At 58.3% G+C, this 56,733-nt stretch carries 55 protein-coding genes (2 of these 55 cut by a window edge); 35 read left to right on the top strand and 20 right to left on the bottom strand.

Features of this window, described 5'->3' with window-relative positions; genetic code table 11:
* The 3 genes from topA to tldD all read right to left on the bottom strand — a co-directional run.
* On the bottom strand, positions 1-1,733 hold the 5' portion of the coding sequence (topA, locus tag D9K61_RS11745) for a type I DNA topoisomerase (RefSeq protein WP_120633433.1). Its footprint begins 907 nt before the window's first position; 1,733 of the gene's 2,640 nt are visible here — the first part of the coding sequence; the start codon lies at positions 1,731-1,733; its stop codon lies off the left edge, out of view.
* Positions 1,734-1,918: 185 nt separating this feature from the next.
* A complete protein-coding gene (gene dprA, locus D9K61_RS11740; RefSeq protein WP_120633432.1) occupies positions 1,919-3,052 on the bottom strand; it encodes a DNA-processing protein DprA in 1,134 nt (377 codons plus the stop codon).
* Positions 3,053-3,292: 240 nt separating this feature from the next.
* Complete coding sequence (tldD, locus tag D9K61_RS11735) at positions 3,293-4,714, bottom strand: metalloprotease TldD (RefSeq protein ID WP_120633431.1); 1,422 nt, start codon at positions 4,712-4,714, stop codon at positions 3,293-3,295.
* 176 nt (positions 4,715-4,890) lie between these two features.
* On the opposite strand from tldD, the gene coxB reads away from it, so the two are divergent.
* From coxB to D9K61_RS11685, 11 genes are all read left to right on the top strand, one after another.
* The gene (gene coxB / locus D9K61_RS11730; protein WP_120633462.1) at positions 4,891-5,802 is read left to right on the top strand and encodes a cytochrome c oxidase subunit II; all 912 of its coding nucleotides are present in this window, start codon (positions 4,891-4,893) and stop codon (positions 5,800-5,802) included.
* A gap of 86 nt (positions 5,803-5,888) precedes the next feature.
* The gene (cyoE, locus tag D9K61_RS11725) at positions 5,889-6,845 is read left to right on the top strand and encodes a heme o synthase (protein WP_120633430.1); all 957 of its coding nucleotides are present in this window, start codon (positions 5,889-5,891) and stop codon (positions 6,843-6,845) included.
* Complete coding sequence (locus D9K61_RS26940; RefSeq protein ID WP_162946845.1) at positions 6,842-7,003, top strand: hypothetical protein; 162 nt, start codon at positions 6,842-6,844, stop codon at positions 7,001-7,003. The genes cyoE and D9K61_RS26940 overlap by 4 nt, the downstream gene beginning before the upstream one ends.
* Complete coding sequence (locus D9K61_RS11720) at positions 7,003-7,578, top strand: cytochrome c oxidase assembly protein (protein WP_120633429.1); 576 nt, start codon at positions 7,003-7,005, stop codon at positions 7,576-7,578. The genes D9K61_RS26940 and D9K61_RS11720 overlap by 1 nt, the downstream gene beginning before the upstream one ends.
* Positions 7,579-7,600: 22 nt before the next feature.
* Positions 7,601-8,416: a cytochrome c oxidase subunit 3 gene (locus tag D9K61_RS11715; protein WP_120633428.1), complete on the top strand. Its 816-nt coding sequence runs from the start codon at positions 7,601-7,603 to the stop codon at positions 8,414-8,416.
* Positions 8,417-8,581: 165 nt separating this feature from the next.
* Positions 8,582-9,259 carry an SURF1 family protein gene (locus tag D9K61_RS11710; RefSeq protein WP_120633461.1) on the top strand — a complete coding sequence of 226 codons (678 nt, stop codon included), beginning with the start codon at positions 8,582-8,584 and terminating at the stop codon, positions 9,257-9,259.
* The gene (thrC, locus tag D9K61_RS11705) at positions 9,256-10,644 is read left to right on the top strand and encodes a threonine synthase (protein ID WP_120633427.1); all 1,389 of its coding nucleotides are present in this window, start codon (positions 9,256-9,258) and stop codon (positions 10,642-10,644) included. Before D9K61_RS11710 ends, thrC begins: the two co-directional genes overlap by 4 nt.
* The gene (locus D9K61_RS11700) at positions 10,641-11,903 is read left to right on the top strand and encodes a pitrilysin family protein (protein ID WP_120633426.1); all 1,263 of its coding nucleotides are present in this window, start codon (positions 10,641-10,643) and stop codon (positions 11,901-11,903) included. Before thrC ends, D9K61_RS11700 begins: the two co-directional genes overlap by 4 nt.
* Positions 11,903-12,487 (top strand): GNAT family N-acetyltransferase, encoded by a 585-nt coding sequence (locus D9K61_RS11695; protein WP_120633425.1) that lies wholly within the window; start codon positions 11,903-11,905, stop codon positions 12,485-12,487. Before D9K61_RS11700 ends, D9K61_RS11695 begins: the two co-directional genes overlap by 1 nt.
* Positions 12,488-12,609: 122 nt before the next feature.
* A complete protein-coding gene (locus tag D9K61_RS11690) occupies positions 12,610-13,428 on the top strand; it encodes an MBL fold metallo-hydrolase (protein WP_120633424.1) in 819 nt (272 codons plus the stop codon).
* A 38-nt stretch (positions 13,429-13,466) separates the two neighbouring features.
* A complete protein-coding gene (locus D9K61_RS11685; RefSeq protein ID WP_120633423.1) occupies positions 13,467-14,882 on the top strand; it encodes an FAD-binding oxidoreductase in 1,416 nt (471 codons plus the stop codon).
* Here the strand turns inward: D9K61_RS11685 and D9K61_RS11680 are convergent.
* On the bottom strand, positions 14,851-15,099 hold the full coding sequence (locus tag D9K61_RS11680) for a hypothetical protein (protein ID WP_254055749.1): 249 nt from the start codon (positions 15,097-15,099) through the stop codon (positions 14,851-14,853). The genes D9K61_RS11685 and D9K61_RS11680 overlap by 32 nt on opposite strands.
* Before the next feature lie 159 nt (positions 15,100-15,258).
* A complete protein-coding gene (locus D9K61_RS11675; protein ID WP_120633422.1) occupies positions 15,259-15,798 on the bottom strand; it encodes an adenine phosphoribosyltransferase in 540 nt (179 codons plus the stop codon).
* 248 nt (positions 15,799-16,046) lie between these two features.
* Here D9K61_RS11675 and D9K61_RS26935 point away from each other — a divergent pair, with 248 nt between their 5' ends.
* The gene (locus D9K61_RS26935; protein ID WP_162946844.1) at positions 16,047-16,220 is read left to right on the top strand and encodes a hypothetical protein; all 174 of its coding nucleotides are present in this window, start codon (positions 16,047-16,049) and stop codon (positions 16,218-16,220) included.
* 9 nt (positions 16,221-16,229) lie between these two features.
* Here the strand turns inward: D9K61_RS26935 and D9K61_RS11670 are convergent, their stop codons facing one another.
* Positions 16,230-16,859 (bottom strand): LysE family translocator, encoded by a 630-nt coding sequence (locus D9K61_RS11670; protein ID WP_120633421.1) that lies wholly within the window; start codon positions 16,857-16,859, stop codon positions 16,230-16,232.
* Positions 16,860-17,105: 246 nt separating this feature from the next.
* On the opposite strand from D9K61_RS11670, the gene D9K61_RS11665 reads away from it, so the two are divergent.
* Complete coding sequence (locus D9K61_RS11665) at positions 17,106-17,849, top strand: hypothetical protein (RefSeq protein ID WP_120633420.1); 744 nt, start codon at positions 17,106-17,108, stop codon at positions 17,847-17,849.
* Between the two features lie 33 nt (positions 17,850-17,882).
* Here the strand turns inward: D9K61_RS11665 and D9K61_RS11660 are convergent, their stop codons facing one another.
* Positions 17,883-18,755, bottom strand: coding sequence for an S-methyl-5'-thioadenosine phosphorylase (locus tag D9K61_RS11660; protein ID WP_120633419.1), 873 nt, complete (start codon positions 18,753-18,755; stop codon positions 17,883-17,885).
* Positions 18,756-18,904: 149 nt separating this feature from the next.
* Positions 18,905-19,792, bottom strand: coding sequence for a sulfotransferase domain-containing protein (locus D9K61_RS11655; protein WP_162946843.1), 888 nt, complete (start codon positions 19,790-19,792; stop codon positions 18,905-18,907).
* 271 nt (positions 19,793-20,063) lie between these two features.
* Here D9K61_RS11655 and D9K61_RS11650 point away from each other — a divergent pair, with 271 nt between their 5' ends.
* Complete coding sequence (locus D9K61_RS11650; RefSeq protein WP_120633417.1) at positions 20,064-21,698, top strand: SulP family inorganic anion transporter; 1,635 nt, start codon at positions 20,064-20,066, stop codon at positions 21,696-21,698.
* Positions 21,699-21,802: 104 nt separating this feature from the next.
* Here D9K61_RS11650 and D9K61_RS11645 read toward each other — a convergent pair whose 3' ends face one another.
* Complete coding sequence (locus tag D9K61_RS11645; protein ID WP_120633416.1) at positions 21,803-22,408, bottom strand: flavin reductase family protein; 606 nt, start codon at positions 22,406-22,408, stop codon at positions 21,803-21,805.
* A gap of 71 nt (positions 22,409-22,479) precedes the next feature.
* On the opposite strand from D9K61_RS11645, the gene D9K61_RS11640 reads away from it, so the two are divergent.
* The 5 genes from D9K61_RS11640 to D9K61_RS11620 all read left to right on the top strand — a co-directional run bounded on the left by D9K61_RS11640 (position 22,480) and on the right by D9K61_RS11620 (position 25,542).
* Entirely contained in the window at positions 22,480-22,974 is a 495-nt protein-coding gene (locus D9K61_RS11640) for a GNAT family N-acetyltransferase (protein WP_120633415.1), read from the top strand.
* A 53-nt stretch (positions 22,975-23,027) separates the two neighbouring features.
* The gene (locus D9K61_RS11635; protein WP_120633414.1) at positions 23,028-23,771 is read left to right on the top strand and encodes an EcsC family protein; all 744 of its coding nucleotides are present in this window, start codon (positions 23,028-23,030) and stop codon (positions 23,769-23,771) included.
* 139 nt (positions 23,772-23,910) lie between these two features.
* A complete protein-coding gene (locus D9K61_RS11630; RefSeq protein WP_120633413.1) occupies positions 23,911-24,372 on the top strand; it encodes an NUDIX hydrolase in 462 nt (153 codons plus the stop codon).
* 72 nt (positions 24,373-24,444) lie between these two features.
* Positions 24,445-24,900 carry a DUF1178 family protein gene (locus D9K61_RS11625; RefSeq protein WP_120633412.1) on the top strand — a complete coding sequence of 152 codons (456 nt, stop codon included), beginning with the start codon at positions 24,445-24,447 and terminating at the stop codon, positions 24,898-24,900.
* Positions 24,901-24,903: 3 nt separating this feature from the next.
* Complete coding sequence (locus D9K61_RS11620) at positions 24,904-25,542, top strand: SDR family NAD(P)-dependent oxidoreductase (RefSeq protein WP_120633411.1); 639 nt, start codon at positions 24,904-24,906, stop codon at positions 25,540-25,542.
* Here D9K61_RS11620 and D9K61_RS11615 read toward each other — a convergent pair.
* Complete coding sequence (locus D9K61_RS11615) at positions 25,536-25,892, bottom strand: hypothetical protein (RefSeq protein WP_120633410.1); 357 nt, start codon at positions 25,890-25,892, stop codon at positions 25,536-25,538. The two genes, D9K61_RS11620 and D9K61_RS11615, sit on opposite strands and share 7 nt — an antisense overlap.
* A gap of 165 nt (positions 25,893-26,057) precedes the next feature.
* On the opposite strand from D9K61_RS11615, the gene D9K61_RS11610 reads away from it, so the two are divergent.
* From D9K61_RS11610 to D9K61_RS11585, 6 genes are all read left to right on the top strand, one after another.
* Complete coding sequence (locus D9K61_RS11610; RefSeq protein ID WP_120633409.1) at positions 26,058-27,296, top strand: aspartate kinase; 1,239 nt, start codon at positions 26,058-26,060, stop codon at positions 27,294-27,296.
* A gap of 46 nt (positions 27,297-27,342) precedes the next feature.
* The gene (ptsP, locus tag D9K61_RS11605) at positions 27,343-29,586 is read left to right on the top strand and encodes a phosphoenolpyruvate--protein phosphotransferase (RefSeq protein ID WP_120633460.1); all 2,244 of its coding nucleotides are present in this window, start codon (positions 27,343-27,345) and stop codon (positions 29,584-29,586) included.
* Positions 29,587-29,747: 161 nt separating this feature from the next.
* On the top strand, positions 29,748-31,193 hold the full coding sequence (gene zwf / locus D9K61_RS11600) for a glucose-6-phosphate dehydrogenase (RefSeq protein ID WP_120633408.1): 1,446 nt from the start codon (positions 29,748-29,750) through the stop codon (positions 31,191-31,193).
* A 2-nt stretch (positions 31,194-31,195) separates the two neighbouring features.
* Positions 31,196-33,001 (top strand): phosphogluconate dehydratase, encoded by a 1,806-nt coding sequence (gene edd, locus D9K61_RS11595; RefSeq protein ID WP_120633407.1) that lies wholly within the window; start codon positions 31,196-31,198, stop codon positions 32,999-33,001.
* Between the two features lie 5 nt (positions 33,002-33,006).
* The gene (locus D9K61_RS11590) at positions 33,007-33,642 is read left to right on the top strand and encodes a bifunctional 4-hydroxy-2-oxoglutarate aldolase/2-dehydro-3-deoxy-phosphogluconate aldolase (protein WP_120633406.1); all 636 of its coding nucleotides are present in this window, start codon (positions 33,007-33,009) and stop codon (positions 33,640-33,642) included.
* 51 nt (positions 33,643-33,693) lie between these two features.
* On the top strand, positions 33,694-34,890 hold the full coding sequence (locus tag D9K61_RS11585) for an alanine--glyoxylate aminotransferase family protein (protein ID WP_120633405.1): 1,197 nt from the start codon (positions 33,694-33,696) through the stop codon (positions 34,888-34,890).
* A gap of 110 nt (positions 34,891-35,000) precedes the next feature.
* Here D9K61_RS11585 and D9K61_RS11580 read toward each other — a convergent pair whose 3' ends face one another.
* Positions 35,001-36,113: a pyridoxal phosphate-dependent aminotransferase gene (locus tag D9K61_RS11580; protein WP_120633459.1), complete on the bottom strand. Its 1,113-nt coding sequence runs from the start codon at positions 36,111-36,113 to the stop codon at positions 35,001-35,003.
* Positions 36,114-36,206: 93 nt separating this feature from the next.
* Here D9K61_RS11580 and D9K61_RS11575 point away from each other — a divergent pair, with 93 nt between their 5' ends.
* The 3 genes from D9K61_RS11575 to D9K61_RS11565 all read left to right on the top strand — a co-directional run bounded on the left by D9K61_RS11575 (position 36,207) and on the right by D9K61_RS11565 (position 38,493).
* Positions 36,207-37,277 (top strand): SMP-30/gluconolactonase/LRE family protein, encoded by a 1,071-nt coding sequence (locus D9K61_RS11575; protein WP_120633404.1) that lies wholly within the window; start codon positions 36,207-36,209, stop codon positions 37,275-37,277.
* Positions 37,278-37,342: 65 nt separating this feature from the next.
* The gene (locus D9K61_RS11570; protein ID WP_120633403.1) at positions 37,343-38,125 is read left to right on the top strand and encodes a crotonase/enoyl-CoA hydratase family protein; all 783 of its coding nucleotides are present in this window, start codon (positions 37,343-37,345) and stop codon (positions 38,123-38,125) included.
* A gap of 50 nt (positions 38,126-38,175) precedes the next feature.
* The gene (locus tag D9K61_RS11565) at positions 38,176-38,493 is read left to right on the top strand and encodes a VOC family protein (RefSeq protein WP_120633458.1); all 318 of its coding nucleotides are present in this window, start codon (positions 38,176-38,178) and stop codon (positions 38,491-38,493) included.
* Between the two features lie 106 nt (positions 38,494-38,599).
* Here D9K61_RS11565 and D9K61_RS11560 read toward each other — a convergent pair whose 3' ends face one another.
* From D9K61_RS11560 to D9K61_RS11550, 3 genes are all read right to left on the bottom strand, one after another.
* Complete coding sequence (locus tag D9K61_RS11560) at positions 38,600-39,805, bottom strand: benzoate/H(+) symporter BenE family transporter (RefSeq protein WP_254055748.1); 1,206 nt, start codon at positions 39,803-39,805, stop codon at positions 38,600-38,602.
* Between the two features lie 97 nt (positions 39,806-39,902).
* Positions 39,903-43,061: a valine--tRNA ligase gene (locus D9K61_RS11555; protein ID WP_120633402.1), complete on the bottom strand. Its 3,159-nt coding sequence runs from the start codon at positions 43,059-43,061 to the stop codon at positions 39,903-39,905.
* Between the two features lie 81 nt (positions 43,062-43,142).
* A complete protein-coding gene (locus D9K61_RS11550) occupies positions 43,143-43,871 on the bottom strand; it encodes a dienelactone hydrolase family protein (protein ID WP_120633401.1) in 729 nt (242 codons plus the stop codon).
* 114 nt (positions 43,872-43,985) lie between these two features.
* Here D9K61_RS11550 and D9K61_RS11545 point away from each other — a divergent pair, with 114 nt between their 5' ends.
* Entirely contained in the window at positions 43,986-46,277 is a 2,292-nt protein-coding gene (locus D9K61_RS11545; protein ID WP_120633400.1) for a xanthine dehydrogenase family protein molybdopterin-binding subunit, read from the top strand.
* Complete coding sequence (locus D9K61_RS11540) at positions 46,255-47,331, top strand: DUF2235 domain-containing protein (RefSeq protein ID WP_120633399.1); 1,077 nt, start codon at positions 46,255-46,257, stop codon at positions 47,329-47,331. The genes D9K61_RS11545 and D9K61_RS11540 overlap by 23 nt, the downstream gene beginning before the upstream one ends.
* Positions 47,332-47,336: 5 nt before the next feature.
* Here the strand turns inward: D9K61_RS11540 and D9K61_RS11535 are convergent, their stop codons facing one another.
* From D9K61_RS11535 to D9K61_RS11525, 3 genes are read right to left on the bottom strand one after another with little or no spacing between them, the layout of a single operon-like run.
* Entirely contained in the window at positions 47,337-48,077 is a 741-nt protein-coding gene (locus tag D9K61_RS11535; protein ID WP_120633398.1) for a hypothetical protein, read from the bottom strand.
* 7 nt (positions 48,078-48,084) lie between these two features.
* Positions 48,085-48,708, bottom strand: a complete 624-nt coding sequence (locus tag D9K61_RS11530) for an NUDIX hydrolase (protein WP_120633456.1) — start codon at positions 48,706-48,708, stop codon at positions 48,085-48,087.
* A 26-nt stretch (positions 48,709-48,734) separates the two neighbouring features.
* Positions 48,735-49,310: a GcrA family cell cycle regulator gene (locus tag D9K61_RS11525; RefSeq protein WP_120633397.1), complete on the bottom strand. Its 576-nt coding sequence runs from the start codon at positions 49,308-49,310 to the stop codon at positions 48,735-48,737.
* 128 nt (positions 49,311-49,438) lie between these two features.
* On the opposite strand from D9K61_RS11525, the gene D9K61_RS11520 reads away from it, so the two are divergent.
* A complete protein-coding gene (locus D9K61_RS11520) occupies positions 49,439-50,242 on the top strand; it encodes an ABC transporter permease (RefSeq protein ID WP_120633396.1) in 804 nt (267 codons plus the stop codon).
* A 27-nt stretch (positions 50,243-50,269) separates the two neighbouring features.
* On the opposite strand, the gene D9K61_RS11515 is transcribed toward D9K61_RS11520, so the two are convergent.
* A complete protein-coding gene (locus tag D9K61_RS11515) occupies positions 50,270-51,148 on the bottom strand; it encodes a DMT family transporter (RefSeq protein WP_120633395.1) in 879 nt (292 codons plus the stop codon).
* A gap of 300 nt (positions 51,149-51,448) precedes the next feature.
* Between D9K61_RS11515 and D9K61_RS11510 the strand changes: the two genes are divergently transcribed.
* Together D9K61_RS11510 and argF are read left to right on the top strand one after the other, a co-directional pair.
* Complete coding sequence (locus D9K61_RS11510; protein ID WP_120633394.1) at positions 51,449-52,636, top strand: aspartate aminotransferase family protein; 1,188 nt, start codon at positions 51,449-51,451, stop codon at positions 52,634-52,636.
* Positions 52,637-52,711: 75 nt separating this feature from the next.
* Positions 52,712-53,638, top strand: a complete 927-nt coding sequence (gene argF, locus D9K61_RS11505) for an ornithine carbamoyltransferase (protein ID WP_120633393.1) — start codon at positions 52,712-52,714, stop codon at positions 53,636-53,638.
* Here argF and D9K61_RS11500 read toward each other — a convergent pair.
* The gene (locus tag D9K61_RS11500; RefSeq protein ID WP_120633392.1) at positions 53,635-54,246 is read right to left on the bottom strand and encodes a ferric reductase-like transmembrane domain-containing protein; all 612 of its coding nucleotides are present in this window, start codon (positions 54,244-54,246) and stop codon (positions 53,635-53,637) included. The genes argF and D9K61_RS11500 overlap by 4 nt on opposite strands.
* A 19-nt stretch (positions 54,247-54,265) precedes the next feature.
* Positions 54,266-54,745, bottom strand: coding sequence for a twin-arginine translocation pathway signal (locus tag D9K61_RS11495; RefSeq protein ID WP_120633391.1), 480 nt, complete (start codon positions 54,743-54,745; stop codon positions 54,266-54,268).
* 232 nt (positions 54,746-54,977) lie between these two features.
* Here D9K61_RS11495 and D9K61_RS11490 point away from each other — a divergent pair, with 232 nt between their 5' ends.
* Positions 54,978-55,811, top strand: a complete 834-nt coding sequence (locus tag D9K61_RS11490) for a phytanoyl-CoA dioxygenase family protein (protein WP_120633390.1) — start codon at positions 54,978-54,980, stop codon at positions 55,809-55,811.
* A gap of 122 nt (positions 55,812-55,933) precedes the next feature.
* Positions 55,934-56,733: the 5' portion of a pirin family protein gene (locus D9K61_RS11485; protein WP_120633389.1), read on the top strand. The gene runs 163 nt beyond the window's last position; only the first 800 of its 963 coding nucleotides appear in the window; its start codon is at positions 55,934-55,936; its stop codon lies beyond the right edge, outside the window.

The raw sequence follows: 56,733 nt of genomic DNA, 5'->3' as shown, positions 1-56,733 counted from the left end.
TTGCTCAACAACTCTTTGTAGTCGCGGCCACCAGCGCTCACGTCGTCCAGCTGCTCTTCCAACGTGGCTGTGAACTCATAGCCCACATATTGACGGAAGAAATTCAGTAGAAAGATCGTAACGATGCGCCCCTTTTCTTCAGGGATCAGCCGGTTCTTGTCCTTGCGCACGTATTCGCGGTCCTGAATCGTCGTCACGATCGAGGCATAGGTCGAGGGTCGCCCGATCCCCAGTTCCTCCATCCGTTTGACCAGGGTGGCCTCTGTATAGCGCGGTGGTGGCTGGGTGTGGTGTTGCAGGCCCAGAACGGATTCGTTGTCGGACAAGACCGCCTCTTTTGCGACCTTGTCACCGCTCTCGCTTGTCGCCTTGGCAAACTGATCGCGCAGCGAGGTTTTGGCAAACGGGGCAGGGTCGCCCTGCATGATCTGGGGCAGGCGCTTATCATCTTCATCGGCGACATCATCGCGGCCCTCTTCATAAACCCGCATGAAACCATCGAACATCACCACTTGCCCAGTGGCGCGCAGCCCGACCTGACCATCGTCGCTGCCGATCTCAACTGTGGTCCGTTCAAGACGTGCCGCTGCCATTTGACAGGCAATGGTGCGTTTCCAGATCAGGTCATAAAGTTTGCGCTGATCTTCATCTGTGACTTTCAGTGCCTTTGTGTCACGGGCCATATCGGTTGGGCGGATGCATTCGTGGGCTTCCTGCGCGTTCTTGGCCTTGTTCTTGTATATCCGCGGGCTGTCTGGCACGTATTCTGCGCCATAGCGCTCGGCAATCGTATCGCGCGTGGCAGTAACAGCCTCGGGCGCCATGTCGATGCCGTCTGTCCGCATATAAGTAATGTATCCGGCCTCATAGAGCCGTTGCGCCACCTGCATGGCGTGTCGGGCTCCCATGCCGAACTTGCGGCTGGCTTCCTGTTGCAGGGTCGATGTCATAAACGGGGCACTGGGATTGCGGGCGGCGGGTTTGGCCTCGACCGAGGTTACGCTCAGCGCGCGGCTGGTGATCGCCTGAACCGCCAGTTCCGCCTGTGTCGCGTTCGCCAGATCGTGTTTGTCCAGCTTTTTACCGGCCAGTGTCACAAGGCGCGCCTCATAGGTCTGACCGCGTGGTGTTTCAAACAGCGCGCGGACCGACCAGTATTCGACTGGCTTGAACGCCTCGATCTCCATCTCGCGCTCGACGATCAGGCGCAGGCAGACCGATTGCACACGTCCTGCAGACTTTGCGCCAGGCAGCTTGCGCCACAGAACGGGCGACAAGTTAAAGCCCACCAGATAGTCCAGCGCGCGGCGCGCCAAATAGGCCTCGACCAGCGGCATATCGACCTGACGCGGGTTCTGCATCGCTTCGGTCACGGCGTCTTTGGTGATCGCGTTGAAGGTCACCCGGCTAACCGGTGTGTCTTTCTTGATCGACCGGCGCTTGGTCAGCGCCTCTTGCAGATGCCAGCTGATCGCCTCACCCTCGCGATCGGGGTCAGTGGCAAGGATCAGCGCGTTGTCTTCTATCAACGCGTCGGCGATGGCCTTGACGTGCTTTCGGCTGTCATTCCCGACTTCCCATTTCATGGAGAATTCGTCCTCGGTATCGACCGATCCATCCTTGGGAGGCAGGTCCCGCACATGTCCGTAAGAGGCCAAAACCGTGTAATCAGGGCCAAGATACTTGTTGATTGTTTTTGCTTTGGCCGGAGATTCTACAACAACTACAGGCATTTAAGAGAAGACCTCGCTCGACGGGTTTGGCGCCTTATATGGCGGTGCAAAATGTGTGCGGCAAGATCGAATTGTCAATGCGTTCCTTTTGACAAACGATTTGGGGCTAAAAAACCAACCTTTTTTCGCCTTAACATGAAGGCGCTATTTTGGGTGTTCAGGCCGGGTCGTGGCGTCGCGATGCCTTAGGCCGAGAGGGCCAGCAAACCCCCTGGTTGTCGTTGTATGCGCCCGTCCAGTTCCAGATCGACCAGGGCCGGCCCAATCTCTCCGGCGCTGGCTGCAACGTCGCGGATCAATTGATCTTCGGCGATGGGCGAGGGGCCAAGCCGGGCCAGGATCTCGTGATGCAGAGCCGCTGGCGTTGCCTCGCGCGAGGGTGTGGCAACAGGCTGTGCGATCACTTTCTCTTCATACATGACTTGCTGCTGCGGCAGGGCGTCGATGACATCTTCAGCTGATCGGACCAATATCGCGCCATCGCGAATCAACAGGTTGCACCCCGCAGCCCTGGCATCAAAGGGATGGCCGGGAACCGCCAGTACCTCACGCCCCTGATCGAGCGCATCCCGCGCCGTAATCAGACTGCCGGATTTTGCCGCTGCTTCAACCACAACCACGGCCTGCGCCAACCCCGAGATGATGCGATTGCGGCGCGGAAAGTGCCGCGCCTGAGGCGTTACACCCATCGGTTGCTCTGACAATCGTAGCCCGGTTGTCGCAATGTCATGCGCCAGATCCGCGTTTTCTGCTGGATAGATCACATCGACGCCGCCGGCCATTGCAGCCACGGTGCCCGTCCTCAGTGCGGCCATATGGGCCGAGGTATCGATCCCGCGGGCCAGTCCTGAGACCACGATGTAGCCTTGTTCCCCCAACTCTTTGGCCAGACCACGCGCCATTCTTGCGCCCAGCGAGGAACAATTGCGTGCGCCGACCATCGCGATCGTTGGGCGGTCTAAGATGGAGACGTCACCAATTGCCCATAGAAGCGGAGGTGCATCCGACACATCGTGTAAAGCTTTGGGGAAATCAGCGGCGCCCAAGCATAAAAGCCGCGCCTTGACGGCTTTTGCGGCCTTGAGCTCCGCCTCGATTACACTGGGCGGGCAGATTTCATACCCTTTTACCCCGGCAGCGCGTGCCATTTCAGGCAGCGCGGCCAGCGCGTTCTGCGCTGACCCATGTTCGCTGAGCAAGCGCCGGAACGTTGCCGGGCCAACCTTGCGCGAGCGCAACAGACGGAGCCAGGAAAACCGGTCCTCTTCCGTGGTGGGTGGGAGTGGGGGGTGATTGGAAGAATGCTGCTCTTCGGTCATCCGATGCTCCGCCTGATTGCAGAACTGGTTTACGGGAGACCGGGTTAACACCCTGTGAATCTCGAAAAATTATCCGCAATCTTTCCTGAATTTTTCGAAGTAAGAGAGTGTATGTATTTGTAAAATAGTCAGAAAATATTGGAACGGCTTTCAGCGAAGCACCGACTTTGTTAGAAGTGCGTCAAATGAAGAAAGGCGCAAGGTTAACCCTGCGCCTTGTGAAACGGACCCGGTTCCGACTCAGGCGGCCGATCCTCCGATGGTCAGACCATCCATCAAAACCGTGGGTTGCCCAACACCAACCGGCACCCATTGCCCATCCTTGCCACAGGTGCCCATGCCGGGGTCCAAGGCCATGTCATTGCCAAGACCACGAATTCGCTTTAGTGCCGACGGCCCATCGCCGATCAGTGTCGCGCCCTTGACCGGTGCACCGATCTTGCCGTTTTCGACGCGATACGCCTCGGTGCAGGAAAACACGAATTTGCCGTTGGTGATGTCCACCTGACCGCCACCAAACCCCACGGCCCAGATGCCATCCTTGATCTCGGCGACCAGCTCTGCAGGATCTGCGTCGCCGCCCAGCATGATCGTGTTGGTCATCCGAGGCATTGGTTTGTGCGCATAGCTTTGGCGCCGACCATTGCCGGTTGGTGAGACGCCCATCAACCGCGCGTTTTGGCGGTCCTGCATGTATCCGGTCAGGATGCCATCTTCGATCAGCACCGTCCGAGAGCTTGGCGTGCCCTCATCATCCACCGAGATCGATCCGCGCCGATCCGCGATTGTGCCGTCATCCACAACGGTCACACCTTTCGAGGCGATCTGCTGGCCCATAAGCCCCGCAAAGGCCGAACTGCCCTTGCGGTTAAAGTCGCCTTCCAACCCATGGCCGATGGCCTCGTGCAGCAGGATACCGGGCCAACCGGGGCCGAGTGCCACTTCCATCACGCCCGCCGGGGCAGGGACCGCATCCAGGTTGACCAAAGCGACCCGCAGCGCCTCGCGTGCCTTGTCCTGCCAATCGGTTGGATCGATCAACCCGCTCAGACCAACGCGGCCTCCGCCACCTGCCGAGCCGCTTTCGCGACGTCCGTTCTGTTCGACAATGACCGAGATGTTCACGCGCGTCATCGGACGCACGTCGCGCACCAGCACGCCGTCAGGGCGCAGGATATCGACCTCTTGCACCGCGGCGGCAATGGTCGCGCTGACCTGCACGACACGCGAATCCAGATCCCGGGCAAAGGCGTCGATCTCGCGCAGCGTTTCAACCTTCACAGGGAAACTGGCCGAGTCGATCGGATCTTCGTCGGTGTACAGACGTTTGTTGGTGGCCATCGGCGCCCCGGCAAGCGTGCCCCGGCCATCGCCCACGGCCAGCCGCGCGGTTTCTGCGGCCCGCTTCAGGGATGGGATCGAAACATCGGTTGAATGGGCGTAGCCTGCCACCTCTCCCTGCACTGCCCGCAGGCCGAACCCTTCGGATGCGTCATAGGAGGCAGTGCGTAAACGGCCATCGTCAAAGACCAACGCCTCGGATTTGCGCCGCTCGACGAACAGCTCTCCGTCTTCCGCTCCGGCTGTTGCCGACCGCAGAACGGCCAGTGCTTCGTCATGCGGAAGTGCGCTCTCAAAGGGGCGAAACGGAGCTTGAGACATGGGTTGCGGCCTTTCGGGTTTGATCTAGATCAAAAATAGCGTCTGTTTGACGCAAGCATTTTGCTTTATCTACCCGACGGAATATGGTTTTTAACGCGGCCAAAGACAACGGGTGAGGTGTGACCGATTCACACCTTTTCGCCAGGGACGTAAAGATCAAACGATCAGGACAGAACATGAAGAATGCTTTGATGCTTTCGGGGCTTGTCACAGCCCTCTCCAGCCTTCCCGCCATGGCTCAGGAGCTTGAAATTATTGGCAAGCCAGTTGATGGCGGTTGGGGTTTTCAGCCAGCGGCCACTGTACTTGCCGATCAGATACATCGTCTCGATGCGATGATTCTGGTGATCATCACCGTGATCTGTGTGTTTGTTGCGGGGCTTCTGGTCTATTGCATCGTGCGCTACAACAAGCGCGTCAATCCGACGCCAGCGGGCTTTTCGCACTACACTCCGGTTGAAATCGCATGGACGCTTGGACCTATCGTGATTCTGGTCTTTATCGGCGCTTTCTCGTTGCCCGTTCTGTTCCAGCAACAGGAGATTCCCGAAGGCGATGTCGTCATCAAAGTTGTCGGCAACCAGTGGTACTGGACCTACGAATACGTCGATCATGATTTTGCGTTCGACAGCTATCTGCTGGGCCACCCGGCGACATTGGACGAAGGAGAGCGCCCGGCAGATGCCGATGTGACCCCGTTTGTTCTGGACGATGCAATGCGCGCCAAGTTGTCTGACGCGGGCTATAGCTCGGACGAATGGCTGCTGGCGACCGATACCGCAGTTGTCGTGCCGGTAAACAAAGTGGTGGTGATGCAGGTGACCGCGTCGGACGTGATCCATTCCTGGACGATCCCATCTTTCGGCGTGAAACAGGACGGCGTGCCTGGTCGTCTGGCCGAGCTTTGGTTCGAAGCCGAAAAAGAAGGCATCTATTTCGGTCAGTGTTCGGAACTGTGCGGCAAAGACCACGCCTATATGCCGATTACCGTCAAAGTGGTGAGCCAGGAAGCGTATGACGATTGGCTGAAGGGCGCGATCGACGAATACGCTGGTCTGCCGCAAAACTTCAAGGTCGCCTCGAACTGACAGTGACTAGGGCAGGGACTGCCTGCTCGACGTAAGATGCAAGCTGCGCGGAGTTTCGCGCGGCTTTCGCCCCAGAAGGACCGGAAATGACCGACGCAAGCATCAATGCCAGCACCGTAACCGCGCAGCCCTGCGCGGACGAGGCGAGCTTTGGCGATTACTTCGCCTTGCTGAAGCCGCGCGTGATGTCGCTTGTTGTCTTCACGGCGCTGGTCGGACTGCTGGCCGCGCCGGTTCCCGTGCACCCGTTTGTCGGGTTCTGCGCTATTTTGTTCATCGCGATTGGTGGTGGCGCCTCGGGCGCCCTGAACATGTGGTGGGACGCGGATATAGACAAGGTGATGAAGCGCACCAAAGGTCGTCCGATTCCCTCTGGCAAGGTTGAAGAAGGCGAAGCACTGGCGTTGGGGCTGGCGCTGTCCGGTTTATCCGTGATCATGCTGGGGCTGGCGACCAACTGGATCGCTGGCGCGTTTTTGGCTTTCACGATTTTCTTTTACGTCGTCGTCTACACGATGTGGCTGAAGCGATCGACGCCGCAGAACATCGTGATTGGCGGTGCTGCAGGGGCATTTCCGCCGGTTATCGGCTGGGTCGCAGCCACAGGGTCGATGCCACTTGAGCCGTGGTTGATGTTTGCCCTGACCTTCATGTGGACGCCACCGCATTTCTGGGCGCTGGCGCTGTTCATGCGGTCGGATTACGACGATGCGGGCGTGCCGATGCTGACCGTGACGCATGGCCGACGCGCAACCCGGACGCATATTCTGATCTACACTGTCCTGCTTGCGATACTGGCCGTCGGCACCGCATTCTCCAACATCGGCGGTCCAGTCTATCTGACGGTCGCCCTGATCCTGAATGCGCTGTTCCTAAGCGGAGCCTGGAAGATTTCGCGCCGGACCGAAGCCGACTCGGAAGCGGATAACTTCAAGGTCGAGCGCTCTTTCTTCAAGTTGTCGTTGCTCTATCTCTTTCTGCATTTTGGTGCGATCCTGATCGAAGCGTTGCTGAAACCCTACGGATTGGGAGGCTGGTCATGAGCTTGCGCAAAAGCCACGAACTGCATCAGCGCCGTTTCGGACGTAATCTGGGCGTGGGGCTGACATTGGCGGCATTCATCGTGATTATTTTCGGCCTGACGGTCGTTAAGGTCTCGGGCACCGATTTTGGAATGGCACCGCAAGAGGTTCAGAACTGATGGCACTGACCGGTCCTCAGAAAACTGTTGCGCAAACGGTGGGCGTGGTTGTCTTGATGGGCGGCCTGGCCTGGGCGTCGGTGCCCTTCTACGACTGGTTCTGCCGTGTCACCGGGTTTGGTGGCACAACCGGCGTGGCCGAAAGCGCGCCCGAAGACATTCTGGATCGGACCGTAACCGTTCGCTTTGACGCCTCCAAAGCCAAGGATATGGCCTGGGAATTCAAACCGGTTGCCCGCGAGATGGAAGTCCGCATTGGTGAAACCGGATTGGCTTTTTATGAGGCCTACAACCCGACCGACCGCCCCATTGCTGGACAGGCATCCTACAACGTGACGCCATATTCGGCCGGTGGGTACTTCGAAAAAATCGCTTGTTTTTGCTTTGAAGAGCAGGTGCTGCAACCGGGGGAACGGGTTGAGATGCCTGTGAGTTTCTTCGTCGATCCTGAAATCGTCGAAGATCTTGAAGCCAAATATGTGCATACGATCACTCTGTCGTATACATTCTACGAAATTGACCTGCCCGAGGGCTATGCCGCCCTTGACGCGCAGTCCGATAAAAAAACGAACTAACGCCTGTAGGTGAGGGACGCTGATGGCACACGCTAAAGACCATGACTACCATATTCTGAACCCATCGATTTGGCCATTGATTGGCGCTGTTGGTGGCTTTGTGATGCTGTTCGGAGCCGTCCTTTGGATGCACGGAGTTACTCCGTGGATGTTCTGGGCGGGCTTGATTGCCGTGCTTTATACCATGTTCGCCTGGTGGTCTGAGGTTGTCGTTGAGAGCCGTCAGGGGGATCACACTCCGGTTGTCCGCATCGGCCTGCGCTACGGGTTCATCCTGTTCGTCATGTCCGAAGTAATGTTCTTCTTTGCCTGGTTCTGGTCGTTCTTCAAACATCGCATGTATCCGATGTACGACTATGCCGGCACAGAATACATCCAGCCGGATATTCACGCGGTCGACCCGTTCCACCTGCCTTTGATCAACACGCTGGTCCTGCTGCTTTCGGGTTGTGCCATCACCTGGGCACACCATGCGCTGGTGCATGACAATGATCGCAAGGCGCTGATCAACGGTTTGGCCATCGGTATTGTCCTTGGGGTCGCATTCACCGCCCTGCAGGCGTTTGAGTATTACGAATTGCTGGCCCATGAAGGCTGGAAATTTGGTGATGATCAGTTCTATTCGAACTTCTTCATGGCAACCGGTTTCCACGGTTTCCACGTCCTTATCGGAACGATCTTCCTGTCGGTCTGCTTGATCCGGGCGCTGCGTGGGGACTTTACGCCAGAAAAGCACGTCGGGTTTGAAGCCGCTGCCTGGTATTGGCACTTTGTGGACGTGGTCTGGCTGTTCCTGTTCTTCGCCGTCTACATCTGGGGCCAGGCCCCGTTGATGTAACGCCTGTCAGGCTATCCAATTGCAAAAGCCGCCTCAAGGGGCGGCTTTTTCTCTATCCGGGGCGCAAGATTGCGCCCCATACAATTGCGCGGTTGCATTTACGTCTGCGCAGACTTTAACAAGGCGCCGGTTCTGACGCCTAACTGCAACAAACACGGGTTCGAAATGCGCCGTATCCTGTTCCTGCTGATCTTCGGAATTGCCGGCCTGGCGATCCTGCTGTCGCTTGGCACATGGCAGGTGCAACGTTTGCATTGGAAAAAAGGTTTGCTGGCGGATATCGACACCCGTATCGCCGGGGACCCGGCAAATCTGCCTGACGCAATTGATCCTGAAGCGCATCGTTATCTACCGGTTTCTATGGCCGGAGAGATGCTGCCGAGGGAAATCCATGTTCTGGTCTCGGTCAAACAGGTTGGTCCCGGATATCGTATCATTGCCCCGTTCAGGTCGGGCAACCGCACGATTCTCATAGACCGCGGCTTTGTGCCGACCACGGCCAAGTCAACCGCGCGTCAGGTCGGTGAGATGGAAATCACAGGCAATCTGCATTGGCCGGATGAGATCGACAGCTATACGCCCGAGCCGGATACGGATGAAAACATCTGGTTTGCCCGCGACGTCCCTGCTTTGGCCGATAGCCTAGGAACCGAGCCAGTGTTGTTGATCGCACGTTCGCAAACCGACCCCGAAATCACCCCGTTGCCTGTCGTTACAGCAGGCATTCCGAACGACCACCTGCAATACGCGGTGACCTGGTTTGGTCTGGCTCTGGTCTGGGCCGCAATGACCGGGTATTTTCTGTGGCGCAGCCGCGCCCCGTCTGAGAGTGAAACGCAATGAAATACATCTCGACCCGTGGGCAAGCGCCCGAACTGAGCTTTGAAGAAGCGATGCTGACCGGGCTGGCCCGCGACGGTGGCCTGTATGTCCCCGCCGAAATCCCAGTGATGTCACAAGACGAGATCGCTGCCTTGGCCGGTCTGTCCTACGAGGACATCGCCTTTCGGGTGATGTGGCCGTATGTGAGCGGATCTTTTGCGGAGGAGGAGTTCAAGGAGATCATCGCGCGAGCCTATGAAGGCTTTGACCACGATGCCCGTGCGCCGCTGAAGCAGTTGAACGAGAACCACTTCCTGCTGGAGCTGTTTCATGGGCCGACACTAGCCTTCAAGGATTTTGCCATGCAGTTGATCGGTCAACTGTTTCAGGTGGCCCTGAAGCGGCGCGGGGATCGCGTGACCATCGTCGGCGCAACCAGCGGTGACACCGGCTCGGCCGCGATTGAGGCGTTCCGGGGCTTGGACGCTGTGGATGTGTTCATCCTGTACCCCCACGGCCGCGTATCCGAGGTGCAGCGCCGCCAGATGACGACGCCCGCCGACAGCAACGTACACGCACTGGCGGTTGATGGTGATTTCGACGATTGTCAGGCCGCCTTGAAAGACATGTTCAACGACTTCGATTTCCGCGATGGCGTGAAACTCGCCGGGGTGAACTCGATCAATTTCGCCCGGGTGCTGGCGCAGATCGTGTACTACTTCTCTGCTGCCGTCAGCTTGGGTGCACCGCATCGCAAGGTCAGCTTTACCGTGCCTACCGGAAACTTCGGGGATGTCTTTGCAGGCTACCTTGCCAAGCGCATGGGCTTGCCGATTGACCGTCTGGTGGTTGCGACAAACCAGAACGACATCCTGCATCGCTGCCTGTCGGGGCAGGGGTATTTCAAGGGCGATACCATCCCCTCGATCAGCCCGTCGATGGATATCCAGGTCAGCTCGAATTTTGAACGCGCGCTGTTTTATGCCTATGGCGAGGACGGAGCAGCTGTTGCGCAGTTGATGGATGAATTGAAACAGGGTGGATTCAACGTCAGCCAAGGCGCGATGCAAGCCCTGAGCGAGAGTTTCGATTCCGGACGGGTGTCCGAAGAGGAAACTCTTGTGACGATCAAATCCACGTTAGCCAACAGCGTAGAACTGGTTTGCCCACACACCGCTGTCGGGATCAAAGTGGCCGAGGATCACCGCACGGCTGACGTTCCAATGATCACGTTGGCCACCGCGCATCCCGCGAAATTCCCGGCTGCGGTCGAGCAGGCCAGCAGCGTACATCCGCCTCTTCCCTCTCGCATGTCTGATCTGTATGAACGTCCGGAACGGGTGACCCGCATTGCAAATGATCTGGGCATCCTCGAGGATCATATCAAAGGGCATATCGCCGAGTGACTGTCAGACAAGACCAACTGAAGAACGGATTTCGTATCGTCAGTGAACATATGCCGGGACTGCAATCAGCGGCCATCGGTATCTGGGTAACCGCCGGTGCGCGCAATGAGCGGATCGAACAGAACGGCATCGCCCATTTCCTTGAGCATATGGCCTTCAAGGGAACCAAGCGGCGATCCGCTTTGCAAATCGCTGAAGCGATTGAGGATGTGGGCGGCTATATCAACGCCTATACCTCGCGCGAGGTGACGGCTTATTACGCGCGCGTTTTGAAAGACGACGTGGCGCTGGCGATGGATGTCATCGGTGATATCGTCCTGAACCCGATCTTTGATCCGCGTGAGATTGAGGTCGAACGGGGCGTGATCTTGCAGGAGATCGGTCAGGCCTATGATACGCCCGACGACGTGATTTTTGACTGGCTGCAAGAGCAGAGTTATCACGACCAACCTCTGGGCCGGACTATTCTCGGCCCGAGCGAGCGAGTCAGCGCGTTTTCGAAAGAGGATCTGTCGGGGTTTGTCGCGGAACATTATGGCCCTGAACAAATGATCTTGTCCGCCGCAGGCGCTGTGGATCACGACGCATTGATGAAAGCAGCCGAAGAGATGTTCGGTCACCTTCAACCACGCAAGGGGCTGATCGCCGAGGCCGCTCGGTTCACGGGTGGCGAAGCGCGTCAGGACAAAGAACTGGAACAGGCCCATTTCGCCCTGGCGCTGGAAAGCCCGGGCTATCGCGACGATGCGATCTACACAGCGCAGATTTATTCGACCGCGCTGGGCGGCGGCATGTCCTCGCGTCTGTTTCAGGAAGTCCGTGAAACGCGGGGGCTTTGCTATACGATCTTTGCCCAAACCGGCGCCTATGCCGATACCGGCACAACAACGATCTATGCGGGGACGTCCGCGGATCAGGTCAGCGAGTTGGCCAACATCACCATCGATGAGATGAAGCGCGCCGCCGAAGACATGACGGAAGAAGAGGTCGCCCGCGCTCGCGCGCAGATGAAAGCCGGGATGCTGATGGGGCTGGAAAGCCCGTCGAACCGGGCCGAGCGTCTGGCTCGTCTGGTGCAGATCTGGGGGCAGGTGCCTTCGCTTGAAGACACGGTGTCCAAGATCAACGCGGTCTGCACCGAAGACGTGCGCGCCTTTGCTGAAAATATGGCTGTTCAGGCCCCGGCAGCACTGGCGCTGTATGGCCCGGTCTCGGGCGCGCCTACGCTGGCCGAATTGCAGGAGAGGCGCGCGGCGTGATGCTGTTAGGCAGACGCAAGCTGAAACTCGAAACCGAGCGCCTGAGCTTGCGCCCGCCGGTGCATTCCGATTTCAACGATTGGGCGGCATTGCGGCGGTCGTCCAAAGACTATCTCACCCCGTGGGAGCCGATCTGGGCCAGGGATCACCTGACCCGCAAGTCATTCACCAACCGTGTTTATTGGGCCCAGCGCTCGGTCGCGAGCGGAACAGCGATTCCGCTGTTCCTGTTTCGCCGGTCCGATGATGTGCTGCTGGGAGCGATCACTCTGGACAATGTCCGCCGCGGGCCCGCGCAGGCCGGGACATTAGGGTATTGGACAGGTCAGTCTTTTGCTCGTCAGGGATACATGCGCGAAGCCATTGGCGCGGTGTTGCACCATGCGTTCACCCGCCTCGACCTCAGCCGGATTGAGGCCGCCTGTCTGCCCGAAAACGCCGCCTCGCGCGGGTTGTTGGAGAGTTCCGGATTCAAATACGAAGGCGTGGCACAATCGTATCTGCAGATCAACGGGCGGTGGCGCACGCATGTTCTGTACGCCAGCCTGCGATCGGACCGGCGGGGCCGCACCGACGCGGGGTAGGCACTGTCCGAAGGTTATTGGGCGCGCTGCCCCCGATGCGGCAAGCCGCATCTCCCCCGGGATGTTTTTGGCCAGATGAACAAGGGACATGACTTACAGTCGCTATGCGCTACACTTGCCTTATGCGATGGATAGTTGCGGTATTGATGGTGATCGGGGGCGGAGCTATGGCCCAGGAGCGTCGGCCAAGCCATTGCGTTGCCATCGCGGATTCAGCACCGGGGATTGAATACCTGCACAAGGCGGCGTGGGGTGATCCGGTTCCTGAATACTCCGTTCGGATCAGCTATATCGCTCATGCATCCTTTCTGATTCAGACCCAAGGTGGGCTGACTGCCGTGACCGATTTCACTGGCTTCATCGGCAGCGCGGAGCTGATCCCCGACATCGTCACCATGAACCATGCTCATGACACCCACTGGACGGCGCACCCCGATCCGGCCATCCCGCATGTTTTGCCGGGGTGGGGAGAGTTTGGGCAGGGGATAGAGCATCACCTCGATCTGGGTGAAATGCTGGTGCGCAATGTGCCGACGGATATCCGATCAGCCTATGGTGGGGTTGAGGAGCGTGGTAACTCGATCTTTGTATTCGAGGTCGAAGGTCTGTGCATTGGGCATCTCGGCCATTTGCACCATGTTCCGTCGGATAAACAATTTGCCGCTCTGGGGCGGCTGGACGTGGTGATGGCGGCTGTGGATGGCGGCACAACCATGCCGCTGCCCGAAATGATCACGGTGCTGAAACGCTTGAAAAGCTCGGTCATTGTTCCGATGCACTGGTTTTCAGGGTTTTCTCTGGATCGATTTCTTGCCGACATCCGCAACGATTTTCCAGTGGAACGCGATGGGGTTTCGGAAATCACTGTATCTCTCGGCACCTTGCCAGACCGGCCCACTGTCGTTGTGCTTGAGCCGCGCTATCTGATCGAGCTGGAATAGGGCTTGTCGGCCGGGCGTGTCTTGGGCAAGGAAGGGGTATGGTTTTGAATCCCGCTGATGACCGCCTTGCCGCCTTGATCCGCTCAGAACTGGGCGATGATGTTTTGCGCCCGGTATCTGATCGCTACCTTGCCGAGCCTCGGGGCCGGTTTGCGGGCCATGTCGGTCTGCTGGCACTGCCGCGCAATGTGCAAGACGTTGCCGCGCTGGTGCGCCTTGCATCTGCGGCAAAGGTGCCGGTGGTGCCTTACGGCGGGGGAACGGGATTGGTCGGTGGGCAGGTGATGACCAGTGGCCCGGCACCGCTGCTGATTTCGCTTGAAAGGATGACCGCCATTCGGGCGGTGTATCCCACCGAGAATGTTCTGGTGGCCGACGCGGGTGCTGTGCTGTCCGACGTGCAGGATGCCGCCGAAGCGGCTGATCGCTTGTTTCCGCTGTCTTTGGCCGCGCAAGGGTCCTGCCGGATCGGGGGCAACCTGTCTACCAATGCAGGAGGGGTGAATGTCTTGCGCTATGGCAATGCGCGCGACCTGTGCCTTGGGCTGGAAGCTGTGTTGCCTGATGGTCAGATCTGGCATGGCCTCAGCCGTTTGCGCAAGGACAACACCGGATACGACTTGCGCAACCTGCTGATCGGGGCCGAAGGCACGCTGGGGATCATAACCGCCGCCGCGCTGAAACTGTTCCCGCGTCCGGCCGCAGTTGGGACCGCAATATTTCAGGTGCCGTCACCAGAGGCAGCGATTGATCTGCTCGCAGCTGCGCGCGATCAGGTGGGGGAAACTGTTAGTACGTTCGAATTGATCCACCGGCAGGGGCTGGATTTCCTGACCGAGGTCTTGCCGAATGTTCGCCAACCCTTTGAGGTCAAACCCGATTGGTGTGTGTTGATTGAACTGGGGCTGCCAAAGGGCCTATCGCCTACCGAAGCGCTTACAGCCATTTTTGAACGCGCCGAGGCGCAAGGACTGGTCAGCGACGGGGTCATCGCCCAAAGCGAAGCGCAGCGGGCCGATCTGTGGGCGGTGCGAGAGTGTATCCCCGAAGCCAATCGTCTGATCGGATCGGTGTCGAGCCACGATATCTCGGTTTCGATTTCAAGAATCCCTGAATTCATCCGGCAAGGCGCAGACGTGGTGAGCGCGCTTGGCCCGTTCCGGATCAATTGCTTTGGTCATTTGGGGGACGGGAACCTGCACTACAACGTGTTCCCCCCGAAAGGTCAGAACCGGTCGGAGTATGAAGAGGAACGCAGCTTGGTCAAAACCGCTGTGCATGACCTTGTGGATGCGTTCGATGGGTCCGTCAGCGCGGAACACGGGATAGGACGTCTGAAAACATCTGATCTGGAGCGTTACGGCGATCCGGTCAAGCTCTGCACCATGCGGGCCATCAAGGCCGCGCTTGATCCCAAAGGGATCATGAATCCCGGTGCTGTGCTGAAAGGGTGAACACGGTCTGGCTGGACCGAGCCGTGTTCGGATGTTCGCGGGCAGGATCACCGTCCAGCGTGTCGACCGGTTTGGCGGCCTGAACGGCAACAACAAGGGTCTCAAAGCCGCCGGTTGCAACGGCGGTGTCCACGATGTCCCTCCCGTGACCATCGGCGATGGCAGATGTGCTGAACGGGGTCGAAGCGACGCTGGCGACAGAGAATTTGCGGAACATGATGTAATCTCCCTGAATTGAAAGGCTTCATGAAGCATCAACAGGGATACGGAGCGGCTGCACAATAAGATCCCGGGCAACAGCAGTATTCATGCTTGAAAGCGCGCTAAGCCATAGGCTTTGCGATCATCCACTCACAAGTTTATGAAATCAGAGGCGTCAATGCCCTTCGAATTCGCACAGGACATGGACATCCATGCCCATATCCTCAAGCACTTTACGGCCGCCCAATTCCGGCAGATCGATGATGAATGCACACGAGATAATCTCACCGCCCAGCCGTTCGATCAGCTTGATCCCCGCGGCTGCGGTGCCACCGGTGGCCAGCAGATCGTCGACGACCAGAATTTTCTCACCAGGCTGGATCGCGTCATCGTGGAGTTCGACGATCGCTTCGCCATATTCCAGTTTGTAATCCTGGCTGATCGTGGTGCCGGGCAGCTTACCCTTTTTGCGGATCGGGACAAATCCGACGCTGAGCTGATGCGCGATGGCGCCGCCCAGAATAAATCCGCGTGCTTCAAGGCCGACCACCTTGTCGATACGCTCACCAGCATAAGGGTGCAGCATCTGATCAATCGCAACGCGAAATCCGCGCGGATCGGCGAACAGGGTCGTGACATCGCGGAACATGATCCCTTCATGTGGGAAATCGACAATCGTCCGGATATAGTCTTTGACCGTCTTGTTTCTGGACATGAGGCAACCCTTTGGCGTCAAAACACGCGGGGCTGTTTGGCCCATTGAGGTCAATCATGCAAGAAAAGAATCCCCTGAGGGTCTATTTGCGCCAGTTGCGCTGGTCGCGCAAAAGGAACGCCTGAGCGACATTGAGATTCATTGCCATCATCCAATTTTATTGTTATGTGCCTGATATCTACATCTTCTATGCGATGTATACACAATGCATATAAAAAAGAATCAAGTTGTTGACGGGACCAAGGCGCGTGGCAAAAAAAGACGGTAAGGTATCTACCAAGAAAAACAGTCAGTTGGTCTTGCGATTGGACAAAGATGAGCGTGACGCATTTGTCGATCTCTGCAAGGAGCTGGATACCTCGGCCGCGCGGGAAATCCGCCGTTTTATCCGCAGTTTCATGAAAGAAAACGCCGAGGAATAGTGGTCTGTGTCAGGCTGGTCGACGCAGGATAGCCGTCGCGACACCCATCCCGATCAAGGTCAACCCACCGAACCGGGTCATCGCCGTAATGACGCCCGAGCGTCCGATCATGCGGCGCAATCGGTCGGCCAACAGCGCATAGGCCAGGGCATTCAACCAGGCCAGCCCGACAAACGTCGCGATCAGAATGGCAAATTGCGGACCTAACGGGTCGGCAGGGCGCAGGAATTGCGGCACGAAGGCAATGAAGAAAGCGATGGATTTTGGGTTCAATGCGGTCACGGCGGCGGTATGGCCAAAGACGCTGCGCGCGGTCACGCTTTGCCCGGTTTCAACAGGGCTAAGGCCGCCTGACGGCGCGCTGCGCAGCAATTTGATGCCCAGCCATACCAGATAGGCCGCACCTACCCATTTCAGCACAGAAAACAATGTGGCCGAGGCCAGTACCAGCGCGCCCAATCCCAGCAACGACGCGGTCATTGCCACAAGATCGCCTGCTGCGACCCCAGTCGCCGATGCCACCGCAACGCTGCGCCCTTTGGACAAAGCGTAGCTGAGTACCAGCAATACTGTTGGACCGGGGATCAGCAGAAGGGCAGTCGAGGCTGCGACAAATGTAAGCCAGAGATCTAAAGACATCTTTTGTGCAACTCCCGGATTCCACGACAATTTCCGTCAGCTAAGACACGGTCTGTCTCAAAGTCAATCCAGAGGGACGCACAAGCGCCACCGGACCAGATCCACAAAATCGCCATCGAGTCGCTTTTTCCTACGTTTTATGTTAAAATTGACCCTTATTTTAGTTGGAGTATTTCTTATGAAGTGGTTTGCAGCGGGGCTTTTGCTCCTTATTTTTCTCGTTCCTGTAAGTGTTAATGCCCAAGGATGCCCAAACGGGTATTCGGATTGCGGGGGCAACTTGTGTTGTCCGACGGTGCAGCATTGAACCTGTCTGGTATTGGAGAAGCAGTGCGGTCCCGCGCGGGCTACCTGCTTGCAGTGGCAGGCGTGATCGCGGTTGTAGCGGTCTGTGCGCCGCTCATTCTGGATGCAGACGAAGCGGATTTGCGGTATGATCGCCACAGTATCCCGGCGCATCGGTTGGATAGCCCCAATCCGGGCGACGCGTATGCGTTTGATCATTCCACAGGCGATTTCTTTCCCATCAAACTGTGCAAGCTGCACATGGCCGACTCTTACCCGATAGCTCCGGTGCGGTTCGCTGGTATCAACGAGTGGGGGAAGGGTTTTAACGACGCGATCTCTCAGGTCGGGCAGTTTGTCGGTGAGAAAATCCTGGCGAACATGAATCTGGACGACGCGCGGGTGGTTTGGGAATACAACAAGATCTATCGCAGTGCCGAGTTGAACTCGAAACTCGAACGCGAGTGCTTGGACCGTGTGATTGAGCGCGTGCGGATGCCTGATCAGTCGGTGTACATCGTCGACATGGTCTATTTCCCAAAAGACAGTCCCGATCGACCTGAGCTGGTGCAATTGTCACGCTCCAGCATCATCGCAAAAGATTGTGGCGCGCAATGCGTGAACCCGACGCCGAAACATCAGGTTCTTAAGATCGGTTGGCTGACGCGCGTAAAAGCGGATTGGGAATTGGTGCGCATCGAATAAACGCGCCGCATTCCCGACGTGGGAACTGGGCCGCTAAAGAACGCGCCCAGCCACTGCATCCAACTTGGCCAACAAGGCGGGGTCGCGTTTTTCCGGAGAGGTCAGGATCGCGTATTCCAACGCCCGATCGCAGCCATGTGGACAAGCCGTGCGATCGATCCCCAGCAGCCCCGGTAGGCCTTTGACCAATGCCCGGCCTTTCTCGGCGTTGCCGGTCAGAGTCGCGACAATGGCGGTGACGTCGACCTCTCCGTGTTCGGGATGCCAGCTGTCGTAGTCTGTCACCATGGCAACCGAGGCATAACACAGCTCTGCTTCGCGGGCGAGTTTCGCTTCGGGCATGTTGGTCATGCCGATCACATCACACCCCCATTGCTCGCGGTACATTTTGGATTCGGCGAGGCTGGAGAACTGTGGGCCCTCCATGGCCAGATAGGTTCCACCCCGATGGACGGTGATCCCTGCCGCTTCGCCCGCGGTTTCGCACGCATCACTCAGGCGCGGGCAGGTGGGATGGGCGACGCTGACATGGGCCACACACCCGGTGCCAAAAAAACTTTTTTCGCGCGCGAAAGTGCGATCGATGAACTGATCGACGATCACGAAATCCCCCGGCGCCATATGTTCGCGAAACGAGCCGCAGGCAGACACCGAGATCACATCCGTCACGCCCAGCCGCTTCAACGCGTCGATATTGGCACGATAGGGCACCTCGGTCGGCGAATGCACATGGCCGCGCCCATGACGGGGCAGAAAGGCCATGCCCACTCCGTTCAGCGACCCGGTCAGAATCTGATCTGACGGATCGCCCCACGGTGTTTCAACCGTAACCCATTCGGCATTTTCCAGACCGTCGATGTCATAAATGCCCGATCCTCCGATAACGGCGATTTTAGTTTGGGTCACGTGTCGTCTCCGCTTGATGAATCCGTTCAGACCTATCTGCGTCTCACTTGCTCATTTGGCAAGTAGCACTTGGCCGGTGTCGTTCCCATTTTGTTCAATATCTTGCCCGTTGAGGGTCGTTTTGAGTGGTCCGCCACGGATGAGATGGATCACAACGCCGCAGTTCCATATGACCCATGTTCCAACCAGGTGCGATCTTCATGCTTAAGATGCGCGTCCATCATAGCGTTGTATGCCGCCAACTCTTTGTCTGTGAGTTTTTCGCGCCACTTGCCGCTGGTACCGCTGTGGAAAAACTCTGAGTCTGATTTCATAAACCCCTTACCTCCTGACGGGGCAAAGCGTGCCGCATTGGCTTTCATATTGTCAAAGGTTGCCGCCTGAACAAGTTGATCCATGACCGTGGTTGAATGTGATGCGCCCAATAAATCAGCCAGTTTGGTAAAGGTGCCCGTCAAATCGCGCGTCATGTCCGCGTAGTGGAAAAGGGACACGTTTGATCGATGAGCAACGGCGGTGGCAGCTTTGTAATGCTGAATTATATGGGCGAGAGGCATTGCATCACCATCGAACCCTTCTGCTCCGCCATCCAAAAAACGGCGGAAGGTGATGCCGTCAGCATCATCCTCGGGGTACCACGTATCGAACCATGACATTGGGATGTTGCGCAGGTGTTTACGATACGAGAAATGCGCATCAAGCGGATGACGAAACACGCAAATGTATTGTGCCTGATCATCCAGCGGCAACCCGTCCATCGGTGTATGGCTTTTCATACTGCGCCGATGCAGCATGGCTTCGAGCCGATCGGCAACCTCTGACATCTCACGGATGCGAATGTCGACCCAGGGCATTTTGACGGACAACTCCGTTTCGACTTCGGGATCGCCAGAAAACAGCAGAGCAACCATGGTTTGCATCCAGGTCGTTCCACATTTCGGAGGTGTCACGACGAACACATCGTCTGGGCGGATGTCGACCATATCCCAACGTCTGTTGTCGGTCAGAGGGCCGAGGTAGAGCTTTCGCTTCGTCATGTCTGACTTCTCCTGCATGCGGACTTGATCAAGAAAGGCAGAGTAACGGAAGAACACAACAAAATAACGGCTGCTCATTGCAAGCCGAGGAACTATAGTCACTGCTTACGGTGTTTTTGAGATAGGTCTGCTTTGGGTTTGGAAGCGGACCATGCATCACAGCCATGCGTATTGCGCATGGCAGCATCCCGCTTGGCGCGGTATCTTACTGAAGCTATGACAGGTACAAGGGCGCCTTCGCGCCAACAGACCCAAGCCACAGGACAACCCTATGCCCCGAGCCATACTGGCAAGCTTTGCCAAACGTCTTGCTATTCCCGATCTGCGTTGGTCGCCCGATGAGGGTCTGACCGTTTCGCGTTTGCGGATCGAGCTGCTGTCGGGCCTGACCGTGGCTCTGGCGCTGGTGCCCGAGGCGGTGGCTTTTGCTTTTGTGGCAGGTGTCCATCCGCTGGTCGGTCTTTACGCCGCATTTCTGGTGGGTTTGATCACCGCGTTGATCGGCGGCCGCCCTGGTATGATTTCGGGCGCGACGGGCGCATTGGCCGTAGTGATGGTGGCATTGGTGGCGCAGCACGGGGTCGAATACCTATTTGCGACGGTTGTTCTTATGGGGATACTGCAGGTCATCGCCGGTGCTATGCACTGGGGTCGGTTCATCCGATTGGTGCCACATCCGGTGATGCTGGGCTTTGTGAATGGTTTGGCGATTGTGATCTTTCTGGCCCAGATGGGGCAGTTCAAAGTCCCGGGCACCATGGAAAACACTGGCCACGGCATGAGCGGGGGCGAGTGGCTGTCTGGCCTGCAGCTGTATACCATGTTGGGTCTTGTCGGTTTGACCATGGCTGTGATCTGGGTGATGCCGCGCGTCACACGTGTTATCCCCGCGCCTCTGGCCGGGATCGTCGTTGTCGCGGCGCTGGTGATCGGTTTTGGGCTGAACGTACCACGCGTTGGCGATCTGGCCTCAATCGAAGGCGGGTTGCCGATGTTCCACATTCCAATGGTTCCACTGAACTGGGAAACGTTTGAGATCATCTTGCCTTATGCCGTCATTCTGGCCGCGATTGGCTTGATCGAATCCCTGCTGACCCTGAACCTTGTGGGTGAAATCACCGGCAAGCGGGGTGGGGCGTCGCAGGAATGTATCGCGCAGGGCGTTTCGAATGTGGCCACCGGCTTCTTCGGCGGCATGGGCGGTTGCGCGATGATCGGTCAGTCGATGATCAACGTGAAGTCTGGTGGGCGTACCCGGATTGCCGGGATCGCTGCGGCGATGTTCCTTTTGATATTCATCCTGTTCGCCGCACCGCTGATCGAACAAATCCCGCTGGCTGCGCTTGTCGGTGTGATGTTCATGGTGGTGATCGGGACCTTTGCCTGGAACTCGTTCAACATTATGCGCAAGGTGCCGCTGACCGATGCGTTTGTGATTGTTCTGGTGACAGTCGTGACCGTGATGGAGGACCTCGCCGTCGCCGTTGTGGTCGGCGTGATCGTATCGGCGTTGGCATATGCGTGGAACAACGCGAAACGCATCCACTCGATCACCCGTGAATCCGAGACCGAAAAGGGTGCCAAAGTATACGAGATCCAGGGCCCGCTGTTTTTTGGCTCGTCCGAGGGCTTTCTGGAAGTCTTCGACGTATCAGGTGACCCTGAAACCGTCATTATTGATTTTGCAGCCAGCCGCGTGGTTGATCAATCGGCCTTGCAGGCGATTGAGAATATCGCTGGTAAATACGAGTCTGCTGGCAAACGGGTCATGCTGCGGCACCTGAGCCGGGATTGCCATAAGCTACTGAACAAGGCCGGACACCTGATGGTCGACAGCGACGATGATCCGGATTACGAACTGGCAGTGGATTATTCGGTTCGCACCGGCATTCTGGGCGGGCACTGAGCCTTTTGCGAGGTTTTGCCTCGCGCGCCGAGATACTTGGGGCCAGATGAATAAAGGATCCGCATCGTCATCTGGTGAAAAGTATCTTGGGAAGCGGCGCGCCCTTAGTCATCGGGGCGATTGAGCGAGAACAACTCGTTCACAACGGAATAGTCCCGGTACCCCAACCGTGCCAGAGGCCGGAACGAGGTGACGTCGAACTTGCCGTCGCGCATATGGTCGTTCTGAAGATGCACGCCGGTTACTTCTCCGAACACCACGCGATTTGCTTCGCCGGGTAAGCTTACGATCTGGGTCAGCTTGCACTCCAACGCTGCCGGAGCGCCTTGGATCCGGGCACAGGGGATGGTCTCGCATTCGATAGGGATCAGGCCTGCATGATCAAACTCATCGATATGCTTCGCCAAACCCTCGGAACTGGCATTCATCGCATCCCGATGGGCATAGCCTACAACATTGACGCAAAACACACCCGTCGCCTCGATATTGGCGATACTGTCCTTGCCGCCGTCCTGGTCGTGTTTGGTCCCGGTGGATGCGAACATCACCTGCGGTGGTGTGTAGGCGACCCCATTAAAAAACGAATACGGCGCCAGATTATTGACCCCACCCGCGTCGCGGGACGAGATCCAGCCAATCGGGCGCGGGGTGATAATGGCGTTGAACGGATTGTGCGGCAAACCGTGACCGTCTTCGGGGCGATAGAACATCTGATCTCCAAGCGTTTGCCCAAGGCGTATCGAAGTGCTAGGGCGAATTCCAGTAAGGAAAAGAGGGCAGGGTGCAGCAGTTCGGGATCAGACCGGAAGAGCCGGATGATTGGTGGGAGGTCGAAGCGCTCTATGACCTGTGCTTCGCCCCGGGGCGTGAGGCGCTGTCCTCGTACCGGCTGCGCGATGACGTGCCCCCCGTGGCAGGTCTGTCTCTGGTCGCGCGGGACGGGCAGGGCATTCTGGCCGGTGCAATTCGGTTCTGGCCTGTCCATGTCGGGGAACATGATGCGTTGTTGTTGGGCCCGGTTGCCGTTCATCCAACCCATCAGGGCGAAGGCTTGGGTGGTTACCTGATCCACGCCGGGGTCGAGGCCGGACGTGCCAAAGGTTGGCAACGGGTCATGCTGGTAGGGGATGCGCCCTACTATAAGCGATTTGGGTTTGAACAGTTGCAGGGGGTTCAGATGCCGCCGCCGACCAACCCTGACCGCGTTTTGGGTATGGAGTTGACGCCTGGCGTCTGGGCCGATGTCTACGGTGCGGTTAAGCGCTGGACCCGCTGACCTATTGAAACGACAGCGCCAAATGCCAATGTTTAAGCGGCAGGAGGGCACAGATGCACGATATGGTTCTTGTCGAAAAAGTGGATGCCGAGGCGGAGCTTGACCGACTGGCGGATCATTATCGTTCAGCCGGTGGAACGGGTGTCAAACTTTTGAACAAGCTAGGCGGATCAGCAGAATCACTGCTCGACCAATTGCCAGACCCGGTGCGGCAGGGCCTGACCAGTGCGACCGAGCATGCGTTATGGGCGGCCATTCACGCTGCTCAGGGATCGCGACGGGCAGTTCCTGATCAAAAACCCTGGGTCAACACCGCTGTAACAACCGCCATGGGCGCGGCCGGGGGTTTGGGCGGCGTTTCCACGGCGCTGGTTGAACTGCCGGCAACCACGACCATGCTGTTGCGCTCGATTCAGGGTGCTGCTGCGCGCGAAGGGTTTGATCCGGCGGAGGAAAACGTGAAATTCGATTGTGTTCGGGTTTTATCCGCCGCTGGCCCATTGTCTTACGATGACGGGGCGGATCTGGGCTTTTTCTCTGTGCGCCTCACGTTGACCGGCCCGGCGATGCAACGGCTGATTGCCGCTGTCGCGCCACGGCTTTCAGTTGTGCTGGGCCAAAAACTGGCGGCGCAATCCATCCCTGTGTTGGGGGCGCTGGCTGGGGGTGGAACGAACTTTATCTACACGCGCTATTATCAACAGGTCGCCCATGTTCATTTTGGTCTGCGTCGCTTGGCAATTGATGCCGATATTCCGCATGATGAACTGATCAGAAAACTGTCCGCCCGCATGTAATCCAGATCTGCCTAAGGCGGGCAAAGCTTGGCTGAAACCGCATCATATGGTATGCAATGTATAGCCAACCGCAAAATACGAACAAAAACAGCGGCCCGGCACACAGGTAGATATACCAATTGAGGGGCGTGTCGGCGCAATGAATGCACGACTTTTGCCAAATGCACTGCATGGGAACAGGAAATACCCTGTTCTGCCGCAATCGGCTGCGTTGTGCTATCGCATCGAGCGTGGTCGCACCGAGGTTTTGTTGATCACCACCAGACGGTCGCGCCGCTGGATTATCCCCAAAGGCTGGTTGATCAGCGGTCTGACCACCGCTGAAACCGCCGCACAGGAAGCATGGGAAGAGGCGGGAGTACGAGGCAAATGCAACCCGGACAAACTGGGCCAGTTCACGTATCTGAAACAGCGTCCCGATCAGGGGATGGCAATGTGCGTGGTGGATGTGTTTCCAATATATGTGCGCTCTTTGGCGTCGAGTTATCCGGAAAAAGCGGAACGCAGTCGCAAATGGTGCTCGCCCAAGAAAGCTGCATCAAAGGTCCAATCGTCTGATCTTGCGGAGGTGTTACGAAGTTTTAAGCGATTTTTGCACTGATGAGACAATAGGATGACTTGATATTGCCAAGCCGGTCGGTATCTATTCGCCAACCGGTGTTTTGGAAAGACAATGATTCAATACGCGTTAAAATGCACTGACGGCCACACATTTGACAGCTGGTTTCAATCGGCTGAAGCCTTTGACAAGCTCGCGGCAGCGGGCATGGTGACGTGCGCGATTTGTGGGTCAGATGAGGTTGAAAAAGCCATCATGACACCGCGTGTCCGTCCGGCGCGCGAGGCAAAGACCCAACCCGAGACCGTATCGCCGCCTTCGGGTGATATCGCTGTAGCGACACCTGCGCCTGACGTAGAGAAAGTCTTGACCGAGCTGCGACGCAAGGTGGAAGAAAACTCGGACTACGTGGGCAAGGATTTTGCCAGCGAGGCGCGCAAGATTCATCTGGGCGAAGCGCCTGAACGTGCAATCTATGGCGAGGCCAAGCTTGAAGATGCCAAAGCCCTGGTGGAAGATGGCGTGCGGGTTGCCCCGCTTCCGTTTGTGCCAAGTAGAAAGACAAATTAAGCCATGCATATCGTGATTACTGGGGCCAATCGTGGAATTGGGTTGGCTTTGGCAGATCGGTTTCGTGATCATGGCGAGGACGTGACGGGAACAGCGCGGGATGACAGTGCGCAGGTTCAGTTGAACGTCTCAAACCCTATGCAGCATGCGGCTATGGCCGAACAGTTGAAGGGGCAACCCATCGATCTGTTGATCTGCAATGCCGGTGTTTATCTGGACAAAGGCCAAAACCTTGACGGCTATCCGGCCGACATGTGGGCCGAAAGCTTTGCGGTCAATGTCACTGGTGTGTTTCTAACGGTTCAGACGCTGTTGCCCAACTTGCGCGTCGCGCAGGGAAAAATAGCGATTATCTCCTCGCAGATGGCATCGCACACTCAAGCACCAGGCGGCAGCTATATCTACCGTGCGTCGAAGGCGGCGGCTTTGAATCTGGGCCGCAATCTGGCCGCTGATCTCAAAAGCGACGGGATAGCCGTGGGCATCTATCACCCGGGCTGGGTGCAGACCGACATGGGTGGATCAACCGCTGCCATCAATGTCGATCAGGCTGCAACAGGTCTGATCAACCGTTTTGATGCGTTGTCATTGGATTCGACGGGTTGCTTTGAAACCTACGACGGGCAACCGCACGCTTACTGAGTGTTCAGCGCCGCTTTGGGGATTTCATAAACCTCACCCGGATCGATGAAGATAACAAGCAGATCGCCTCGAGTTTCATAGGTGAGTTGCGAGGTCGAGCTGCTGGAATCCGGCACACCATCGGTGAAGTAAATGTTGCGCACATCACCATTTCCGATTGCCACGGCCAATGTCGCGGTGCCGTCATCGCGTCGACGCAGTTCTGCATTGCAGCTTTGCAGCGGATCGCCTGCATTGGCGGCGCAAGGCACGGTGCCCAACGCATTCTGACCGTCGGTTCCGGCCTGGGTCGCGACCTGTGCCAGAACAGGGGATGAGATGAGGGCAAAGGCGATAGCTAAGCGGTGCATGAATAACCTCTTGGAATAACTGTTGCTGACAAGCTGGCACTGCGCCATCACATTGTAAAGCGGCCCTGCGCCGCGGGCAGGTCCTGTTTGCGCTCTTGCCCTTGCGGGTCCCCTCGCATAAGACGCACAGGATCAGAAATCCAAGGCGCGGAGACACTTGCCCCCATGCCCGTACTCGTGATGAAATTCGGCGGCACATCTGTTGCCAATCTTGACCGCATCCGCCGCGCGGCGAAACGCGTGGGCGTTGAAGTGGCCAAAGGATATGACGTCATCGTCATTGTCTCGGCCATGTCCGGCAAGACAAACGAACTCGTCGGCTGGGTGAACGAAACATCGCCTTTGTTCGACGCACGCGAGTACGATGCCGTGGTGTCTTCGGGCGAGAACGTGACCGCCGGTCTAATGGCGCTGACCCTGCAGGAAATGGATGTGCCCGCGCGCAGCTGGCAGGGCTGGCAGGTGCCGCTGCTGACCACTAGTGCGCACAGCCAGGCGCGGATCGAAGAGATCCCGACCGAAAACATCAGCCAGAAATTCGACGAAGGCATGAAGGTGGCCATCGTCGCGGGCTTCCAGGGTCTTAGCCCCGAAGGCCGTATCACCACGCTGGGTCGCGGTGGATCGGATACCACCGCTGTCGCGTTTGCGGCCGCATTTGGAGCCGAGCGCTGCGATATCTATACCGATGTGGACGGCGTCTATACCACGGACCCGCGCATCTGCGAAAAGGCTCGCAAACTGGACAAAATCGCGTTCGAGGAAATGCTCGAACTGGCCTCATTGGGGGCCAAGGTGCTGCAAACCCGCTCGGTCGAGCTGGCGATGCGCTACAAAGTGAAACTGCGCGTTCTTTCAAGCTTTGAAGAACAATCCGACGAGGCCGGCACGCTGGTCTGCGATGAGGAGGATATCATGGAATCCAATGTTGTGGCCGGTGTGGCCTATTCCCGCGACGAAGCCAAAATGACCGCCGTGTCGGTGGCCGACCGTCCGGGCATTGCTTCAATCATCTTCACCGCGCTCAGCGATGCGGGCGTCAATGTGGATATGATCGTGCAAAACATCTCGGATGAGGGTCGCACCGATATGACCTTTTCCTGCCCCACCGATCAGGTCGCCCGCGCGGAACAGGCGCTGCTGGCGATCAAGGAGCAGGGTGAGCTGAACTATGCTGAATTGGTTGCGGATGAAAATGTCTGCAAGGTCTCGGTCGTAGGCATCGGCATGCGTTCACAGTCGGGTGTGGCCGCCAAGATGTTCAAGGTGCTCTCGGATGAGGGGATTAACATCAAGGTCATTACAACCTCCGAGATAAAAATTTCCGTGCTTGTGGATCGGAAATACATGGAACTTGCGGTTCAGGCACTGCATGATGCTTTTGAACTGGACAAGGCGGCCTGAGCATCTCAGCCAAGGATCTCGCCTGACACACAAAATTGGTTGGGCCATGGTGGACGGCACCGAAACAGAATCCCGCAAGCTGCTTGGGCGGTTACGCGAAGAGATGGCGAGCGAGGCCGCCGGTCAGGAACGGCTTGACCGGATCACGCATCTGATTGCCGACAGCATTCAGCGCGAGGTCTGCTCGATTTATCTGTTCCGTGACGAAGACACGCTCGAACTATGCGCAACCGAGGGCCTGTCTCCGGAATCGGTACACAAAACCCGCCTGCGTCTGGGCGAAGGTCTTGTGGGTCGCGTCGCCAAATCCGGCAAGGTGGTCAACACCGCCGATGCGCCGTCAGCCAAGGGGTTCCGATTCATGCCTGAGACGGGCGAGGAACGGTATTCGTCTTTCCTTGGTGTTCCGGTTCAGCGTCTGGGCCAAAAGCTGGGCGTTCTTGTCGTTCAATCCCGCGAAGCCCGCGAGTTTACGGCCGATGAGGTTTATGCGTTGGAAGTTGTTGCCATGGTTCTGGCCGAAATGGCCGAACTCGGCGCCTTTGTCGGAGAAGGAGCGGCCCTTTCGCCTCTGCACCAGCAATCCGTTTTGTTGCGTGGTGGACCGGCGCAGGAAGGATCGGCCGAGGGGCACGTCTGGCTGCATGAACCGCGTGTTGTTGTCACGAACCCCATTGCCGAAGATCCTCATAGCGAACGCGAACGTCTGACCGAAGCGGTCGAGGAATTGCGTGTTGGTGTCGACAAGATGCTGGAAATCTCGCAAGGGGGCGACAAGGACCAGCTCAAGGTTCTGGAAGCCTATCGAATGTTTGCCAATTCCAAAGGCTGGATGCGCCGCATGGAAGAGGACATTGCCCTTGGCCTCAGTGCTGAGGCCGCGGTGGAAAAGGAACAATCGCAGGCCCGCGCCCGCATGGGACAGGTTACGGACCCTTATCTGCGCGAGCGTTTGGCGGACCTAGACGACCTCAGCAACCGGCTTCTGCGCATTCTGACAGGGCAGGGCAAGACGGACAGTGCAGACCTGCCGCCTGATCCGATTCTAGTCGCGCGAAATATCGGCCCCGGTGATTTGCTGGAATATGGCCGCTCGCTCAAAGGGATCGTGCTCGAAGAAGGCTCGGTCGGTAGTCACGCCACTATCGTGGCCCGCGCGCTGGCGATTCCGTTGGTGGTGCATGTGGGTCGGATTACGACTGAAGCCCTGAATGGCGACCACGTTATGGTCGATGGCGATCAGGGCGTGGTGCATCTGCGGCCTGAGGATACCGTCGTCAGTGCCTTCCGCGATAAGATCGCCATGCAGGCCAAAGCGCAGGAACGTTATGCCTCGATCCGGGAAACGCCGACGGTGACGCAGGACGGGTCACGGATCAACATGGTCATGAACGCCGGATTGATGGCTGATCTGCCGTCCCTTGAAACATCAGGGGCCGAAGGTGTTGGGTTGTTCCGGACCGAGTTGCAGTTCCTGGTGCGCAACAAGATGCCCAAACGCTCTGAACTTGTGATGCAATATCAACGTGTTCTGGATGCGGCTGGGGAAAAGCGCGTGGTCTTCCGCACCTTGGACATCGGGTCGGACAAGGTTCTGCCCTACATGAAGCACGTGGCCGAGCCGAACCCTGCCTTGGGCTGGCGCGCGATCCGCGTCGGTCTGGACAAGCGCGGCGTGATGCGGATGCAGTTGCAAGCGCTGCTGCGCGCCGCAAACGGTCGTCCGCTGACCATTATGTTCCCCTTTGTGGCGCAGGCCGATGAATTTCGCGAGGCCCGATGGGAGGTCAACAAGACCATTGAGCGCGAAAAACGGTTGGGTCATGCGCTTCCTGAAACACTTGAAGTGGGGGCGATGTTGGAAACGCCTTCGCTGGGTTTTGCACCACAGAAGTTCTTTGACGAAGTGGATTTCATTTCCATCGGCGGTAACGATCTAAAGCAGTTTTTCTTCGCTGCCGACCGTGAAAACGAACTGGTGCGTCGCCGTTATGACACATTGAATGTCAGCTTCCTCAGCTTCATCGAACGTGTGGTCGAACGCTGCGAAATCTCAGACACACCGCTCAGTTTTTGCGGCGAAGACGCTGGTCGCCCGGTTGAGGCGCTGTGTCTTGTCGCAATGGGCATTCGTACGCTGTCTATGCGCCCTGCTTCTGTTGGTCCGGTCAAAAGCTTGCTATTGCGGTCGAATTTGCAGGAGGTTCGCAAGATCATTGCCGATGCCCGCCATCGTGGAGAGCAATCCGTGAGGCCTGCCGTGATGGAGTGGCTGCGCAATCAGGCCTGATCGGGAAAACAGCACCTTCCGCGAAACTGTGCTTGATTTTTGCGCTTCTCCTTTCTATTTACGCGATGAATGTTAGCGATAACATGACTGGATGTGTGTGTTTCGCACCTATGTAAACACCGTGGTAAGCTGATCGCGGTGAACTCAAAAGGAGCCCGGTGATGGTTTCACGCGTAATTCCGGTAGACCCGTTCGACCTGGTATTGTTCGGTGCGACCGGCGATTTGGCGCAACGCAAGATCCTGCCTGGATTGTATCACCGCTTTGAAGTGGGGCAGATGCCGGACAAAGCGCGTATCATCGGCACCGCACGCTCCGACATGAACAGCGACGGGTTCCGTGATCTGTTGCGGGCCTCAATGCAGAAGTTTGCGCCAGATTTCAAGGCGGACACGCTCGACCAATTTCTAAGCCGCGTCGAATATGTGCCGGTCGATGCACTGGGTGATGCCGGGTGGAAGACGTTGGGCAAATCGCTTAGCGATGATGCCGTTCGGGCCTTTTATCTGTCAGTTGGTCCAAGCCTGTTTTCCGGTATTGCGCAACGCCTGCATGATCATGGAATGGCGACACCGGACAGTCGTATCGTCGTTGAAAAACCGTTCGGGCATGACCTCGCCTCGGCCAAAGCGCTGAACGAAGGGTTGCGGGCCTGTTTCGAAGAACATCAGATTTATCGGATCGATCATTATCTGGGCAAAGAAACCGTGCAGAACCTGATGGCGCTGCGCTTTGCCAACTCTCTGTTCGAACCTCTGTGGAACTCGACCCATGTCGACCATGTTCAGATCACCGTGGCTGAAACCGTGGGCGTCGAAGGGCGTGGGGCCTATTACGACCAGTCCGGCGCGATGCGGGACATGATTCAGAACCACCTCGTGCAATTGCTGTGTCTGACGGCGATGGAACCGCCGTCAAAGTTTTCCTCGAACGCGGTGCGAGATGAAAAGGTGAAGGTGATCGAAGCGTTAGAACCGGTGGCACAAGCCGATATCGCCCGTGGACAGTATCGCACCGGGACGGGCGGGGATGGCTACCTTGACCATGTCGACAACCCTGCTAGCCGCACCGAAAGTTTCATTGCGCTTAAGGCTCATATCGGCAACTGGCGCTGGGCCGGGGTGCCGTTCTATCTGCGCACCGGCAAGCGCCTGCGCGCCCGGGAATCCGAAATCGCCGTGTTCTTCCGCGACCCGCCCCACACGATTTTCCCGAATGTTGGCCCCTTGCACGGCAACGTGTTGGTGATCCGACTGCAACCGGACGAAGGCATCACCCTGCGTACCACCATCAAGGAACCGGGGCAGGGCGGGTTCCGCCTGTCCGATGTCGCTCTGGATATGAGCTTTGCCGATGCGCTGGGCGACGACTCGCAATCACCCGATGCCTATGAGCGGCTGATCATGGACGTGATCCGCGGCGACCAGACCCTGTTCATGCGCGGGGATGAGGCCGAGGCCGCCTGGGCCTGGGTCGATCCCATCATTCACGGCTGGGAAGAACGTGGCGACCGTCCGTCCCGCTATGATCAGGGCAGCTCTGGCCCGGAAGAAGCATTGATGCTGATGCATCGCGACGGTCGCCGCTGGCGCCAGATCGGAGGGTAACCATGGTTCATTCAGCCATCACCGACGTCACCCAGCGGATTGTCGACCGCAGCGCGCCGTCACGCGGCCCGCATCTGGAGCGGATGGAACAGGCCAAGTCAAAAGGTCCTGCCCGTGCGCATCTGTCCTGTAGCGGTCAGGCTCATGCCTATGCTGGCGCGGGCGAAGATCAGCAGTCGATGGCCACCGGCACCGCCGGAAACCTGGGAATTGTAACGGCCTATAACGATATGTTGTCGGCCCATCAGCCGTTCGAACGCTACCCGGGTCTGATCCGTGACGCGATCCGTGCCGCCGGTGGCACCGCGCAGGTCGCAGGCGGTGTGCCTGCCATGTGCGACGGCGTCACGCAGGGCGAGGCGGGGATGGAACTGTCTTTATTCTCCCGTGATGTCATCGCCTTGGCCACTGGCGTGGCGCTCAGTCACAACACCTACGATGCCGCCGTGTTCCTTGGCGTCTGTGATAAGATTGTTCCTGGCCTTGTCATTGGTGCGCAAGCCTTTGGTCATCTGCCTGCCGTGTTTCTGCCCGCCGGTCCGATGACCAGCGGGTTGCCAAATGACGAAAAGGCCAAGATCCGCCAAAAATTCGCTGCAGGTGAGATCGGTCGCGAGGAGTTGATGGCCGCAGAAATGGCCGCCTATCACGGCCCCGGCACTTGTACCTTCTACGGCACTGCCAACACCAACCAGATGCTGATGGAGTTCATGGGCCTGCACCTGCCGGGCTCCAGCTTCGTCAATCCCAAAACACCCCTGCGCGATGCGCTGACCAAGGAGGGCGCCCGCCGTGCACTATCCCTCAGCGCGCTGGGCAACAGCTATACCCCGGTTTATCAAGTCCTGGATGAACGTGCCTTTGTGAACGGTATCGTTGGTCTGATGGCTACGGGTGGTTCAACCAACCTCCTCATCCACCTGATCGCCATGGCCCGCGCGGGCGGTATCATGCTGGATTGGCAGGATTTTTCCGACATTTCAGCGGTCGTACCACTGGTGGCGCGGGTTTATCCTAATGGTTTGGCTGACGTGAACCATTTCCACGCCGCAGGCGGCTTGGGGTACACAATCGGAACGCTTCTCGAAAATGGATTGCTGCATCCCGACACGCTGACGGTCGCCGGACAGGGCCTGCACAATTACACTCAGGAACCTAAGCTGATCGAAGGTGAGCTGGTCTGGCAGGATGGCGCAGGCCACAGCCTGAATGAAAAGATTATCCGCCCAGCCAAAGATCCGTTTCAACCGACCGGCGGCCTGTCGCGCCTGACCGGCAATCTCGGAACTGGCGTGATGAAGGTCTCGGCCGTAGCGCCTGAACATCAGGTTGTCGAGGCACCTGTCCGCGTCTTCCACGATCAAGTTGAAGTCAAGGCCGCGTTCAAGGCCGGAGAATTCACCGATGATGTAATCGTCGTCGTCCGGTTCCAGGGCCCCAAGGCCAACGGCATGCCCGAACTGCACTCGTTAACCCCGATCCTGTCGATTCTTCAGGGCAGGGGGCAAAAGGTGGCTCTGGTCACCGATGGCCGCATGTCTGGCGCGTCCGGCAAGGTTCCCGCCGCGATCCATGTCTGCCCCGAGGCTTTGGATGGGGGTCCGATCGCCTATCTGCAAGATGGTGATCTGTTGCGTGTCGATGCCGTGAACGGCGAGCTTGAAATTCTCACCGAAGGGGCTTTGGACCGCGCTCCTGTAACCGCCGATCTGTCTGCCAATCAACACGGCATCGGGCGAGACCTGTTCGCCCCCTTCCGTAACGCCGTCGGCTCGGCCGATAACGGTGCCAGCATATTCGGAGCCTGAGCCTCATGTCTGACAAAACCCAACGCACTCGCGAAATCTGTGCCCTTGCGCCCATCGTTCCTGTCCTTGTGGTCGATGACGCATCCCAAGCACGGCCACTGGCCGAGGCACTGGTCGCCGGCGGCCTGCCCGCGCTCGAAGTTACGCTGCGCACGCCTGCTGCGCTGGACGCTATTCGCGCTATGTCACAGGTTCCGGGTGGAGTTGTTGGCGCAGGCACGCTGATCACACCCGAAGACGTCCGTGCCGCCAAAGAGGCAGGCGCCAAATTTGGCGTGTCACCCGGTGCTACAGACGCGCTGATTGCGGCCTGTGTGGCCGAAGGCCTGCCCTTGCTGCCGGGCGCTGCCACCGCGAGCGAAGCCATGCGCTTGCTTGAGCTTGGCTATGACATGCTGAAATTCTTCCCGGCCGAGGCGTCAGGTGGCGCACCCGCGCTGAAAGCGATCGGCGCACCACTGCCGCAGATCAGCTTCTGTCCGACCGGTGGCGTGTCACCGTCGAATGCACGTGATTATCTGAGTTTGTCCAACGTGGTTTGCGCTGGGGGCAGTTGGGTCGCGCCCAATCAGATGGTCGTCGAAGGCGATTGGACGGGTATCGAATCTCTGGCGCGTGAGGCTTCAAAGCTGACGGATTGACGCCGCCTTTAGCGACGCTAGGGTAGGGCTCAATTCAAACAGGTTGACCTCATGACAAACAAAACCACTCTCGCGCGGGGGCGCGAGTATCTGGCCATTCCGGGGCCCTCGGTCATGCCCGACGCCGTATTGCAGGCTATGCACCGCCCGTCGCCCAACATCTACGATGGTGAGTTGATTGAGATGATGCCCACGCTGACCGCCGATCTGCGTCAGGTTGCCCGCACACAGCATAACGTGGCGATCTACATTGCCAACGGCCACGGCACGTGGGAGGCCGCGCTGTCCAACGTGATCGCCCCAGGTGAAACGGTTCTGGCCCCGGCCTCGGGTCGCTTCACCCATGGCTGGGCCGAGATGGCCAAAGGCATCGGCGCCGAGATTGAGATGCTGGATTTCGGAACTGCTTCCCCGTGGGATTTTGACCGCGTCGCCGAAACGCTTCAGGCCGATACACAGCACCGCATCAAAGCGGTGCTTGCCGTGCATGTGGACACATCCAGTTCGATCCGCAATGACGTTCCCGCGTTGCGTGCTCTGCTGGATGATCTGGATCATCCCGCGCTTTTGATGGCTGATTGCATTGCCTCGCTTGGTTGTGAGCGGTTCGAAATGGACGCCTGGGGCGTCGATGTCATGGTCACAGCCTGTCAGAAGGGGTTGATGACCCCGCCCGGGGTGGGGTTTGTCTTTTTCAACGACAAGGCTCAGGTCAAACGGGCGGCAATGCCACGCGTGTCGCAGTATTGGGACTGGCAACCCCGTGCCAACCCCGAACTGTTCTACCAGTATTTCAACGGAACCGCTCCGACCCATCACCTGTATGGGTTGCGCGCTGCGTTGGATATGATCCGTGCCGAAGGAATCGAGAACGTTTGGTCCCGGCACGAACATCTGGCCAACGCGGTCTGGGCCGCCTGCGAGATCTGGTCCGAAGGAGGGGCACTGCAGCTCAATGTCTCTGACAGTGCCTATCGCAGCCATGCCGTCACATCCCTGTGTCTGACCGAAGGACGCGGGACCCCCCTGCGCGCCTTCACTGAAAATCAACTGGGTCTAACCTTGGGGATCGGTCTTGGCATGGAGGACACTGAAGGCTGTTTCCGCCTGGGCCATATGGGCCATGTAAACGGGCAGATGCTTCTGGCCATGTTGGGCGGCGTTGAAACGGCCATGGCTGCCCTGAACATCCCACGCGGCTCAGGCGCATTGGACGCCGCCGCTGCCGTATTGGCGGGACAAACCTAGCCGCAAATAAAGGCACCGCCCCGCCGCTTCATCTGGCCACAAATATCCTCGGGGGTGAATTGGCCCTTAAGGCCAAGAGCGGGCAGACGGCCCCCTCTACCAAACACAACTCAACCGTTGCCAGCGGCCGAGGACAGTGCCACCGGCAGAGCTGCTGCAAAAGCATCCAGATCCGCCTCAGTACTACAGCTTACCCGAATGCACCGGTTTTGCGGGGCCGCAAATGGCATGCGCACAAAGATACCTTGTGCCACCAGCGCATCCAGAACGGACTTGGCAAACATCCCATCTCGCCCACAGTCGATCGCAACAAAATTGGTGGCCGAAGGTAAAGGCCGTAACCCGTTCTCCTCTGCAATCTTACCGATCCGCACACGTGCCTGTTCAATCTGTCGCTGCACTTCGGTCAGCCAGACCTCATCGCGCAATGCGGCCAAAGCGCCCGCCTGTGCCGCGCGGTTCATGCCAAAATGGTTTCGCACTTTATTGAACGCCGAAATCAGATCCGGCGCGCCAAGTGCATAACCTACCCGAGCGCCCGCCATGCCGTAACCCTTTGAAAAGGTGCGCATTCGGATCACGCGGGGATCATCCGCAGAAACCGGTGCGGCGGTGCCGTCCGGTGCGCATTCCACATAGGCTTCGTCCAGTACCAACAAGCAGCCCACGGGAAGGGCGTCCAGCGCCGCCACGATGTCCGTCCCGCGATGCCAGCTGCCCATTGGATTGTCCGGATTGGCCAGATATACCAGTTTGGCACCAACCTCAGCGGCCTTGGCAATTAGCGCAGTGGGGTCTTCATGATCGCCCGAATAGGGAACCTTGTGCAAAACCCCACCATATCCTGTGACGTGGTAGTTAAAAGTCGGGTAAGCCCCGTCCGAGGTCACAACCGAATCCCCCGGACCGACTACCAGCCGCACCAGATACCCCAGCAATCCGTCGATCCCTTCGCCCACCACAATGTGGCCCGGCGTGACTCCGTGATGATCCGCCAGGGCATGACGCAGATCGTAGTTTTCGGGATCGCCGTACATCCAAATATCGCCTGCTGCCTTTTGCATGGCTTCGACCGCCCGAGGGGATGGACCAAACACACATTCGTTGGCGCCAAGTCGCGCATCAAATCGCGCGCCGCGCTGGCGTTCCTGCGTTTCGGGGCCCACGAATGGAACGGTTGCGGGAAGGGATTGGGCAAGCGGGGTGTATCGGGGACCAGTCATGCGCGCACCTAATCGCAAGGCGGACGGCGGGGCAAGCCTTGCACCCCCGAACATTCGCCGCCAGTGTGCCCGCAATTAAACAAAGAGGATTTCATGCGCTATTTCATCGGTCTCATTCTCATCGGCCTTGCCTATCTGCTTTTCTGGCCCATTCCTGTTGAACCCATCGCGTATGAGCCGCCCGAAACGCCCGGTTTCACTGGCGATTTCGCCGAGAACAATGCGCTGGATCGGCTGGACCTTATCTCTTTGCCGGACGGAGAAATTGGCCCGGAAGATATCGCTGTCCTACCAGATGGCAGCGTCTATACCACCAGCTTGTCCGGCATCCTCTACCGTATCGACGGGGCCGAACCGGTTGAAATCGATCAATTGGGCGGGCGGCCACTGGGCTTGAAACCCGGCCCTGACGGTGCGCTGTATATTGCCGACAGTTTTCGCGGCCTGATGCGCTGGAGCGGACCGGGCACGTTGGAATCCGTGGTCTCGGACATCAATGGCGCCCCGGTGATCTATGCGAATCAACTGGACCTGGCACAGGACGGGACGGTCTATTTCTCGAACTCATCCGACCGGTTCGATCCCGAAACCATGGGCGGGACCAAGCCCACATCCGTCATGACGATCTGGGAGCAATCAGACGCCGGCTATGTCGCAAAACACAGCCCCGATGGAACCACGGAAAAGATCGCCGAAGGGTTTGTTTACACAAACGGTGTCGCGCTGTCGCCGGAAGAAGACTTTCTGTTGATTGCCGAAACCGGTCGGGCGCGTGTGCACAAACTTTGGCTCAAAGGTCCAAAGGCGGGTCAGCAAGAGGTTCTGCTCGACAATCTGCCGGGCTATCCGGACAATATCGAGGCTCAGGGCGATGGTACCTACTGGATGGCCTTTGCCAGCCCACGTGTGCCAGCCGAGGCGTTGATGCCTTATCCGTTTCTGCGCAAAATCATCTGGCGGCTGGGGCCCACGGTCCGGCCAGCCGCAATCCATCGCGGTATGATGGTGCAGTTCGACGGGGACGGGACCATCCTTCGGACATTGCAAGATCCCGATGGTCGGTTGGGCATTACCACCGGCGGTAAGATCGTCGGGGATCAGTTCTATGTGATGACACTGGATTCGCCCTGGTTCGGGCGAATGCCTGTGGCCCAGATGCCCTGACGTCGCAGTAGAACCAGGCCCGTCTTTTGGGGCATGATTGCAGAAACAAGCTTTGGGAGGCCCGCATGGCGCGCGTATCTGTCGAATACAAAGACCACATTGCCCACGTCACACTGACCCGTGGCGACAAGATGAACGCGCTGGATGATGCCATGATCAAGGCGATCCTGTCCGCCGGCCAAGAGGTTGCCGCCTCGGGCGCCCGTGCGGTGGTGTTGTCGGGCGAAGGCAAAAGCTTTTGCGCCGGGCTGGACATGGCCAGCTTTGCATCCATGGCCCACAAGGACCCGACCGAATGGCTGATGGCGCGCAGTCACGAAGACGCCAACGAAATGCAGGAACTTGCACTGGTCTGGCGGCGTGTCCCGGTGCCGGTGATCTGTGCCATTCAGGGTGTGGCGTATGGTGGGGGGCTGCAGATTGCGCTGGGCGCTGATATTCGCATCGCCCATCCGGAAAGCAAACTGGCGGTGATGGAGATGAAATGGGGCATCATCCCCGATATGGGTGGGATGCTTCTGCTGCCACAGCTTGTCCGCTCGGATGTGCTGCGCCTGTTGACCTACACGGCGCGTCCCATTGGTGCACAGCAGGCCGCAGACTGGGGGCTGGTTACCAAGCTTTCGGATGACCCGCAAACCGAAGCATTGGCTCTGGCCGAAAACATCGCGAACCAAAGCCCCTCGGCCATCCGGGCCGCCAAGCGGCTGATCGACATCGCCGAGACCGAATCGCGCGCCCAGGTCCTTCTGGCCGAATCCGCTGAACAGGTCGAGCTGATCGGTAAGCCGGATCAGATGGAGGTTGTGATGGCGCAGATGCAGGGGCGCACGCCCGAGTTCAAGTGACGGCGCCACCACTCACGCGCCTGATTTTGTACACGAAGCGCATTGTTCAGATGGTGCGCTTCTATGGAACTCACTTTGGATACAGGGCGTGCCAGATCGAAGGTGACCGGATCGTTGAGCTGAAACCCGTCTCGGGCGGGACTCATCTTCTGTTGCATCCGGCAGGCAAGGCAGTGCGTGAAGGTCAGGCTGCCGTCAAGTTGGTGTTCGACGTGGCGGGTGTTCCGGCGTTTTGTGCCCAAGCCTTGCAGCAGGGCTTGGAGTTTGGGGCGATTCACCAGGCAGACGGTTATCAATTCGCAAACGCAAAAGACCCGTCCGGAAATTCGATTTCTGTTTCAAGTCGGGCGATTGTGCTTCATGATTAACACTGAAAGACGCGCCACGGATCGCATGCCTTACTAATCCGAATCTCAAGATATTCATTGCGGTCTTCCGGTCGGCACTGGCCCTTCAGAGTTTTGATAAAGCCGGTTACCGCACCTGCTTCGATACCAAATAGGCAATGCCACCGGCCAGCAGACCCCAGACAGCGGCCCCCAGACCAAACACCGTGATTCCCGACGCGGTGATCGCAAAGGTCAGCATCGCCGCTTCGCGCTCTGCCGGAACCTCAAGTGCCGCGAAGATCGAATTGGCCAACACGCCGATCAGCGCGACACCCGCCAATGTTCCCATCAACAGCGGATCCGCATGGGCGGCAAAGCCTGTGATCGCCACGGCAAAGACGCCGAACAGGCAGTAGAACACACCGCCCATGATCGCGGACCAGTAGCGCAGGGCAGGGTCAGGATGGCTGTCCTCATTGGAGCACATCGCAGCCGTGATCGCGGCAAGGCAGGTGGCCGGTGCTCCGAACAGAGCCGATAACAGACTGGCTCCGCCGACGGCTGAAAACAACCTGCCTGTGACCGGCGCATAGCCAAAGCTGCGCATGACGGCGATGCCGGGGATGTTCTGGGTTGCCATCGTAACGATGAAGAGCGGCACGCCGATCCCGATGGCCGAGGACAGTGAAAATGTTGGCAGCGTCCAGATCGGGGCCGCCACCAGACGCTCGGGCATGATCGTTGCGTCCCCTGCGTTGAGGATTACAACAATTGCTGCCGCGATGACCGCAGCCGGAATCGCAAGCAGCCGATTGAACCGCCCGGCAATAAACCACGTCAAGATCACGGGAAGTGCCTGCCAGGGTATCTCAACCGCTGCTTTGAAAGGCAGAATGCAAAGCGGCATCAGCACCCCGGCCAGCATCGCCTGCGCCAGCGTTGTGGGGATTGCTGCGGCCAGCCGCCCCAACGGCTTCCACAGCCCCGCCATGACTGTCAGCGCGCCCGCACACAGGAAAGCACCGATTGCGCCCGAGAACCCCTCGACCGGTGCTGCTGATACGGCCAGCAGGGCAACCCCGGGCGTCGACCACGCCACGCTGATTGGCAGCTTGTACCAAAGGCTGAGAACGATGGCCGCCAGACCCATGGCAATGGCCGCACTCATCAGCCCCGAGGCCGCCTCGGACGGTGACGCGCCCATTGCGCCCAACCCCTGCAGAACAATGGGGAAGGAACTGAAAAAGCCCACAACCGCCACTACTAACCCGGTTGAGACGGTTTGCATCGGGGGAAAGGTCTGCGCCATCATGTCCTCGAAACTGCCACCCGCACTTGCTAACAATCGCAAGCCCTGAGGAACAAGATCAAAAGCGTCAGGGGAATAGAAAACCCCGCCAGCAAAAGCGGCGGGGTTTGGGATTTGAGTATTTGGGAAAAGATGAAGATCAGGCGATTTCTGCCAGACGGGCGAGTGCTTCGTTCAGTTTAGACTCTTCTTCTTCGCGCGCGGCGAGGTTGGCTTTGGCCTCTGCCACAACCTCTTCCGGGGCCGAGGCCACGAATTTGGGGTTGTTCAGTCGTCCGCGCAAACCGCCAAGTTCCTTGGCCAGTTTACCCTTGGCTTTCTCCAGCCGTTCCTTTTCCGCCCCTATATCGATGATATCCGCCAGAGGTAGGCCGAAGGTGGCACCGGGGGCAGCGATCGAGATGGTGCCTTTGGGCAATTCTTCGGCTTTGGTCAGGCTGTCGATCCGCGCCAGGCGCTTGATCAGCGCTTCGTTTCGGTCCCACGCGGCTTGTCCATGCGCGTCGATCTCGGTCACCAGCATCGGCACATAGAGGCCGGCCGGAACCCGCATCTGCGCGCGGGCCGACCGGGTGTTCTCGATCACCGAAATCACCCAGTTCATCTCACGATCCGCTTCGGCGTCGATCAGGTCTGTGCCGGCATAGGTCGGCCAATCGGCGTGGACGACCATTTTGGCACGGTTGCCGGTCAGCCCCCATAGCTCTTCGGTGATGAAGGGCATGATCGGGTGCAGCAGGACCATGCACTGATCCAGAACCCAACGCATCGTGGCACGGGTTTCGGCCTGTGCCTCGGCATCGTCGCCTTGTAGCAAGGGTTTCGACAGTTCTACGTACCAGTCACAGACCTTGCCCCAGACAAACGCATAAAGCCCGTTCGCCGCGTCATTGAAGCGATAGCTTTCCAGCGCAGCGTCGACCTCTTCCCGCACACGGGCGGTTTCGCCAATGATCCAACGGTTCACGGCCGCCTTGTGCTTCAGGTCCGCCACGTCCAGCTGTGGCACGGCGTCGGTGAAGACCTCGTTCATCTCAGCAAAGCGGACGGCGTTCCACAGTTTGGTGCCGAAATTGCGATAACCGGTGATGCGCTCGCGGGACAGCTTTAGCACGCCGCCAATCGCCGCCATCGAGGCGTTGGTAAAGCGCAGCGCGTCGGCGCCAAATTCGTCCACGATTTCCAGCGGGTCGATGACGTTGCCGGTGGTCTTGGACATCTTCTTGCCCTTCTCGTCCCGGACGAGCGTGTGCAGGTAGACGGTGTGGAACGGGATTTCATTCACCACCGCCAGCTGCATCATCATCATCCGGGCGACCCAGAAGAACAGGATATCCGCGCCGGTGATCAGAACGTCGGTCGGGAAGTAGCGTTCCAACTCCTCGGTCTGTTCGGGCCAGCCCAGCGTGCCGATGGGCCAGAGGCCGGAGGAGAACCAGGTGTCGAGGACGTCGGGGTCGCGGTAGAGAATAATAGCTTCGTGTTTTGGAAACGTGTTTTGGTCCTGTAAGTCATCCGCAAATTCGTTGGCCAAGTCCGGTAGGCTCATTGCCTCCGGGAAGGGGTTCTTGGGCCAACCCTTTTCGGTGCGTCGTTTTTCCCAATCCGCGCGGTATTCGTCCCGGTTCAGTTCGACATATACAAACGGGTGGTCTTCTTCGCTACTCGTATAGTATTCCTCTGCGCGCTGCTTGGCATCGTCAAACGTAACGCCGCAGAAGGCCACAGGGGAGTTGTAGTCAAGAGGATCTTTTTCGTTTCGTTTCGGCCCATACCAAACCGGAATCTGATGCCCCCACCACAGTTGGCGCGAGATGCACCAGGGCTCGATGTTTTCCAGCCAGTGGTAATAGGTTTTCTCGCCCGACTCGGGGATGATCTTTACGGTGCCGTCCTTGACCGCGTCCAACGCGGGGCCGACGACCTTTTCGGCATCGACAAACCACTGGTCGGTGAACATCGGCTCGATCACGACTTTCGAGCGGTCGCCGAAGGGCTGCATGATCGGTTTGCTCTCGACCAGCGGGACCAAAGCCGCCGGATCATCATCCTCACCCAGCTTGGTTCTCAGAACCAGATTGTCCGCGCGGGTCATCACAGCCAGACCGTCGGCGGTGATCTCTTCGACGACCTTGGCACGCGCCTCAAACCGGTCGAGCCCGCGCAGGTGATCGGGGATCAGGTTGATCGCGTCGATTTCGTTCTCAGTGAAATCCTTACCACGGGCATACTCCTGCGCCTTGCCCGCCTCTTCAGCATAGGGCGCGCCATCAGCCCGCATAGCGCCGCGCGTGTCCATCAGGCGGTACATCGGAATGCCGCCACGCTTGGCCACCATGTTGTCGTTGAAGTCATGCGCGCCGGTGATCTTCACCGCGCCCGAGCCGAAATCTGGATCGGGATAGTCATCAGTGATGATCGGAATCTGGCGGCGATGCTCTTTTGGCCCAACCGGGATTTCACAGAGTTTACCAATGATTGGCGCGTAACGTTCATCTGATGGGTGAACCGCAACCGCGCCGTCACCCAGCATGGTTTCCGGGCGCGTCGTCGCGATGGAGATATAATCCCGGTCTTCGCGGAAGATCACATTCCCATCTTCATCTTTTTCCAAATACTCATATGTCTCACCGTTCGCCAAAGGGTACTTGAAATGCCACATATGCCCGGCGACTTCGATATTCTCGACTTCAAGGTCCGAGATCGCGGTCTCGAAATGCGGGTCCCAGTTGACCAACCGTTTGCCGCGATAGATCAGGCCCTTGTTGTACATTTCAACAAAGACCTTGATGACGGCGTCATGGAAATTCGCGGAATTTTCGTGGCCGGTGCGTGGGTCGCCCGGTGCGCCTGCCATGGTAAAGGCATTCCGGTCCCAGTCGCAGGAATTGCCCACTCGTTTCATCTGGTCGATGATGGTTTGGCCGTACTGTGTTTTCCAGTCCCAGACCTTTTCAAGGAACTTCTCACGCCCCAGTTCACGCCGGCCAGGTTGCTGCGTGGCCGCCAGCATCTTTTCAACCTGCATCTGCGTGGCGATCCCCGCATGGTCCTGACCGGGCTGCCACAGCGTGTCAAAGCCCTGCATCCGGTGCCAACGCGTCAGAATATCCATGAGAGTGTGATTGAACGCATGCCCCACATGCAGTGCACCCGTCACATTGGGAGGGGGCAACATGATGGTAAAGCTTTCGTCGCGCGACTTGTTCGCGCCAGCCTTAAAAGCTCCGGCCTGTTCCCAAGCCTCATAGATACGGGCCTCGGCGTCAGCCGCGTTGAATGTCTTTTCCATCGCCATGGCATGCGTCCTGCGTCAACAAATTCGGGTCAGCGCCTGCAATAGCGAATGGTTGCGGGAAGGGGAAGGGCGAGAGTGCGCTCAGGTCATCCCAAAGCGCGCTTTGAAATACGAGTCGACCTTCTGATAGGCAGGTTCGTGAAAATGCAGCGTCAGGAGGGAATGACCCTTTCCGGGATATTCGACCGTTTGCACCAGCCCACCAAACGCGTTTTCAAGCGCATGCATCAACCGTTGAGGCGACATCTTGTCTTCGGCATATCGCATGGCCAGGGCAGGGCCCTTCGCCGTCATGCCTGATGAGGCTTCTCCGATGTCGTGTTTGCTCATATGCAGTTTGCCGCCGCCCAGTAACGGCAAGCCGGGTTGGGCGGCCACGCCACCCAGCACCGCATCCTCGGCCATCAAAGTTAGGGCAAAGCTGCCGGTCAGGCACATGCCGATAACGCCGACACCCTTGCCGCCTTCACGATCCCGGATGTCGCGGGCCAGCGCCCGCATCCAACCGGAGATTGGGCTTTCACGGCCTTTCAGGAACATGTTGATCTCACGCCGGACGCAAAACAGGCGGGCAAAGTTCTTTGCGGTTTCTGTTTTGCCAAAGGTGCCAAACAGATGTGGCAGATACACCCGAAAACCGGACGCATTCAGTCGCTGCGCAAGCTCCAGCGTCTCGGTGCCGATCCCCGGCAATTCCTGCAGGATCATGATGGGGGGACCTTCGCCGCCAACATAAACGTCATGGGTGGTCTCAATCCCCGTGGTCAGGGGGGCGGTGAACGGGAAAACGGTATCATGTGTCCAGGTCATAGGGTTCAGGCTAGCCCAACTGGATGCCTAGGGAAACGAATTTCCCGGCCTGCGTCTGGACATCCCAATCGCGCGGGCTAGGCTCGCCCAAAGATCGTGCAGGAGGGGTGCCCCGTGGAGAAATTCGGCAAAAGCCAACCGGTGAAACGGACCGAAGATCAACGGTTTCTGACCGGGCAAGGGCGCTATATGGATGACGATGTGCCGGAAAATGCCATGTTCGCGGCCTTTTTTCGCAGCACGGTGGCGCATGGCGAAATCACCTCTCTGGATCTCGATGCCGCACGCGCCGCAGATGGGGTGCGGCTGGTCATGACGCTCGCGGATCTGGCAGAGACCGGCATCGATACAGTTCTGAATGCCGCCATTGTCGACAACCGCGACGGAACAAAAGGGGCCGCACCCGACCGCCATATGCTGGCCGACAAACGTGTTCGTTTCGTGGGTGAGCCTGTGGCCGTGGTGATCGCTGAAACGCGGGTTCAGGCGCAGGATGCGGTGGAACAGATCTGGATGGAGACAAACGATCTGCCCGCCAAACTCGATCTGGCGGCGGGAGGGGAACCCTTGCATCCCGAGGCCCCCGATAACCGCGCCTTTGACTGGGGCATGGGGGATGAGGTTGCGACCGAAGTGGCGTTTCACTCGGCTGCTCATACCGTGGCGCTGAATGTGCTGGACAACCGGGTGATTATCAACTCGATCGAACCGCGCGGCTGTCAGGCCAATTGGGTCGATGGGCGTCTGCACTTTGCCTATGGGGGACAAGGTGTGTGGGCGATGCGGGCGCAGCTGTCCCAGAAGCTGGGGCTTGATCCCGAAGACATCCGGGTCACCACCCCTGATGTTGGCGGCGGGTTTGGCATGAAGGTGATGCCATACCCCGAATACTTCTCGGTCGCCGTTGCGGCGATGAAACTCGGCCAGCCGGTTCACTGGATGTCAGACCGATCCGAGGCGATGCTGTCTGATCACCATGGTCGCGATCTGACCTCGTTAGCCGAGCTGGCCTTTGACGAGGACCACAAGATCACGGCCTATCGGGTTCACAGCAAATGCAATCTGGGTGCTTATAACAGCCATTTTGGCCAAGCGATCCAGACCAACCTTTTCAGCAAGGTTCTCATGGGCGTTTACGCCGTCCAGACCACCTATTTGCGCGTTGAAGGGATCTACACCAACACCACGCATGTCGATGCCTATCGGGGCGCGGGTCGGCCCGAGGCGATCTATGTCCTCGAACGCATCATCGACCGGGCGGCGCGCGAACTGGACGTCGATCCGTGGGAGTTGCGGCGCAAGAATTTCATTCGGCCCGACGCGTTCCCTTACAAAACGGCGACAGGCGAAACCTACGATGTGGGTGACTTTGACATGGTTCTTGGCCTTGCCGGGGATCAGACACGAGGGTTTGAAGCGCGCAAAGTTAAAGACGCCGCGCGCGGCCTGATCCGCGGGCAGGGCCTGTGTTACTATATTGAAAGTATTTTGGGGGACCCTTCTGAAAACGCCAAAGTGGAGTTTTGTGAGGATGGAACGGTGAACCTGTGTGTCGGAACACAATCGAACGGGCAGGGCCATGAAACGGTCTATGCCCAGTTCCTGTCCGACCAGACCGGCATTCCCGTCGATCAGATCACCGTTGTGCAGGGCGACAGCGATCGGTTGACACACGGCGGCGGTACGGGCGGATCCCGTTCAGTGACGGTGCAAAGTACCGCGACGCTGGTGACAATCGACAATATGATTGCCGCATTCATGCCCTACCTTGCGGATAAGATGGGGGTCGAGGAAAGCGATATGACCTTCGACCATGAGACCTTCCGCGCGTCTGGATCAAATCTGACGCCCACCCTGACCGAAGCCGCCGAGATGGCGCGCGCCGATGGCCGCACCGACCTGCTGCAGCACGAGGCGCGCGCGAACCTGGATGCGCGCAGCTATCCGAACGGGGCGCATGTTGCCGAAGTCGTGATTGATTCTTACACTGGTGAGGCGGCGGTAGATCGCTATATCGTCGTCGACGATTTCGGCAATCTTATCAATCCGATGCTGGCTGAGGGCCAAGTTCACGGCGGGGTGGTTCAGGGCATCGGTCAGGCCTTGCAGGAACGGGTTGTGCATGATGCGGATGGACAACTGCTCACGGCTTCGTTCATGGATTACGCCTTGCCGCGCGCGGCAGAGGTACCCATGATTAAGTTTACTTCGGCACCGGTTCCGTCAACCTCCAATCCGATGGGAATGAAAGGCTGTGGTGAGGCCGGTACCGTCGGTGCGCTGGCTGCGGTGGCTAATGCGGTTCAGGATGCGCTCTGGGATTATGGGGTGCGACAGGCGGACATGCCTTTCACACCACACAAAGTATGGGAATTGCTGAATAATGGTTCTGTCTCGGCTAAGTAGAAAGGTTCTGGGGTGGCTTGGGCGGCCTCTGCGGTCCGAGCACTCGCCCGAGACGCGGCACCGCGAACCGGTCAGCCATGTGATCATCCTTGATGGCACCATGTCCACGCTCGAACCGGGCTTTGAAACTCATGCTGGTCAAACGCTGCGCCTGTGTTGTGAGATGGGCAGCAAAGTCTCGGTTTTCTACGAATCCGGGGTACAGTGGGAAAGCTGGAAATCCTCGCTCGATGTGATGATGGGGCGTGGCATCAATCGACAGATCCGCCGCGCTTACGGTTATTTGGCGTCGCGTTACAAACCCGGCGATCGGATCTATTTCTTCGGCTATTCCCGCGGAGCTTACGGCGTCCGCAGTTTGGCCGGCGTCATCGACATGATTGGGCTGCTCAAGGCCGAACACGCGACAGAGCGCAACATCAAGCAGGCCTACCGCCACTACGAATGCAACTCAGGCAGCGCAGCGGCTGGCGAATTCCGCCGCGAATTCTGTCATGATGGCGTGGCGATCGAGATGGTCGGAGTTTGGGACACAGTCAAAGCACTCGGTCTTCGCCTGCCGATTCTATGGCGCTGGGCCGAGGGGCGCCATGCCTTTCACAACCACCAATTGGGTCCTGCGACGCGTCACGGGTATCACGCCATGGCACTTGATGAGACGCGCGAGGTCTACGAGCCCGTGCTATGGACTTGCACGCCGGATTTTCAGGGTCATGTCGAACAGGTCTGGTTCCGCGGAACCCATGGCGATGTCGGTGGGCAACTGAACGGGTTTGAAAACGCCCGCCCACTCAGCAATATCTCGCTGATCTGGATGCTGGACAAGGCAGAACGGCACGGCCTACCGCTGCCTGAAGGCTGGCGCGACCGTTTTCCAACCTCGGCAGCCGCACCTTCGGTTGGAACTTGGCGCGGCTGGGGCAAGATTTTCCTGCTGCGCAAACACCGTAAAATGGGCCGGGACCGCTCGGAAAAGCTGCATGTCTCGGTCTCACCAGATGAGTTGCCCCGATGGGTGCCGATGCCGGATCTGCCCTCGCACCCGGCGCAGTAGTCCGATCAGTCAGGGGTGCAGACATTCCGAACAGGAGCTTCGTATAAGTCAGGGTTCTGTATGCGATCAAAGCGGAGGCGTCTGGGTGACCAGTTGTAGAATTCAAACTCATCTACGCGTTGGACGACCATAAGGCCGTGAAAGTGCCAATTCGTGTTCGAGTTGAGATAGGTTCGTGTTGAGTAAAACGAAAACCCCCGCAATTCCAATGGCGAACTGATCGCGGAATTTAGACGATGATGAGCAATACAATAAGGCGCACCGTTCGCAATACGGGCGGCCTGAACAGTCGTGACAGGGACCGCCTTCAACGACCAGACTGCGGCGATTGCTGACAAGACAATCCCAGTCCCGGCGAGGCGAGGTGGCTTGTCCGCCGAAATCAAAATGCTGGAAGCTACAGCGGTCGACAGAGTGAAGCCGTGTGACAAAACCAGCAAGGTTGAGGTTGGAGAAGCCTCAAAGAACCAAAAGATCAGCGTCACAAATAATCCAAATGCAAAGGTTGCAAATGAAAGAACATAAGCCAACGGGTTGGGAATGGTGCGCAACCCAATCCATATCAGACTTACAATCAGTGTCGGAACAAGTGGCGCGAACCACACAAGCAGGTAAACAGCAACTGCAATAGACACAAAGAAGGAATCGTACTTGTCGAGCAAATCAAAAACGCGGGTCTCAAGTGGCTCAAAATAGGCGGCAAAAATCAACAGTGCATAGACCGAGAACAAAACTCTGATTTTCATTTAGCGTCTAATCAAAAAGAGTGGAAACCTGCTCGGCGCGACAAGCAACCAAAGCACTCTCAATATCCTGCTGCAAGTTTCGCGTCAGCGACAGGTCCGGCAAAGCATCAGGCGCAAAAAAGGCGGCCTCGCTTGTTTCTGCGCCAGCCTGCGGAGCATCCGCGCCTACCTCATCACACAAAAAGAACAGCTTGTAGAAATCCCGCGCATCCGCTGGATACGGATGCCGCGCCTTGTGCCGCAGTGCATAAAGCTGTTGCGCCTGAACGCGCAATCCGGCCTCTTCCCACACTTCGCGTTCAATGTTTTCTGCCGGAGAGCTGCCGATATCCGCAAATCCACCCGGCATCGCCCATTTATCGTCACTGCGTTCACGGACTAACAGAATGTGCCCGTCCCGGATCACGGCACCGCGAATGTCGATGCTGGGCGTGGCATAACCACCCGTGTGTTCGGAAATCAGCCCGTTGATCCGCGACAGGGGGACCTGACCCAGATCCGACAGCATGTCGCGCGCAATATGGACGATCTCGTCATAGCGTTCGCGGTCAAACGGGTCTTTGGTGAAGTGCTGGCCGGTCTCGGCCAGCGCCAGCAATCGTTTTGCCCGGGCAAGCCAGGTATCCTCCATCGCTGTCGGATCCTGGCGCACGAGCCCTAGCGCCGCCGGTCGCGGCGTGAACTCATTGGTTGGAAGGCGACGCCCACATGCGCTTCGCAATAGGGTTTGCCGGCTTCAACGGGCAGTCCGCAGAACCAGAAATCCTCGGTCGCAGGGTCACCGACAGGCCATTTGCAGGTTTTCTCGGTCAGTTCCATCAGCGTCAGCTTCTTGGCCTTCTTCTCGATCTCGTTGACCTTTGCCAAAGCTTCGGGGCTGATCTCATTGGCCGAAGGCTGCGGCGGCAGCGGTTGACCGGCAGGAATGATCTGACGGCGTGCCGGAATGGCGGGTTTCGCTTCGGCCGCCGGGGCAGGGGCCGGGCGCGCGGGCTCGGTCTTGGGTGTCGGTTTGGGCTTGGCCTCGGCCTTTGGTGCGGGTGCCGGCTTTTCCTTGGGTTCCGCTTTGGCCGGGCTAGCGCCGGTTGCACGGTTCGACAGGCCCAGGCGATGCACCTTGCCGATCACGGCATTGCGGGTCACCCCGCCCAGTTCCTTGGCGATCTGGCTGGCCGACTGGCCCTCGCCCCACATTTTCTTGAGCAGTTCTACGCGCTCGTCAGTCCAGGACATCGTTAGCCTTTCAAAAAGCGGGAAAGCGGCCCCGGTACCGGGCCGCCTTCGGAATTCGTCTCAGCCCCCTATTCTAAACACTGCAGCCCGAGTTACAAGCTATCTTCGAATCAGTTTAGGGGCAGAACATGCAGATTCTTACCGATCAGCCAGAGCGTCGGTTCGGCGCGATCAACTGGATGGGCCTCTATACGCTGGCTCAACGCGAAACACTGCGCTTTCTGTCGGTCTGGACCCAGACCCTGATGGCGCCGTTGGTGACGGCCGGGTTGTTCCTGATGATTTTCAATATCGCCATCGGACCGGGCCGTCCTGATGTGATGGGTGTGCCGTTTCTGACCTTTCTGGCACCGGGTATCATGATGATGACCGTGATCCAGAACGCTTTTGCCAATACGTCTTCCTCTATGGTGATCGCCAAGGTTCAGGGCAACATCGTCGACACATTGATGCCGCCGTTGTCGCCACTAGAAATCCTGTTGGGCTATCTGGCCGGTGGCGTTGTGCGCGGCGTGCTGATCGCCTGCGTTGTGGCCATCGCTTTGGCCCTGGTACTTGGGTTGGTGCCGCAACACCCCCTGATCGCCTTGATCTTTGGTATTCTGGGTGGGGCCTTTATGGGTGCGCTTGGGTTGTTTGCAGGGATCTTTGCCAACAAGTTTGACCAGATGGCAGCGATCACCAATTTCATCGTCACCCCCTTGGCCTTCCTGTCCGGCACGTTTTATTCGGTCGAAGCCCTGCCGCCGCTGTTGAACGGGATCAGCCATGCAAACCCGGTTTTTTATCTGATCGATGGGCTGCGCTATGGCATGATCGGTGTTTCAGACAGTGCGCCTTTGGTGGGGTTTGCGGTCTGCAGCGGTGCCACCCTTTTGGTATGCGCTGTCACTTGGCAAATGCTGCGCACCGGCTACCGGCTCAAGGCCTAAACACTTTCGGAACAGGCCAACCGTCCCCTACCTGATACGGGCCTCACGCCAAACAAGGATCAGGCCCCCGGTCAGAATGATACCTGACCCCACGATGCTGATGGCATCAGGGATCACGCTGAAAACAATAAAGTCATAAAGCGCCGCAAAGATCAGCGTTGCATAGCTGATCGGAGCCACAAAGGATGCATCGGCCCGTGCCATGCCATTGACGAAACAGGCTTGCGCGCAGGCCATCAGCACCCCGATGCCAGCCAGCGCGGCCCACTGAGCGGGCGTTGGCATCTTAAACACGAAACTGACGGCGACGCTGGCAATTGCCAACCCCATTGCGTTGTTGACCAGTAGGATCTGGATCGGAATTTCCCGGCCCGAGAGTTTTTTGATAAAAATCAGCTCCATCCCGATCACCACCGCAGCCGTCAGCGCCAGCAGCGCCGCGGGCTGAAAGCTGTCTGGTGTCGGTCTCAGCAGGATAAGCGCACCAGCTAGGGCCACGGCTGCGGCGAGCCATCGCCAAGGACCAACCCCTTCTTTCAGCAGTGGGATTGCCAGCAGCATCGCAAAAACCGGGTTCAGAAAGGAAATCGCCGTGGCATCCGCCATCGGAATGAACGCAACCGAGGCAAAAATCAGGGTGATGCCCAGCCAGCCAAAACTTGTCCGCCCGATATGCAGTCCCCAATGCGGGCGTCGTAGCGTTGGACGCAGCACCGCAATCGCGCAAAGGATCACCAGAAATGCAAACATGAACCGGCCATGGCTGATCTGCATCGGATGCAACGGCGGGCCCAATGTGTCTGTTCCCAACGCTTTGGCCAAAAGCGTGGTGCTGGCCAGAAACGCACTGGCGATAAAGATGAGCAATGCCGCAAGGGGCGGATTATGGCTTTTGGGGACAAACATGCGTAAGCGGTGCGGCAGTGCGCTGCAAATGGCAAGCCGAAAAACATGCACCGCGAGCCGTCAGCCGTTTATTCGCATTAAACAAAATTCGGGGTTTCCAGATTGTGCGCACCCCGCTATACGGCCTGCATGATCAAACTCGCATATATCCTGCGCCTCCGACGCAGACGCTTTACCGCGTAACCGGCCCGTTTGATCCATTTGCGCCGCCCAATTGGCGCAAACTCCACCAAATCAGTTGACGAACCCAGCCTCAGTGTATCAGTCACGAGGTCAAACCTACCTGAAAAGGATGATCCGATGATCCCGTCCGTTCTGCCGACCTATAATCGCGCGCCCCTGACTTTCGTGAAGGGCGAAGGCGCCTGGCTGACCGAGGCAGACGGCCGACGTTTTCTGGACCTGGGTGCCGGGATCGCGGTTAACGCGCTGGGTCATGCGCATCCAGCGTTGGTGAATGCGCTGACAGAACAGGCGCACGCGCTGTGGCACGTGTCGAACTTGTACAACATCCCGCAACAGCAAGCGCTGGCCGACAAACTGGTTGAGCACACCTTTGCCGACACTGTGTTCTTTACCAATTCAGGCACCGAAGCGTGTGAGCTGGCCGTGAAAATGGCCCGCAAGTATTTCCATGACAAAGACCAGCCCGAGCGGGTCGAGATCATCACCTTTGATGGTTCATTCCACGGGCGGTCCTCGGCGGGTATCGCCGCTGCCGGGTCCGAAAAGATGACCAAGGGATTCGGCCCGCTGCTGCCCGGTTTCGTGCACCTGACCTTCGGCGATCTTGATGGTGTCACCAACGCCATCACCGATCAGACCGCCGCGATCCTGATCGAACCCATCCAAGGCGAAGGCGGCATCCGTCCGGTCCCCGACGCTGAACTTAAGGCGCTGCGCCAGATCTGTGACGACAGCGGCTTGCTGCTGATCCTGGATGAAGTCCAATGCGGCGTCGGTCGGACCGGCAAGCTGTTTGCCCATGAATGGGCGGGCATCACACCCGATATCGTGATGGTCGCCAAGGGCATCGGCGGGGGATTCCCGTTGGGCGCTGTGCTGGCAACCGAAAACGCGGCCTCCGGCATGACCGCAGGCACCCATGGCTCGACCTATGGTGGCAACCCGCTGGGATGTGCCGTCGGTTGCGCGGTTTTGGATCAGGTGGCTACGCCTGCCTTCCTTGAAAGCGTTAACCGCAAGGCGGGCCTGTTGCGCCAAAAACTTGAGGGCCTGGTCGGAGCACACCCTGAGGTTTTTGACGAGGTGCGCGGCTCCGGCCTGATGCTGGGTCTCAAATGCAAGGCACCAAATTTGGATGTTGTGCATGCAGGGTATGAAAATGAGGTCATTACAGTGCCCGCCGCCGACAACGTCATCCGCCTGCTGCCACCTCTGACCCTGACCGAAGATGACATCGCTCAGGCGATGATCCGTCTCGACAAAGCCGCCACTCAGGTCGAGGCCGTCCTCGAATCCGCCTGATCTTCATCTTTTTTCAAATACTCCGGGGGTCCGGGGGCAGAGCCCCCGGTCGCCGATAGCCAAAAGTGACACGATATGAACCACTTCCTGGATATTCACAAAACAGACGCTGCAGAATTGCGGTCCATGATTGATCAGGCCGGTGCGATGAAACAGAACCGCCTTGGACGTCCTAAAGCCGCCCCTGATGGCGACCAGCCTCTGGCCGGTCGTATGGTTGCGCTGATCTTTGAAAAACCCTCGACCCGAACCCGCGTCTCGTTCGATGTGGGCGTCCGCCAGATGGGCGGGCAAACCATGGTGCTGTCGGGCAAAGACATGCAGCTGGGCCATGGCGAAACCATCGCCGACACCGCTCGCGTGTTGTCGCGCTATGTCGATATGATCATGATCCGGACCTTTGATGAGACTATTCTGACCGAGATGTCAGAATACTCCGATGTGCCCGTGATCAACGGTCTGACCGACCGCACGCATCCCTGCCAGATCATGGCCGACGTGCTGACGTTCGAAGAACACCGCGGACCGATTAAGGGCAAAAAAGTTGTCTGGACTGGCGACGGCAACAATGTCTGCGCCTCGTTCCTGCACGCTGCAGGTCAGTTTGGCTTCGACCTGACGTTCACTGGCCCGTCGCAGCTTGACCCCGAGGAGGAATTCATCGGTCTTGCCCGCCAGAAGGGCTCAAAAATCATTGTTGAGCGAGATCCCCACAAGGCTGTCGAAGGCGCGGATCTGGTGGTCGCCGACACCTGGGTTTCGATGCACGATTCCCAATCCGCCAAAGAGCGTCGCCACAACATGCTGCGCCCCTATCAGGTCAATGCGGAACTGATGAGCCACGCCAAACCCGATGTGCTGTTCATGCACTGCCTGCCAGCCCACCGCGAGGAAGAGGCAACCTCCGAAATCATGGACGGCCCCAACTCGGTCATTTTCGACGAGGCCGAAAACCGCCTGCACGCCCAGAAGGCTGTGATGCGCTGGTGCTTGGGTGTCTAATCCAACCGGCGTGTACTGATCGCCCAGACGCGCAAATCGGCGAGCATCTTGATGCTCGCCGACAAGACCAACACGCACAGTGCTGTCTTGGTCATGATCTCCATGGTGCCTTCAATCAGCATCGCATGCACCACGCTGCCCAGAACAGTCACGCTGGTCAGGGTCGTATGACCCAGCCGCCACGTCCGAAATCGCAGGTGCAACCGACGACGCCAAAGCGCCAAAAGCGCTGCTGCGAACAACGCCCACATGGCAATCACACCCCAGGCTGAAAACGGGGTGGGTGAAACGAACAAGAGCGCGTCCACCATATCCGGTGGGCTGGTGATCCACAGACCAACAACATGGACCACGATCACTGCCACCAAAGCCCCTCCGACCCATCGGTGAATGTGTCGCCTGCGGAGTGCAGACAGTCCCGGCAGGTATCCGCCCGCCAGTAAGGGCTGCAACAGCAACAGAACCATACCGATGATCCCGGTAAATCCGGCCACAATATACACTGGTGACCGCCACGCCAGAAACGGGCTGTAGGTTGCGGCGACAATTGGAATTACCGAAACAAGTGCCAAAGCCCCCCAGATCAGGATCGTACGCGTGCGGCTCACCGAAGATCGTCCGCTGCGCTCAGGCCGGTTGCAGGACGAAATGCGCGCTCAGTGTCTTGTCGTTGGAGCTGGCCATCACCGGGCGCAGGAAAACGGTTTCGAACTCTGCGCTGTCATAGGCCAGATGCCCGTGCGGCTGACCAAAGGCTGGTACGATCTGCGGCATCTCCAGCCGGAATTCTCCGTTCGCATCGGTCAGGGTTGCACCATGGCTCTGAGGGTCGCGCTCATACCCTTCGGTCGTGTGCGCCCAGATTTGAATGCGCTGCCCCGACAAAGGTGCGCCATCCCCGGCGCGCCGGACAGTCCCCGTCATCCAGAATCCACCACCGCCAATCCGATCCACGAAGGGTGCGCCGGGGCGATAGTTGTTGGACCCGCCCCGCATCGACGGCGTCGGCGCGAGCCCCGAAGCTTTCGCAGGGAGCAGCAAACCCGATGTCAAAATAGCCCCTCCGGCAGCGATCAAAGAACGACGAGTGATTGGAGCACCAGACATAGAAATCTCCTGTAATGCGTGACAACCCTGTCCCTTAAGATAGGCGCAGACACACCCAGAACCAAACAATAGCACGATGGCCGCCAATCCCGAGCCTGAACCGGCTGATATCAGTCCCGCCCTCGCCCTGATGATCGCGGGACAGGTCGGGTGGCGTGATTTTCTTTGACGGTCTACGAACCGGATGTAACTCTCACCTCCACCCAAGTGAACACACCAGAAAGGGTGGCGCATGACCTCTCAAGACCCAATCTCAGCCGAAGACATTGCGGCGTTCCGGCGCGATGGTGCGGTCGTGCTGCGCTCCAGGTTTGCGCCCGAGTGGTTGTCTCTGCTGCGCGACGGTATCGACGCCGATCTCGCAACACCGACTGACAATTTCACGCGCCACACCAAAGACCCTGATGCTCCGGCCTATTTCGAAGACTACTGGGCCTGGAACAAGATCCCGCAATTTGAAGAATTTGTCCGGAAATCTCCATGCGCACCACTTGCTGCGCAGCTGCTGGCCGCGCCTTCGGTCAATCTGGTGATGGATAACTGGTTCCTGCGCGAAGCCGGTTCAACCTCGCGCCCGCCCTTCCATCAGGATTTGTCCTATTTCGATTTTGAGGGCACGATGTGTGTCCTCTGGCTGCCGCTGGAACCGGTGAGCAAGGATAACGGCATTGCCTTTGTGAAAGGATCGCATCTTTGGGACAAGCTGTTCATGCGGGTGCGCTTTGCCGATGGGCACCCCAGCTACGAAGCCACCGAAGTAGCGGGCCGAACCTATCATCCGCCCCCCGATATCAATGCTGACCCCGAAGCCTATGACCTGCTGCAATGGGATATGGATCTGGGCGACTGCATCTTTTTCGACATGCGCACCCTGCATGGAGGGTTGTCTTCAACCACCCCATCCGAAACCGCGCGCCGGTTCACCCTGCGCATGACGGCACCCGATGGCATGATCCGCTATCGCGGTGATTGGGCCAAAGATGAGCGTGCACAATTCGAAGCCGCAGGCTATCGCGAAGGAGATCGGATTGCCGGCTCGTTTTTTCCGCAGCTCTGGCCTCGCTAGCGCGGCCCGTATCGCATTTTGATTGTGCGAAATTGCGCTTTACTTGCCGTTGATCGGCAATATCTCATGCATGATCGAACGATGCGCCATTTCGGCCCGTCGGCACCTGAGGGAGAGCAGGCATGAGTTGGAACCCGACCCACAACCCTGATTGCACGTCCGAGAATTCGGCACTCGACACCCTAATCATTCCACGTGCCCGCGATTTGGGCGGCTTCGAAGTGCGCCGGGCATTGCCCTCGGTCAATCGCCAACTGGTTGGTCCGTTTATCTTTTTCGACCAGATGGGTCCGGCCGAATTCATCACCGAAGGCGGCATCGATGTCCGTCCGCACCCCCATATCGGGCTTGGCACGGTAACCTACCTGTATCAAGGCGAGTTCGAACATCGCGACAGCCTTGGCACCCATCAGATGATCTACCCGGGTGAGGTCAACTGGATGGTCGCCGGGCGCGGCGTCACCCATTCCGAACGCACCAGTGACGAAACGCGTGGCAAAAGGCACAGCCTGTTTGGTATCCAGACGTGGATCGCACTGCCCGAAGCGCATGAGGATATGGCCCCCGATTTTGAACACCACAAACAAGGCGCGCTGCCCCATATTCAGGACAATGGCGTCAGCGCCCGCCTGATCCTCGGCTCGGCCTATGGTGAGTGCAGTCCGGTGACCATGCTGTCCGAGACGTTCTATCTCGACGTACAGCTGGATCCGGCTGCATCTTTTCCTTTGCCAGATGACCACGAGGATCGCGGTGTCTATGTGACCGAAGGCTCGGTCGAGATTGCGGGCGATGTGTTTGAGGCCGGTCGCATGATCGTGTTCCGGCCTGGCGACAAACTCTCGGTCAAGGCGGGACCCACGGGCGCTCGCCTGATGCTGCTGGGCGGCGCGACCCTGAACGAAGATCGCTACATCTGGTG

The sequence above is a fragment of the Ruegeria sp. EL01 genome (assembly GCF_900313035.1).
Lineage (GTDB): Bacteria > Pseudomonadota > Alphaproteobacteria > Rhodobacterales > Rhodobacteraceae > Ruegeria.
This window is presented reverse-complemented; position numbering and strand designations above follow the sequence as displayed.

Excerpts from the sequence above, each read along its gene's own strand:
- dprA (WP_120633432.1), bottom strand. The coding sequence starts at position 3,052 with ATGACCGAAGAGCAGCATTCTTCCAATCACCCCCCACTCCCACCCACC.
- tldD (WP_120633431.1), bottom strand. The coding sequence starts at position 4,714 with ATGTCTCAAGCTCCGTTTCGCCCCTTTGAGAGCGCACTTCCGCATGAC.
- coxB (WP_120633462.1), top strand. The coding sequence starts at position 4,891 with ATGAAGAATGCTTTGATGCTTTCGGGGCTTGTCACAGCCCTCTCCAGC.
- cyoE (WP_120633430.1), top strand. The coding sequence starts at position 5,889 with ATGACCGACGCAAGCATCAATGCCAGCACCGTAACCGCGCAGCCCTGC.
- D9K61_RS26940 (WP_162946845.1), top strand. The coding sequence starts at position 6,842 with ATGAGCTTGCGCAAAAGCCACGAACTGCATCAGCGCCGTTTCGGACGT.
- D9K61_RS11720 (WP_120633429.1), top strand. The coding sequence starts at position 7,003 with ATGGCACTGACCGGTCCTCAGAAAACTGTTGCGCAAACGGTGGGCGTG.
- D9K61_RS11715 (WP_120633428.1), top strand. The coding sequence starts at position 7,601 with ATGGCACACGCTAAAGACCATGACTACCATATTCTGAACCCATCGATT.
- D9K61_RS11710 (WP_120633461.1), top strand. The coding sequence starts at position 8,582 with ATGCGCCGTATCCTGTTCCTGCTGATCTTCGGAATTGCCGGCCTGGCG.
- thrC (WP_120633427.1), top strand. The coding sequence starts at position 9,256 with ATGAAATACATCTCGACCCGTGGGCAAGCGCCCGAACTGAGCTTTGAA.
- D9K61_RS11695 (WP_120633425.1), top strand. The coding sequence starts at position 11,903 with ATGCTGTTAGGCAGACGCAAGCTGAAACTCGAAACCGAGCGCCTGAGC.
- D9K61_RS11690 (WP_120633424.1), top strand. The coding sequence starts at position 12,610 with ATGCGATGGATAGTTGCGGTATTGATGGTGATCGGGGGCGGAGCTATG.
- D9K61_RS11685 (WP_120633423.1), top strand. The coding sequence starts at position 13,467 with ATGGTTTTGAATCCCGCTGATGACCGCCTTGCCGCCTTGATCCGCTCA.
- D9K61_RS11680 (WP_254055749.1), bottom strand. The coding sequence starts at position 15,099 with ATGTTCCGCAAATTCTCTGTCGCCAGCGTCGCTTCGACCCCGTTCAGC.
- D9K61_RS11675 (WP_120633422.1), bottom strand. The coding sequence starts at position 15,798 with ATGTCCAGAAACAAGACGGTCAAAGACTATATCCGGACGATTGTCGAT.
- D9K61_RS11670 (WP_120633421.1), bottom strand. The coding sequence starts at position 16,859 with ATGTCTTTAGATCTCTGGCTTACATTTGTCGCAGCCTCGACTGCCCTT.
- D9K61_RS11665 (WP_120633420.1), top strand. The coding sequence starts at position 17,106 with ATGCCCAAACGGGTATTCGGATTGCGGGGGCAACTTGTGTTGTCCGAC.
- D9K61_RS11655 (WP_162946843.1), bottom strand. The coding sequence starts at position 19,792 with ATGACGAAGCGAAAGCTCTACCTCGGCCCTCTGACCGACAACAGACGT.
- D9K61_RS11650 (WP_120633417.1), top strand. The coding sequence starts at position 20,064 with ATGCCCCGAGCCATACTGGCAAGCTTTGCCAAACGTCTTGCTATTCCC.
- D9K61_RS11645 (WP_120633416.1), bottom strand. The coding sequence starts at position 22,408 with ATGTTCTATCGCCCCGAAGACGGTCACGGTTTGCCGCACAATCCGTTC.
- D9K61_RS11635 (WP_120633414.1), top strand. The coding sequence starts at position 23,028 with ATGCACGATATGGTTCTTGTCGAAAAAGTGGATGCCGAGGCGGAGCTT.
- D9K61_RS11630 (WP_120633413.1), top strand. The coding sequence starts at position 23,911 with ATGAATGCACGACTTTTGCCAAATGCACTGCATGGGAACAGGAAATAC.
- D9K61_RS11625 (WP_120633412.1), top strand. The coding sequence starts at position 24,445 with ATGATTCAATACGCGTTAAAATGCACTGACGGCCACACATTTGACAGC.
- D9K61_RS11620 (WP_120633411.1), top strand. The coding sequence starts at position 24,904 with ATGCATATCGTGATTACTGGGGCCAATCGTGGAATTGGGTTGGCTTTG.
- D9K61_RS11615 (WP_120633410.1), bottom strand. The coding sequence starts at position 25,892 with ATGCACCGCTTAGCTATCGCCTTTGCCCTCATCTCATCCCCTGTTCTG.
- D9K61_RS11610 (WP_120633409.1), top strand. The coding sequence starts at position 26,058 with ATGCCCGTACTCGTGATGAAATTCGGCGGCACATCTGTTGCCAATCTT.
- ptsP (WP_120633460.1), top strand. The coding sequence starts at position 27,343 with ATGGTGGACGGCACCGAAACAGAATCCCGCAAGCTGCTTGGGCGGTTA.
- zwf (WP_120633408.1), top strand. The coding sequence starts at position 29,748 with ATGGTTTCACGCGTAATTCCGGTAGACCCGTTCGACCTGGTATTGTTC.
- edd (WP_120633407.1), top strand. The coding sequence starts at position 31,196 with ATGGTTCATTCAGCCATCACCGACGTCACCCAGCGGATTGTCGACCGC.
- D9K61_RS11590 (WP_120633406.1), top strand. The coding sequence starts at position 33,007 with ATGTCTGACAAAACCCAACGCACTCGCGAAATCTGTGCCCTTGCGCCC.
- D9K61_RS11585 (WP_120633405.1), top strand. The coding sequence starts at position 33,694 with ATGACAAACAAAACCACTCTCGCGCGGGGGCGCGAGTATCTGGCCATT.
- D9K61_RS11580 (WP_120633459.1), bottom strand. The coding sequence starts at position 36,113 with ATGACTGGTCCCCGATACACCCCGCTTGCCCAATCCCTTCCCGCAACC.
- D9K61_RS11575 (WP_120633404.1), top strand. The coding sequence starts at position 36,207 with ATGCGCTATTTCATCGGTCTCATTCTCATCGGCCTTGCCTATCTGCTT.
- D9K61_RS11570 (WP_120633403.1), top strand. The coding sequence starts at position 37,343 with ATGGCGCGCGTATCTGTCGAATACAAAGACCACATTGCCCACGTCACA.
- D9K61_RS11565 (WP_120633458.1), top strand. The coding sequence starts at position 38,176 with ATGGTGCGCTTCTATGGAACTCACTTTGGATACAGGGCGTGCCAGATC.
- D9K61_RS11555 (WP_120633402.1), bottom strand. The coding sequence starts at position 43,061 with ATGGCGATGGAAAAGACATTCAACGCGGCTGACGCCGAGGCCCGTATC.
- D9K61_RS11550 (WP_120633401.1), bottom strand. The coding sequence starts at position 43,871 with ATGACCTGGACACATGATACCGTTTTCCCGTTCACCGCCCCCCTGACC.
- D9K61_RS11540 (WP_120633399.1), top strand. The coding sequence starts at position 46,255 with ATGGTTCTGTCTCGGCTAAGTAGAAAGGTTCTGGGGTGGCTTGGGCGG.
- D9K61_RS11535 (WP_120633398.1), bottom strand. The coding sequence starts at position 48,077 with ATGAAAATCAGAGTTTTGTTCTCGGTCTATGCACTGTTGATTTTTGCC.
- D9K61_RS11530 (WP_120633456.1), bottom strand. The coding sequence starts at position 48,708 with ATGGAGGATACCTGGCTTGCCCGGGCAAAACGATTGCTGGCGCTGGCC.
- D9K61_RS11525 (WP_120633397.1), bottom strand. The coding sequence starts at position 49,310 with ATGTCCTGGACTGACGAGCGCGTAGAACTGCTCAAGAAAATGTGGGGC.
- D9K61_RS11520 (WP_120633396.1), top strand. The coding sequence starts at position 49,439 with ATGCAGATTCTTACCGATCAGCCAGAGCGTCGGTTCGGCGCGATCAAC.
- D9K61_RS11515 (WP_120633395.1), bottom strand. The coding sequence starts at position 51,148 with ATGTTTGTCCCCAAAAGCCATAATCCGCCCCTTGCGGCATTGCTCATC.
- D9K61_RS11510 (WP_120633394.1), top strand. The coding sequence starts at position 51,449 with ATGATCCCGTCCGTTCTGCCGACCTATAATCGCGCGCCCCTGACTTTC.
- argF (WP_120633393.1), top strand. The coding sequence starts at position 52,712 with ATGAACCACTTCCTGGATATTCACAAAACAGACGCTGCAGAATTGCGG.
- D9K61_RS11495 (WP_120633391.1), bottom strand. The coding sequence starts at position 54,745 with ATGTCTGGTGCTCCAATCACTCGTCGTTCTTTGATCGCTGCCGGAGGG.
- D9K61_RS11490 (WP_120633390.1), top strand. The coding sequence starts at position 54,978 with ATGACCTCTCAAGACCCAATCTCAGCCGAAGACATTGCGGCGTTCCGG.